This is a genomic window from Demequina aurantiaca (assembly GCF_050598105.1).
In the GTDB taxonomy this organism is placed as follows: Bacteria; Actinomycetota; Actinomycetes; order Actinomycetales; family Demequinaceae; genus Demequina; species Demequina aurantiaca_A.
Genome location: NZ_CP192436.1, coordinates 1,605,237 through 1,660,417, shown reverse-complemented (window position 1 = coordinate 1,660,417; position 55,181 = coordinate 1,605,237). Strand labels below are relative to the sequence as shown.

58 protein-coding genes and 1 tRNA gene (2 of these 59 cut by a window edge) are annotated in these 55,181 nt (G+C 67.2%); 42 read left to right on the top strand and 17 right to left on the bottom strand.

What is annotated here, in order from left to right:
* The 7 genes in view from sufB to ACQU6B_RS07430 are tightly spaced (at most 8 nt apart) and all read left to right on the top strand, a layout consistent with a single transcriptional unit that may run on beyond the window.
* Positions 1-523, top strand: partial view of a Fe-S cluster assembly protein SufB gene (gene sufB, locus ACQU6B_RS07460; RefSeq protein WP_430866918.1) — the end only. 923 nt of this gene lie to the left of the window's left edge; the window shows 523 of its 1,446 coding nt (coding positions 924-1,446); the start codon falls outside the window, past its left edge; the stop codon is at positions 521-523.
* Positions 520-1,722, top strand: a complete 1,203-nt coding sequence (sufD, locus tag ACQU6B_RS07455) for a Fe-S cluster assembly protein SufD (RefSeq protein WP_430866917.1) — start codon at positions 520-522, stop codon at positions 1,720-1,722. Before sufB ends, sufD begins: the two co-directional genes overlap by 4 nt.
* Positions 1,715-2,068 carry a non-heme iron oxygenase ferredoxin subunit gene (locus tag ACQU6B_RS07450; protein ID WP_430866916.1) on the top strand — a complete coding sequence of 118 codons (354 nt, stop codon included), beginning with the start codon at positions 1,715-1,717 and terminating at the stop codon, positions 2,066-2,068. Before sufD ends, ACQU6B_RS07450 begins: the two co-directional genes overlap by 8 nt.
* On the top strand, positions 2,069-2,824 hold the full coding sequence (sufC, locus tag ACQU6B_RS07445; RefSeq protein ID WP_430866915.1) for a Fe-S cluster assembly ATPase SufC: 756 nt from the start codon (positions 2,069-2,071) through the stop codon (positions 2,822-2,824).
* A gap of 8 nt (positions 2,825-2,832) precedes the next feature.
* Positions 2,833-4,110, top strand: coding sequence for an aminotransferase class V-fold PLP-dependent enzyme (locus ACQU6B_RS07440; protein WP_430866914.1), 1,278 nt, complete (start codon positions 2,833-2,835; stop codon positions 4,108-4,110).
* Positions 4,107-4,571: a Fe-S cluster assembly sulfur transfer protein SufU gene (gene sufU / locus ACQU6B_RS07435; RefSeq protein WP_430866913.1), complete on the top strand. Its 465-nt coding sequence runs from the start codon at positions 4,107-4,109 to the stop codon at positions 4,569-4,571. Before ACQU6B_RS07440 ends, sufU begins: the two co-directional genes overlap by 4 nt.
* Positions 4,568-4,897, top strand: coding sequence for a metal-sulfur cluster assembly factor (locus ACQU6B_RS07430; RefSeq protein WP_430866912.1), 330 nt, complete (start codon positions 4,568-4,570; stop codon positions 4,895-4,897). The genes sufU and ACQU6B_RS07430 overlap by 4 nt, the downstream gene beginning before the upstream one ends.
* 24 nt (positions 4,898-4,921) lie before the next feature.
* On the opposite strand, the gene ypfJ is transcribed toward ACQU6B_RS07430, so the two are convergent.
* Genes ypfJ through ACQU6B_RS07410 form a run of 4 tightly spaced genes read right to left on the bottom strand, consistent with a single transcriptional unit; the run spans position 4,922 to position 7,952 of the window.
* Positions 4,922-5,821: a KPN_02809 family neutral zinc metallopeptidase gene (gene ypfJ, locus ACQU6B_RS07425; protein ID WP_430866911.1), complete on the bottom strand. Its 900-nt coding sequence runs from the start codon at positions 5,819-5,821 to the stop codon at positions 4,922-4,924.
* A gap of 17 nt (positions 5,822-5,838) precedes the next feature.
* Complete coding sequence (locus tag ACQU6B_RS07420) at positions 5,839-6,555, bottom strand: CbiQ family ECF transporter T component (RefSeq protein ID WP_430866910.1); 717 nt, start codon at positions 6,553-6,555, stop codon at positions 5,839-5,841.
* Positions 6,552-7,259, bottom strand: a complete 708-nt coding sequence (locus ACQU6B_RS07415) for an energy-coupling factor ABC transporter ATP-binding protein (RefSeq protein WP_430866909.1) — start codon at positions 7,257-7,259, stop codon at positions 6,552-6,554. Before ACQU6B_RS07415 ends, ACQU6B_RS07420 begins: the two co-directional genes overlap by 4 nt.
* A 9-nt stretch (positions 7,260-7,268) precedes the next feature.
* Positions 7,269-7,952, bottom strand: a complete 684-nt coding sequence (locus ACQU6B_RS07410) for a biotin transporter BioY (protein WP_430866908.1) — start codon at positions 7,950-7,952, stop codon at positions 7,269-7,271.
* 144 nt (positions 7,953-8,096) lie between these two features.
* Here ACQU6B_RS07410 and abc-f point away from each other — a divergent pair, with 144 nt between their 5' ends.
* Positions 8,097-9,695 (top strand): ribosomal protection-like ABC-F family protein, encoded by a 1,599-nt coding sequence (abc-f, locus tag ACQU6B_RS07405; RefSeq protein WP_430866907.1) that lies wholly within the window; start codon positions 8,097-8,099, stop codon positions 9,693-9,695.
* Positions 9,696-9,707: 12 nt separating this feature from the next.
* On the opposite strand, the gene ACQU6B_RS07400 is transcribed toward abc-f, so the two are convergent.
* Positions 9,708-10,628 (bottom strand): SURF1 family protein, encoded by a 921-nt coding sequence (locus ACQU6B_RS07400; RefSeq protein WP_430866906.1) that lies wholly within the window; start codon positions 10,626-10,628, stop codon positions 9,708-9,710.
* A 122-nt stretch (positions 10,629-10,750) separates the two neighbouring features.
* Between ACQU6B_RS07400 and fabG the strand changes: the two genes are divergently transcribed.
* The 4 genes from fabG to ACQU6B_RS07380 all read left to right on the top strand — a co-directional run bounded on the left by fabG (position 10,751) and on the right by ACQU6B_RS07380 (position 13,430).
* Positions 10,751-11,455: a 3-oxoacyl-ACP reductase FabG gene (fabG, locus tag ACQU6B_RS07395; RefSeq protein WP_430866905.1), complete on the top strand. Its 705-nt coding sequence runs from the start codon at positions 10,751-10,753 to the stop codon at positions 11,453-11,455.
* 74 nt (positions 11,456-11,529) lie between these two features.
* Positions 11,530-12,297 (top strand): enoyl-ACP reductase FabI, encoded by a 768-nt coding sequence (gene fabI / locus ACQU6B_RS07390; protein WP_430866904.1) that lies wholly within the window; start codon positions 11,530-11,532, stop codon positions 12,295-12,297.
* A gap of 5 nt (positions 12,298-12,302) precedes the next feature.
* Complete coding sequence (locus ACQU6B_RS07385; RefSeq protein WP_430866903.1) at positions 12,303-12,815, top strand: SixA phosphatase family protein; 513 nt, start codon at positions 12,303-12,305, stop codon at positions 12,813-12,815.
* A 36-nt stretch (positions 12,816-12,851) separates the two neighbouring features.
* Positions 12,852-13,430, top strand: a complete 579-nt coding sequence (locus ACQU6B_RS07380; protein ID WP_430866902.1) for a pyridoxamine 5'-phosphate oxidase family protein — start codon at positions 12,852-12,854, stop codon at positions 13,428-13,430.
* 32 nt (positions 13,431-13,462) lie between these two features.
* Here the strand turns inward: ACQU6B_RS07380 and serB are convergent, their stop codons facing one another.
* Together serB and glgC are read right to left on the bottom strand one after the other, a co-directional pair.
* The gene (serB, locus tag ACQU6B_RS07375; protein WP_430866901.1) at positions 13,463-14,095 is read right to left on the bottom strand and encodes a phosphoserine phosphatase SerB; all 633 of its coding nucleotides are present in this window, start codon (positions 14,093-14,095) and stop codon (positions 13,463-13,465) included.
* Complete coding sequence (gene glgC / locus ACQU6B_RS07370; RefSeq protein WP_430866900.1) at positions 14,092-15,333, bottom strand: glucose-1-phosphate adenylyltransferase; 1,242 nt, start codon at positions 15,331-15,333, stop codon at positions 14,092-14,094. The genes serB and glgC overlap by 4 nt, the downstream gene beginning before the upstream one ends.
* A 72-nt stretch (positions 15,334-15,405) precedes the next feature.
* On the opposite strand from glgC, the gene glgA reads away from it, so the two are divergent.
* From glgA to ACQU6B_RS07340, 6 genes are all read left to right on the top strand, one after another.
* Positions 15,406-16,608, top strand: a complete 1,203-nt coding sequence (glgA, locus tag ACQU6B_RS07365; RefSeq protein ID WP_430866899.1) for a glycogen synthase — start codon at positions 15,406-15,408, stop codon at positions 16,606-16,608.
* Positions 16,609-16,617: 9 nt separating this feature from the next.
* Positions 16,618-17,403 (top strand): ABC transporter ATP-binding protein, encoded by a 786-nt coding sequence (locus tag ACQU6B_RS07360; RefSeq protein WP_430866898.1) that lies wholly within the window; start codon positions 16,618-16,620, stop codon positions 17,401-17,403.
* 184 nt (positions 17,404-17,587) lie between these two features.
* Positions 17,588-18,004 carry a hypothetical protein gene (locus tag ACQU6B_RS07355; RefSeq protein WP_430866897.1) on the top strand — a complete coding sequence of 139 codons (417 nt, stop codon included), beginning with the start codon at positions 17,588-17,590 and terminating at the stop codon, positions 18,002-18,004.
* A gap of 155 nt (positions 18,005-18,159) precedes the next feature.
* Positions 18,160-18,594, top strand: a complete 435-nt coding sequence (locus tag ACQU6B_RS07350; RefSeq protein ID WP_430866896.1) for an NfeD family protein — start codon at positions 18,160-18,162, stop codon at positions 18,592-18,594.
* Positions 18,595-18,597: 3 nt separating this feature from the next.
* On the top strand, positions 18,598-19,668 hold the full coding sequence (locus ACQU6B_RS07345) for an SPFH domain-containing protein (RefSeq protein WP_430866895.1): 1,071 nt from the start codon (positions 18,598-18,600) through the stop codon (positions 19,666-19,668).
* 122 nt (positions 19,669-19,790) lie between these two features.
* Positions 19,791-20,600, top strand: coding sequence for a TrmH family RNA methyltransferase (locus ACQU6B_RS07340; RefSeq protein ID WP_430866894.1), 810 nt, complete (start codon positions 19,791-19,793; stop codon positions 20,598-20,600).
* Between the two features lie 16 nt (positions 20,601-20,616).
* Here ACQU6B_RS07340 and ACQU6B_RS07335 read toward each other — a convergent pair whose 3' ends face one another.
* Positions 20,617-20,961 carry a HepT-like ribonuclease domain-containing protein gene (locus tag ACQU6B_RS07335; RefSeq protein WP_430866893.1) on the bottom strand — a complete coding sequence of 115 codons (345 nt, stop codon included), beginning with the start codon at positions 20,959-20,961 and terminating at the stop codon, positions 20,617-20,619.
* Positions 20,958-21,392, bottom strand: coding sequence for a nucleotidyltransferase family protein (locus ACQU6B_RS07330; RefSeq protein WP_430866892.1), 435 nt, complete (start codon positions 21,390-21,392; stop codon positions 20,958-20,960). The genes ACQU6B_RS07335 and ACQU6B_RS07330 overlap by 4 nt, the downstream gene beginning before the upstream one ends.
* A gap of 90 nt (positions 21,393-21,482) precedes the next feature.
* Between ACQU6B_RS07330 and ACQU6B_RS07325 the strand changes: the two genes are divergently transcribed.
* From ACQU6B_RS07325 to ACQU6B_RS07315, 3 genes are all read left to right on the top strand, one after another.
* The gene (locus ACQU6B_RS07325; protein WP_430866891.1) at positions 21,483-21,869 is read left to right on the top strand and encodes a DUF3054 domain-containing protein; all 387 of its coding nucleotides are present in this window, start codon (positions 21,483-21,485) and stop codon (positions 21,867-21,869) included.
* Between the two features lie 32 nt (positions 21,870-21,901).
* Complete coding sequence (locus ACQU6B_RS07320; protein WP_430866890.1) at positions 21,902-22,234, top strand: ribonuclease E inhibitor RraB; 333 nt, start codon at positions 21,902-21,904, stop codon at positions 22,232-22,234.
* A 140-nt stretch (positions 22,235-22,374) separates the two neighbouring features.
* The gene (locus tag ACQU6B_RS07315) at positions 22,375-23,145 is read left to right on the top strand and encodes a hypothetical protein (protein ID WP_430866889.1); all 771 of its coding nucleotides are present in this window, start codon (positions 22,375-22,377) and stop codon (positions 23,143-23,145) included.
* Between the two features lie 877 nt (positions 23,146-24,022).
* Here the strand turns inward: ACQU6B_RS07315 and ACQU6B_RS07310 are convergent.
* The 3 genes from ACQU6B_RS07310 to ACQU6B_RS07300 form a co-directional block, all read right to left on the bottom strand.
* The gene (locus ACQU6B_RS07310; protein ID WP_430866888.1) at positions 24,023-26,761 is read right to left on the bottom strand and encodes an alpha-amylase family glycosyl hydrolase; all 2,739 of its coding nucleotides are present in this window, start codon (positions 26,759-26,761) and stop codon (positions 24,023-24,025) included.
* Positions 26,762-26,977: 216 nt separating this feature from the next.
* The gene (locus ACQU6B_RS07305; RefSeq protein ID WP_430866887.1) at positions 26,978-27,181 is read right to left on the bottom strand and encodes a dihydrofolate reductase family protein; all 204 of its coding nucleotides are present in this window, start codon (positions 27,179-27,181) and stop codon (positions 26,978-26,980) included.
* Between the two features lie 94 nt (positions 27,182-27,275).
* Positions 27,276-27,716, bottom strand: a complete 441-nt coding sequence (locus tag ACQU6B_RS07300; RefSeq protein WP_430866886.1) for a VOC family protein — start codon at positions 27,714-27,716, stop codon at positions 27,276-27,278.
* 71 nt (positions 27,717-27,787) lie between these two features.
* Here ACQU6B_RS07300 and ACQU6B_RS07295 point away from each other — a divergent pair, with 71 nt between their 5' ends.
* Positions 27,788-28,036 (top strand): type II toxin-antitoxin system Phd/YefM family antitoxin, encoded by a 249-nt coding sequence (locus ACQU6B_RS07295; protein ID WP_430866885.1) that lies wholly within the window; start codon positions 27,788-27,790, stop codon positions 28,034-28,036.
* Positions 28,033-28,293, top strand: coding sequence for a type II toxin-antitoxin system RelE family toxin (locus ACQU6B_RS07290; RefSeq protein WP_430866884.1), 261 nt, complete (start codon positions 28,033-28,035; stop codon positions 28,291-28,293). The genes ACQU6B_RS07295 and ACQU6B_RS07290 overlap by 4 nt, the downstream gene beginning before the upstream one ends.
* Before the next feature lie 53 nt (positions 28,294-28,346).
* Here ACQU6B_RS07290 and ACQU6B_RS07285 read toward each other — a convergent pair whose 3' ends face one another.
* Complete coding sequence (locus tag ACQU6B_RS07285; protein ID WP_430866883.1) at positions 28,347-29,003, bottom strand: hypothetical protein; 657 nt, start codon at positions 29,001-29,003, stop codon at positions 28,347-28,349.
* 698 nt (positions 29,004-29,701) lie between these two features.
* On the opposite strand from ACQU6B_RS07285, the gene ACQU6B_RS07280 reads away from it, so the two are divergent.
* The 6 genes from ACQU6B_RS07280 to ACQU6B_RS07255 all read left to right on the top strand — a co-directional run bounded on the left by ACQU6B_RS07280 (position 29,702) and on the right by ACQU6B_RS07255 (position 37,534).
* A complete protein-coding gene (locus tag ACQU6B_RS07280) occupies positions 29,702-30,391 on the top strand; it encodes a hypothetical protein (RefSeq protein WP_430866882.1) in 690 nt (229 codons plus the stop codon).
* Entirely contained in the window at positions 30,388-32,094 is a 1,707-nt protein-coding gene (locus ACQU6B_RS07275) for a DNA polymerase Y family protein (RefSeq protein WP_430866881.1), read from the top strand. The genes ACQU6B_RS07280 and ACQU6B_RS07275 overlap by 4 nt, the downstream gene beginning before the upstream one ends.
* Positions 32,087-35,569, top strand: coding sequence for an error-prone DNA polymerase (locus ACQU6B_RS07270; RefSeq protein ID WP_430866880.1), 3,483 nt, complete (start codon positions 32,087-32,089; stop codon positions 35,567-35,569). Before ACQU6B_RS07275 ends, ACQU6B_RS07270 begins: the two co-directional genes overlap by 8 nt.
* Positions 35,570-35,649: 80 nt before the next feature.
* Positions 35,650-35,733 (top strand) — tRNA-Leu (locus tag ACQU6B_RS07265).
* A 265-nt stretch (positions 35,734-35,998) separates the two neighbouring features.
* Positions 35,999-36,145 carry a GPGG-motif small membrane protein gene (locus ACQU6B_RS07260; protein ID WP_430866879.1) on the top strand — a complete coding sequence of 49 codons (147 nt, stop codon included), beginning with the start codon at positions 35,999-36,001 and terminating at the stop codon, positions 36,143-36,145.
* 87 nt (positions 36,146-36,232) lie between these two features.
* The gene (locus tag ACQU6B_RS07255; protein ID WP_430866878.1) at positions 36,233-37,534 is read left to right on the top strand and encodes a M20/M25/M40 family metallo-hydrolase; all 1,302 of its coding nucleotides are present in this window, start codon (positions 36,233-36,235) and stop codon (positions 37,532-37,534) included.
* A gap of 53 nt (positions 37,535-37,587) precedes the next feature.
* Here the strand turns inward: ACQU6B_RS07255 and ACQU6B_RS07250 are convergent, their stop codons facing one another.
* A complete protein-coding gene (locus ACQU6B_RS07250) occupies positions 37,588-37,845 on the bottom strand; it encodes a DUF5703 family protein (protein ID WP_430866877.1) in 258 nt (85 codons plus the stop codon).
* A gap of 42 nt (positions 37,846-37,887) precedes the next feature.
* On the opposite strand from ACQU6B_RS07250, the gene ACQU6B_RS07245 reads away from it, so the two are divergent.
* Positions 37,888-38,232: a primosomal protein gene (locus tag ACQU6B_RS07245; RefSeq protein ID WP_430866876.1), complete on the top strand. Its 345-nt coding sequence runs from the start codon at positions 37,888-37,890 to the stop codon at positions 38,230-38,232.
* A gap of 64 nt (positions 38,233-38,296) precedes the next feature.
* On the opposite strand, the gene ACQU6B_RS07240 is transcribed toward ACQU6B_RS07245, so the two are convergent.
* Positions 38,297-39,259 (bottom strand): aldo/keto reductase, encoded by a 963-nt coding sequence (locus ACQU6B_RS07240; RefSeq protein WP_430866875.1) that lies wholly within the window; start codon positions 39,257-39,259, stop codon positions 38,297-38,299.
* A gap of 65 nt (positions 39,260-39,324) precedes the next feature.
* Here ACQU6B_RS07240 and ACQU6B_RS07235 point away from each other — a divergent pair, with 65 nt between their 5' ends.
* Complete coding sequence (locus ACQU6B_RS07235; protein WP_430866874.1) at positions 39,325-40,185, top strand: undecaprenyl-diphosphate phosphatase; 861 nt, start codon at positions 39,325-39,327, stop codon at positions 40,183-40,185.
* A gap of 47 nt (positions 40,186-40,232) precedes the next feature.
* Here the strand turns inward: ACQU6B_RS07235 and ACQU6B_RS07230 are convergent, their stop codons facing one another.
* Complete coding sequence (locus tag ACQU6B_RS07230; RefSeq protein WP_430866873.1) at positions 40,233-41,096, bottom strand: PAC2 family protein; 864 nt, start codon at positions 41,094-41,096, stop codon at positions 40,233-40,235.
* A 24-nt stretch (positions 41,097-41,120) separates the two neighbouring features.
* Between ACQU6B_RS07230 and ACQU6B_RS07225 the strand changes: the two genes are divergently transcribed.
* Entirely contained in the window at positions 41,121-41,858 is a 738-nt protein-coding gene (locus tag ACQU6B_RS07225; RefSeq protein ID WP_430866872.1) for an HAD family hydrolase, read from the top strand.
* Positions 41,859-41,882: 24 nt separating this feature from the next.
* Here ACQU6B_RS07225 and ACQU6B_RS07220 read toward each other — a convergent pair whose 3' ends face one another.
* On the bottom strand, positions 41,883-42,776 hold the full coding sequence (locus ACQU6B_RS07220) for a RecB family exonuclease (RefSeq protein WP_430866871.1): 894 nt from the start codon (positions 42,774-42,776) through the stop codon (positions 41,883-41,885).
* Between the two features lie 141 nt (positions 42,777-42,917).
* Here ACQU6B_RS07220 and ACQU6B_RS07215 point away from each other — a divergent pair, with 141 nt between their 5' ends.
* The 10 genes in view from ACQU6B_RS07215 to ACQU6B_RS07170 are tightly spaced (at most 26 nt apart) and all read left to right on the top strand, a layout consistent with a single transcriptional unit that may run on beyond the window.
* Entirely contained in the window at positions 42,918-44,027 is a 1,110-nt protein-coding gene (locus ACQU6B_RS07215) for a site-2 protease family protein (protein WP_430866870.1), read from the top strand.
* Positions 44,028-44,046: 19 nt separating this feature from the next.
* Positions 44,047-45,096, top strand: a complete 1,050-nt coding sequence (locus ACQU6B_RS07210; RefSeq protein ID WP_430866869.1) for a tRNA (adenine-N1)-methyltransferase — start codon at positions 44,047-44,049, stop codon at positions 45,094-45,096.
* Positions 45,096-46,505, top strand: coding sequence for a proteasome ATPase (gene arc, locus ACQU6B_RS07205; RefSeq protein ID WP_430866868.1), 1,410 nt, complete (start codon positions 45,096-45,098; stop codon positions 46,503-46,505). Before ACQU6B_RS07210 ends, arc begins: the two co-directional genes overlap by 1 nt.
* 3 nt (positions 46,506-46,508) lie before the next feature.
* Positions 46,509-48,032 (top strand): depupylase/deamidase Dop, encoded by a 1,524-nt coding sequence (gene dop / locus ACQU6B_RS07200; protein WP_430866867.1) that lies wholly within the window; start codon positions 46,509-46,511, stop codon positions 48,030-48,032.
* A 10-nt stretch (positions 48,033-48,042) separates the two neighbouring features.
* On the top strand, positions 48,043-48,231 hold the full coding sequence (locus tag ACQU6B_RS07195; RefSeq protein WP_430866866.1) for a ubiquitin-like protein Pup: 189 nt from the start codon (positions 48,043-48,045) through the stop codon (positions 48,229-48,231).
* A 25-nt stretch (positions 48,232-48,256) separates the two neighbouring features.
* Positions 48,257-49,681: a Pup--protein ligase gene (gene pafA, locus ACQU6B_RS07190; RefSeq protein ID WP_430866865.1), complete on the top strand. Its 1,425-nt coding sequence runs from the start codon at positions 48,257-48,259 to the stop codon at positions 49,679-49,681.
* Positions 49,682-49,707: 26 nt separating this feature from the next.
* Positions 49,708-50,619, top strand: a complete 912-nt coding sequence (locus ACQU6B_RS07185; RefSeq protein ID WP_430866864.1) for an FKBP-type peptidyl-prolyl cis-trans isomerase — start codon at positions 49,708-49,710, stop codon at positions 50,617-50,619.
* Complete coding sequence (hisF, locus tag ACQU6B_RS07180) at positions 50,619-51,389, top strand: imidazole glycerol phosphate synthase subunit HisF (protein WP_430866863.1); 771 nt, start codon at positions 50,619-50,621, stop codon at positions 51,387-51,389. Before ACQU6B_RS07185 ends, hisF begins: the two co-directional genes overlap by 1 nt.
* A complete protein-coding gene (locus ACQU6B_RS07175) occupies positions 51,386-53,263 on the top strand; it encodes an ABC transporter ATP-binding protein (RefSeq protein WP_430866862.1) in 1,878 nt (625 codons plus the stop codon). The genes hisF and ACQU6B_RS07175 overlap by 4 nt, the downstream gene beginning before the upstream one ends.
* Positions 53,260-55,181: the 5' portion of an ABC transporter ATP-binding protein gene (locus ACQU6B_RS07170; protein WP_430866861.1), read on the top strand. Its footprint extends 19 nt past the window's final position; the window shows 1,922 of its 1,941 coding nt (coding positions 1-1,922); the start codon lies at positions 53,260-53,262; the stop codon falls past the right edge of the window. The genes ACQU6B_RS07175 and ACQU6B_RS07170 overlap by 4 nt, the downstream gene beginning before the upstream one ends.

Here is a 55,181-nt window from a genome sequence, read left to right as displayed (position 1 = left end):
CTCCAAGGTCACCATGAAGTACCCGGCCATCTACCTGATGGGTGAGCACGCTCACGGAGAGACGCTCTCAGTGGCGTTCTCCGGAGAGGGCCAGCACCAGGACGCCGGCTCCAAGATGGTGCACGCTGCTCCGAACACCACCTCCAACGTCGTCAGCAAGTCTGTGGCACGTGGCGGCGGACGCTCGTCCTACCGCGGACTGGTCCAGGTGCTCGAGGGTGCCAAGGGTTCCAAGTCGAACGTGCTCTGTGACGCGCTGCTCGTCGACCAGATTTCCCGGTCGGACACCTACCCCTACGTCGACGTCCGCGAGGACGATGTCTCGATGGGTCACGAGGCCACGGTCTCGCGCATCAGCGAGGACCAGCTTTTCTACCTCATGTCCCGAGGCATGAACGAGTTCGAGGCCATGGCCATGATCGTGCGCGGGTTCGTTGAGCCCATCGCGCGCGAGCTCCCCATGGAGTACGCACTCGAGCTCAACCGCCTCATTGAACTTCAGATGGAAGGATCCGTCGGTTGACCACCACTGACACGACCACAGACCACTCCCGCGCGACGGCCGACGAGGCCCACTCGCACGGCCTCGCCTCCACTCCGCCGAATTCGTCGCGAGCCGACCGACCCAAGTCGTTCGATCTCGACGTGTTCCCCGTGCCCACCGGGCGCGAGGAGCAGTGGCGGTTCTCGGCCATGCGCGACCTCGCGCCGCTGTTCGTCGATGGCGCAGCCGAGGGTCACCTCGACTGGACCACAAGCGAGTTGCCCGAAGGCGTCACGCTGACGGAACTCACCATCGAGCAGGCGCGCGAGCGTTCCGTCTCGGCACCGGGGGACCGTGCGTCCGCCATCGCCGCGGCTCACTCGGGTGGCGCCATGGCTCTGACGATCGCGCCGGGCGCGATCATCGAGTCGCCCGTCACCATCACCATGCACGGCACCGGCACGGACGTCCGCGGACACCTGCTGGTCGAGTCCGGCTCAAACTCGGAGGCGTCAGTCGTCATCGAGCGCACCGGTAGCGCCACCTACTCGGAGTTCATCTCCGTCAACGTGGGCCAGAACGCCGGGTTGAACCTCGTGCTCCTGCAGACGTGGGATTCCGACGCCATTCACTCGGGAGAGGTGCACGCCAAGCTCTCCCGCGACGCGCGTCTGCGCGGCTCCGTCGTCACGCTCGGCGGCAAGGTTGTCCGCCTCAACACGACGGCGTCACTCGCGGGCGAAGGCTCCTCCGTCGACCTGTTCGGGCTGTACTTCGCCGACTCGGGTCAGCACCAGGAGCACCAGCTGTTTGTGGACCACATGGTTCCCAACTGCCGCTCGCGCGTGACCTACAAGGGTGCGCTTGCCGGCGCATCGGCCCGCACCGTGTGGATCGGCGATGTGCTGATCCGCAAGGAGGCCGAGGGAACCGACACCTACGAGCTCAATCGCAACCTGATTCTGTCGGACGGCGCCCGCGCCGACTCCGTGCCGAACCTGGAGATCGAGACCGGACTCATCGACGGCGCGGGTCACGCGTCCGCGACCGGTCGCTTCGACGACGAGCAGATGTTCTACCTGCGTTCGCGAGGCATCTCCGAGGTTGAGGCCCGCAAGCTTGTGGTGCGCGGTTTCTTTGCTGATCTCATCCGCGAGATCGGTGTACCCGAGGTCGAGAAGGGCCTCATGAACGCGATCGAGCTCGAGCTCGACATGGTGGAGAGCGACGATGAGTAACCAAATCGTATTGAGCCTCGAGGACCTTGCCCCAGGCAAGGCCACCGCTGTCACCGTCACCAACGAGGCGGGCCAGACTGTGCCCGTCGCGTTGGTGCGCGAGACCGGCGGCGACGTCTACGCGATCGGCGACACCTGCACGCACGGCGAGGTTTCGCTGGGCGAGGGCGACGTGATCGGCGACGAGGTTGAGTGCTGGGCTCACGGCGGACGCTTCAGCATCCGCACCGGCGCAGCAACCGAACTTCCGGCCATGGAGCCGGTTCCCGTGTATTCCGTGTCAATCGTCGACGGCAACATCGTCGTCGATGTCGACGCCCCCGTACCTGCCTTGAAGGAGAACTAAATGTCAACGCTTGAAATCCACGACCTGCACGTCAGCGTCGAGACCCCCGAAGGCACCAAGGAGATTCTCCGCGGCGTCGACCTCACCATCGACTCGGGCCACGTGCACGCCATCATGGGCCCCAACGGCTCAGGCAAGTCCACGCTGGCCTACTCGATCGCCGGTCACCCCAAGTACCAGATCACCTCCGGCACCGTAACGCTTGACGGCGAGGACGTGCTCGCGATGTCCGTCGACGAGCGCGCCAAGGCGGGCCTCTTCCTGGCCATGCAGTACCCCGTAGAGGTACCCGGCGTGTCCGTGTCGAACTTCCTGCGCACCGCGAAGACCGCGATCGACGGAGAGGCACCCAAGCTTCGCACCTGGGTCAAGGACGTCAAGGTCGCCATGGGCGAACTGCGTATGGACCCCGAGTTCGCCGAGCGTAACGTCAACGAGGGCTTCTCCGGTGGCGAGAAGAAGCGTCACGAGATCCTCCAGATGGAGCTCCTCGCACCCAAGATGGCAATCCTCGACGAGACCGACTCCGGCCTCGACGTCGACGCGCTCCGGGTCGTCTCCGAGGGCGTCAACCGTGCCAAGGCCAATACCAACCTTGGTGTGCTGCTCATCACGCACTACACGCGCATCCTCAAGTACATCAAGCCCGACTTTGTCCACGTATTCGTGGACGGCCGTATTGCCGAGCAGGGCGGCCCCGAGCTCGCCGACCGCCTCGAGGCCGAGGGCTACGACCGCTTCCTGACGAAGGCGTAACTTCTCCGATGCCGTTGCTCCCGGACCTGCGCCCCGACTTCCCGCTGCTCGCACGCACAGTGCGCAACGGGAAGCCGTTGGTGTACCTGGATTCGGGAGCGACGTCGCAGAAGCCGCACGCGGTGCTGAGCGCCGAGGCGGACTTCTACCAGTTCCACAACGGCGCGGTTCAGCGCGGCGCCCACCTACTCGCCGAGGAGGCGACGGACTTGTACGAGTCCGCGCGCGGCTCGGTCGCTCAGTTGGTCAACGCTGACCCCAGCGAGATTGTGTGGACGGAGAACGCCACCCACGCCATCAACCTGGTGGCGAGCGGTATCGCGAACGCCTCGGCCGGCATCGGCGGCGAGGAGTCAGCGCGCTTCCGAATTGGCCCGGGTGACGAGATCGTCGTCACCCAGACCGAGCACCATGCCAACCTCATTCCCTGGCAGATTCTGGCCCAAAAGACCGGCGCGACTCTGCGCTGGATCGAGGTGGATGACGAGGGTCGGATGATCCTCGACGACCTGGAGTCGATCGTGACCGAGCGCTGCAAGGTGCTCGCTTTCACGCACGCCAGCAACGTCACCGGTATCATCTCGCGCGTCGACGTCCTTGTGGCGCGGGCCAAGCAGGTGGGAGCGCTCACGGTGCTCGACGCCTGCCAGTCGGTGCCGCACATGCCGGTGGATGCCAAGGCGCTCGACGTCGACTTCCTGGTGATGAGCGCGCACAAGATGCTCGGCCCTACGGGAATCGGCGCGCTGTACGGGCGCAAGGAGCTCCTCGACGTCCTCCCGCCCTCGCAGTTCGGCGGTTCCACCGTCAAGGTGGTCACCATGGAGGAGACCACCTGGCTCGATTCGCCGCTCAGGTTTGAGGCCGGCTCGCAGCCGGTGGCGCAGGCCATCGGCATGGGCACCGCGGCTCAATACCTGCGCGACCTTGGCATGGACGCGGTCGAGAGCCACGAGCGCGAGCTCGCGGTTCAACTCCGACAGGGCGTCGCGCAGATCCCCGGTGTCCGCCTGCTTGGACCCGTGGGGGACGCAGACGCAAGCGACGTGTTGGCGATCGCGTCGGTAGTTGTGGACGGCGTCCACACGCACGACGTCGGACAGGTACTCGACGATCGGGGAATCGCCGTGCGCGTCGGCCACCACTGTAACCAGCCGCTTCACCGCCACTTTGGAATTGCCGGCTCTACCCGAGCATCGGCACATGTCTACACGCGGCCCGACGACATCGAAGCGTTCATCGCTGCGTTGGGTGACGTACGAGCCTTCTTTGGAGTAAGAGCATGAGTGCAATCGAACAGATGTATCAGCAGGTGATCATGGACCACGCGCGCGAGGCGCATGGGCGTGGCCTAGTTGACCTGGGTCTGCCTTCGGTGGGGGAGTCCCACCAGGTCAACACGACCTGCGGCGACGAGGTGCGCCTGCGCGTCGCGCTCGACGGCAACACCGTGAAGTCCATCAGCTGGGAGGGTCAGGGCTGCTCGATCTCGCAGGCCTCCATCTCCATGCTGACGGAGTTGATCGAGGGCGAGGACCTCGAGATGGCCGACGAGACCATCGAGGCCTTCAAAGCGTTAATGCAGGCCAAGGGTGAGGGGATCGACGAGCAGCGCGAAGACATGCTCGGCGACGCCACTGCCTTTGTGGGCGTGGGCAAGTACCCCGCCCGAATCAAGTGTGCGCTCCTGGGCTGGATGGCCCTCAAGGATGCGATTATTCAGGCTCAGAAGGGAGCCCCAGCATGACGGAAACTACGCAAGCACCGTCCAACGCGGCCGATGTTGAAGAGGCCATGCGCGACGTGATCGACCCCGAATTGGGGATCAACGTGGTGGACCTCGGGCTCATCTACGGTGTGTCAATCGACGAGAACCGCCACGCGGTCATCGACATGACGCTGACTTCTGCGGCCTGCCCGCTGACGGACGTGCTCGAGGACCAGACCGGTCAGGCGCTCGAGGGAATCGTCGACGGCTTCCGCATCAACTGGGTATGGATGCCGCCGTGGGGCCCGGACAAGATTACCGACGACGGCCGCGAGCAGCTGCGCGCGCTCGGCTTCAACGTTTAGCAAGTCTCGTTTGGCGTCGTCGGCCTAGCCGATGACGCCAAACGAGTCGCATTGCGCCGGGTCGCCGGTGGTGTACCCGAGTTCGAATTGTTCCTGGCGCTGAGCGCTGGTTCCGTGCGTGAAGGTCTCGGGGTTCACCGAGCCCTGCGTGGACTGCTGGATAGAGTCGTCGCCAACCGCGGCCACCGCAGACAGCGCGTCGGCCACGTCGGTTTGCGTCAGCGGCTGCAGGAACGGCGTGCCCGACTCGTCGGGCGCCGTCGCCGCGTGTCCGGCCCACACTCCGGCCAGGCAGTCCGCCATGAGCTCCACGCTGACGCTGTCGGAATCCGCGCCGGTTCCCGAGCGATCGGCGATGTCGAACACTCCCAACTCATTCTGAATGTGGTGCGCGTATTCGTGCGCCAGGACGTAGAGCTCGGCGAGAGGGCCGTCCGACGCGCCCAGGTCGTCGGCGAGCACCTGGTAGAAGGCCACGTCGAGGTAGACGGTCTGATCCGATGGGCAGTAGAACGGCCCGATCGCGGCGGTGGCCTGCCCGCAGGCCGTGGACGTCGTCGCGTCGAAGGCGACGATGCCGGGGTAGGCGAGCGTGACCCCGTAGTCCGCGAGGGTGGGCTCCCAGTAGGCGTCGAGGGAGTTAACTCCTCCGGCGACGCGGCAGTCGGAGCTCTCATTCGCATCGGCCCCGGTCTGGCATTCGTCCTCGTACTGCTGCTGCGCGGCAGGGTCATCCACCGCACTACCCACCGCGCCTGTCGTCAGGGCCGCCGGGTCTCCGCCCAGCAGCAACCACGCAATGACGAAGACCAGGCCCACAGCGCCGCCGCCGATGGCGACCCCGCCGGTCCTGCCGCCGACGCGTCCGCTACCGCGTCGTTGCACGCGCGAGGAGTTGATTCGTGAGCCCGAGTTGAAGGTCATCTGAATACTCTAGGGCGCTAGGTGGTGGGGGTGCCGTTTTCGGTGGCCTCGGCATCGGCCGCCGCCGAAGCCAGCTTGCTGGCCTTCTTCGCGTCACGGCGGGACTCACGCGTGTTGCGCTCCGGGCGGGCCTCCTCGGCGATGCCGCGCGCGTGCAGGGCCTGCCCCAGCTGCATCGCGAAACCAACTGTGCGGGTGGCCGCCGGGATGAGCACGGCGCGGGGGTCCCGATCGAGGCCGCGGGCGCGGGCGGCGGTACGGGACTCGATGAAGATTCTGGCGGCCTCGGGGATCGCGCGCAGCGTCAGCGCGAACATTAGCCCGATGGTCTCGGGCGGCAGGATGCGGCCAAACGGGCGTACCAGCCGTGACACCAGGTCGAGCATCTCTTCCATGGGCGTTGAGCAGCTGATCGCCAACGCCAGGGCGGCGATGGAGGTGAGGTCTGCCGCCACGTCGATCGCGCGGTCAACCTCGCCGCGCCACAGTTGAAAGCTCACGGTGAGAAGGGCGATCACCATGATGGCGCCCATGGCGCGCAGGGTGGGCTTGGCCGGGGGGGCGGTGCTGACCAGCAGCAGGAGGCACGCGCACATGATGCCCACACTGGTGACAGGGTCGGACACCATCATGGTGACGACGACCGTCAGGAGAAGCAGCAGGGACTTGAGCCCGGCAGACGCGTTGTGAAGCGGCGTCGTGCCGGGGCGGTAGATCCCCAGCAGCGAGATCACTCGTCTGCCGTCCGCGTGGGCCGTCCAAACATGAGATCACGGTAGAACTTCACGGCGTCGGCGGGGTCGCCGTCGAACGCCACCGCGCCTTCGTCGATGACGAGCGTGCGCTGTGCGCGAGACGCGGCGTCTAGGTCGTGCGTGACCTCGATGACCTGCAGCGGGAGGGTGCGCAGCAGTGCGCCCACGTGGGCTCGCCAGCGCAGGTCTAACAGCGTGGTGGGCTCATCGGCGACGATGACCTCGGGAGTGACGGCCAGGACGCCGGCGAGCGCGAGGAGCTGGCGCTGACCGCCCGATAGCGCGTTCACGGAGACGTCCGCCTTGCCGCTGAGCCCGATCTCGTCGAGCGCGGTGAGGGCGGCCTGGGTGCGCTCGCTCTTGTCGTTGATGATTCTGCGGAGGGAGAGGATCACGTCCTCGACTGCCGTCGGCATAATCAGCTGCGACGTGGGGTCGGTGAAGAGGTAGCCCACCTTGCGGCGAACCTTGGCCCCGTCCTTCTCGGTGTCCAGCCCGTCCACGGTCACAGAACCGCTGACCGGCAACACGAGCCCGTTGATGAGTCGGGCCAGGGTGGACTTGCCCGAGCCGTTCGCGCCGATGATGCTGATGCGTGATTCGCTCAGCGTCAGCGTGGTGGGTTCGAGAATGGACACACCGGAATCGGGCGCGGTGACCGCCGCGTCCTTGAATTCGATCATGCCACTAGGTTAGACGGTCGCGACGGACTCGTCGTCCGCCACCTTAATCGGGGCCGTGGCCTGCTTGGAGGCGGCACGGGTTCCGAGCACCCAGGGGTACGCGCGGTGGATGGCGGCGGCCACCGCGGCGGCGACGAATACCTTCACCAGGTCGCCGGGCAGGAACGGCACCGTTCCCACGGTCAACCCGGTGACGCAGCCGGAGGCAAAGTCGCCCACTCCCTCACACCCGGCTGGCAACGTGAAGACGTTGAGTCCCAGCTTGTTGGCCAGCACGGGCACACCAAAGGCGTAGACGACCGGCAGCGACACCAGGCCGGCGCCCAGCAGGCTCACAAAGCTCAGCGCGCCTCGGCGGCGCAGTCGGCGCACGATGAGTCCCACGGGGATCGCGGCCACGAGCATGCCCAGCAGGTAGCCCCAGCTGGGGCGGGCGAAGATGGAGAATCCGGCGACTCCGTTGGCGAAGATGGGGGCTCCGGCGAGTCCGACCACTATATAGAGGCCGATGGCGGACGCTCCGCGCCAGGGGCCAAGGACCAGGGCGGCAAGCACCGTGGAGAAGGTCTGCAGCGAGATTGGCACGCCTGAAATCAGCGAAATCTCTGGCACCGCGGTGGACACTGCGATGAGGCCCGCGAACACTGCAACCAGCGCGACGTTCGTTCCCGTAAAATACTTGTGTAGCGACATGGCGCCTCCCGGTTAAGTTGTCTGGTGAGTGGTCTGGCGGAAACATTACCTGTCCTACAAAGATGCGGGCCCCGTAGCCCCGGTTCCTGGCAAAATGCTGTGGATTGCCTACAAAGATCGGTGCGGGCCGGCAAGGAGATTTCCGTGATTGTGGCTAACGCCCTCGAGATGCGCATCGGCGCGCGGGTGCTTTTGCACCCCGCAAGCTTCCAGATCGCCCCAGGCGACCGGGTGGGCCTGGTGGGCCGCAACGGTGCGGGCAAGACCACTCTCACTAAGATCCTGGCTGGCGAGGGTCAGCCCACGGGCGGCACCGTCACCTATAAGGGAACCTTCGGCTACCTCCCGCAGGACCCCCGCACGGGCGACCTAGAGCAGCTCGCCATGGACCGCATCCTGGAGGCACGCGACCTCGCCGCCGTCATCAAGAAGCTGCGCGACGCCGAGGAGGGCATGGCCAGCGAGGACCCGGTTGTCCAGGAGAAAGCCATGAACAAGTACCCGCGCATCGAGGAGGAGTTCCGTGCCGCGGGTGGCTACGCGGCGGAGTCAGAGGCCGCGCGCATCGCCGCGAACCTGGGCCTGGACTCGCGCGTGCTCGGCCAGCCCATCGGGACGCTGTCCGGTGGTCAGCGCCGCCGCGTCGAGCTGTCGCGCATCCTGTTCTCCGACGCGACCACGCTGCTCCTCGACGAGCCCACCAACCACCTCGACGCCGACTCCATCGTCTGGCTGCGCGGCTTCCTCGCGAACTTCAGCGGCGGCCTCGTGGTGATCTCTCACGATGTCGAGCTGCTGCGCAAGACCGTCAACAAGGTCTTCCACCTCGACGCCAACCGCGGCGAGATGGATCAGTACAGCCTCAACTGGGACCTCTACCTCAAGCAGCGCGAGACGGACGAGCGCAGCCGCCGCCGCGAACGCGACAACGCGGAGAAGAAGGCCACCGTGCTGATGGCGCAGGCGGACAAGATGCGCGCCAAGGCTTCCAAGGCCACGGCCGCGCAGAACATGGCCAAGCGTGCCGAGAAGCTGATGGCCGGACTCGACGACGTGCGCGTGCAGGACAAGGTCGCGGCGTTGCGCTTCCCCGCGCCGTCGCCGTGCGGCAAGACCCCGCTGCGGGCCTTCGAGCTGTCCAAGTCATACGGTTCGCTCGAGATCTTCACCGACGTGGAGCTGGCGATCGACCGCGGCTCACGCGTGGTGATCCTGGGACTGAACGGCGCGGGCAAGACCACCCTGCTGCGCCTCCTGTCGGGAGTCGAGGCGCCGGACACCGGCGTTATCGAGGCGGGCCACGGTCTGAAGCTGGGTTACTTCGCGCAGGAGCACGACATGCTCGACATGGAGGCCACCGTGCTCGAGAACATGATGCACGCCTCTCCCGACCTGGGCGACGCGGAGGTGCGCAAGGTGCTCGGCTCGTTCCTGTTCTCCGGCGATGACGCGTACAAGCCCACCAAGGTGCTCTCCGGTGGAGAGAAGACCCGCCTCTCGCTCGCCACGCTAGTGGTCAGCAAGGCCAACGTGCTGCTGCTCGATGAGCCCACTAACAACCTCGACCCCGCCTCGCGCGCCGAGATCCTGGGCGCGCTCAGCAACTACGAGGGCGCGGTAGTGATGGTGACTCACGACGAGGGCGCCGTCGACGCGCTCGAGCCGGAGCGAGTGCTGCTGCTGCCCGACGCGATCGAGGACCTCTGGAACTCGACGTACAGGGACCTGATCTCCCTCGCCTAAGCGCGGGTGCGCCTAGAGCGCGTCCTCGATCTCCTCGTCGCTCAGGCGGGCCCTGCGTCCCTTGCGCGGCGCCGATGCGCGGGAGGGGCGAGCGGTAGCCCGGCCGATGCTGGGCTCACCACCGGCGGCTCCCGACTCGGCTGGCGTTTCGGAAGCCTGTTCGCTCAGCCCCGCGTCGGCTCCGGCCTCGGCGTCCTGGTCGTCGGCGCGGTCGCGCCGGATTAGGACGACGGCGCCCACCGGCGCCATCGCCGCGAGCACCCACCACTGCCACGCGTACGACAGGTGCGGCCCCGTGCTTAGTGAGGGCAGGGGAGTCTGCTCGCCGACCACGACGCTGGCGCAGGCGTCCTCCGCGCAAACCTCGCGCAGCATTCCGTAGCCGGGCACCGACTCGTTGACGGGGACCGGCACCTGCTCGGGGATGACCCGGGTGGCGCCGTCACCACGCTTGCCGTCGTCGTCCTCCCAAGATCGCGTGATCACCGTGATGGTGGTCTCTGCGGTGGGGTACGGGACGGGGGCGGTGGTCGTGCCGGTGGCGGGAAGCGGAATCCACCCGAGGTTCACCAGCATCGACCGCCCGTCGGTGGTGTCGAACCACGCGAGGTACTGCCACGTGGGGATGCTGTCCACCGGGCGATTGCGCAGCACGGTGGTGGACTCGGGGTCGAAGTGGCCCACCAGCACCACCTCGCGCCACTGCGTGTGCGGAGGAAGGTCGGTGGCGCCCGCGGGAATGAGCTCGGCGATCGGCTTGGGCGCCTCCTGCTGTCCCAGCTCGTACTGCTCCAGCGCATCGGCCCGTACCTCGAAGCGGTGGTACTGCCAGCGCCCCAGCATGGCGGCGACGGCGCACACGGCAAGCGCGGTCAGGATGATCCCGGTGATGCGCACCCACGGCGCATACTCGCGGGCAGGAGAGGACGTCACCTCACGATGGTAATCGCGTGATGACGGGCCGCCGTGCAGTCGCGCGCGATTCCGCGCTGCTACTGCGCGGACGCAACGCTCCGGGTTTTCGCGCGCGCGCCGCTTCCGCTACCGTTGCGGCTATGACTCGACACGTTGTGGTGACCGGCGCTGCCCGGGGTATTGGCAGGTCTATCGCGGAGGCGTTCGTCGCGGCGGGGGACACCGTCAGCACGATCTACCGCGGGGGAGAGCTTCCGGAGGGGGTGACCGGCGCGATCGCTGACGTCACCGACACCGACGCAGTCAACGCCGCGTTCGACGAACTCGAGGCCAAGCACGGCCGCGTGCGGGTGCTGGTGGCTAACGCCGGCGTCACGCGCGACGGCCTCATCATGCGCATGAGCGACGAGGACTTCGAGAGCGTCATCGACGTGAACCTCACCGGCACGTTCCGTTGCGTTCGTCGCGCCTCGCAGTCCATGATCCGGGAGCGGTTCGGCCGCATCATCCTCGTGGGATCGGTGGTGGCGCTGCTGGGCAACCCCGGGCAGGTCAACTACTCCGCGTCCAAGTCGGCGCTGGTTGGTATGGCTCGATCCATCACGCGCGAGCTCGGCGCTCGCGGCATCACGGCCAACGTGGTCGCCCCGGGCTTTATCGCCACGGACATGACCGCGGAACTCGGAGACGACGTCGTCAAGCAGTACGAGGCGAACATCCCGGCGAAGCGATTCGGCTCGACAGCCGAGGTCGCCGCCGCAACTCTCTTCTTGGCATCGGACGATTCCGGATACATCTCCGGCGCGGTGCTCCCGATTGACGGCGGACTCGGCATGGGCCACTAGGACCAAATCGACGTAAGTCCTAACGACAGCGCGCTAGGCTCAGCCTTAAGCGCCACCACACGGAGGAAACACTGATGGGCATGCTTGACGGTAAGAACATTCTGGTCACCGGGGTGCTGACGGAGGGCTCGATCGCCTTCTCGGTCGCACGCCTCTGCCAGGAGCAGGGGGCAACTGTCGTGCTGACCGGAATGGGTCGCACGCTGAAGATCACCCAGGCCATGGGACGCAGGCTTCCTCAGGAGGCGCAGGTCGTGGAGCTCGACGTCACCAACGCCGAGCACCTCGCCGCTCTCCCCGCCGCCGTGCGTGAGCACGTTCCTCACCTGGACGCGGTGGTGCACTCGATCGGTTTCGCGCCTCAGTCAGTCATGGGTGGTAACTTCATGGCCGCGGAGTGGGAAGACGTCTCCGTCGCCATGCACATCTCCGCTTACTCGCTGAAGTCGCTGGCGGCGGCGACGGCGCCGCTGATGTCCGACGGCGGATCAATTGTCGGCCTCACCTTCGACGGCCGCTTCGCGTGGCCCGTCTACGACTGGATGGGCGTCGCCAAGGCGGCCTTCGAGGCCACCTCGCGCTACGTGGCCCGCGACCTGGGCCCCAAGGGCATCCGTTGCAACCTGGTGTCCGCTGGTCCCATCAAGACCACGGCCGCCAAGCACATCCCCGGCTTCGACCAGATGGAAAACCAGTGGGCCGACCGCGCTCCGCTCGGTTGGGACTCTTCGGACCCCGAGCCCACCGCCCGCACCGTCACCGCGCTGTTGAGCGACTGGTTCCCCATGACGACCGGCGAAATGATCCACGTCGACGGTGGCGTTCACGCCATGGGACAGTAGCAGTCATGCCTACTCTCGTACTGATTCGTCACGCCAAGGCCGAGCCGCCTTCCGACACCTCGGGCGACCACGACCGGTCGCTCACGCTGAAGGGCCGCACGTCCGCCGCTGAGCTTGCCGACGTGCTCAAGGAAGCGGGCCTGGTGCCCGACGTGGTGCTGGTGTCATCCGCCCTGCGAACGCAGCTCACCTGGAAGCTTATGCAGCCCACACTCGGCACCACCGACGTGCGTGTCGAGGAGGAGCTGTACGAGACCAACGTCGCGGGCATCCGCGACCTGCTCGTGGCCCTCGAGGGCGAGCCGGGCGTCGTCGCCATCATCGGCCACGAGCCCACGGTGTCCGCCACCGCGGCGCACTTTGCCGGACCGACGTCGGACACCGGCGCGCTGAAGCGTGTCGCGCACGGGCTCCCGACGGGCAACGCCGCCGTGCTGGAGTTCCAGGGTCCCTGGTCCGAGTTGGACCAGCACGCCGCGAACCTCACCGCCATCTACTCGACGCAGGCGCTGTACTAGGCCGACGGTCCTAGCCGGGACGGGAACTCGAGAGCCGTGTCCACCGTCCACCCCTCGCTCGACGGGTACATCGCCGAGTTCATTGCGCGTCAGCCGATGTTCTTTGTGGCGACGGCCGCGGCGGACGGTCACGTCAACGTGTCGCCCAAAGGCGGGGCGGGAACGCTGCGCGTGATCGACGGCCAGAGAATCGCCTACCTGGACCTGACCGGCTCCGGGGTCGAGACCATCGCGCACGTACGCGAGCTGAACCGCATCACGCTGATGTGGTGCGCGTTCGAGGGCACCGCCAACATCGTCCGGGTGTACGGGACGGCGCGGGTGATCCCCGCGGGGCACCCCGAGTGGGCGGAGGCCTACAGGCACTTTCCCCGCCACGCCGGCGCGCGGGCGGTGATCGTCGTGACCGCAGAGCGCATCAGCGACGCGTGCGGGTTGGCCGTGCCGCTCATGGAGTACCAGGCGGACCGCGACGGGCTGGAACGCTGGGCGGACGGCAAGGGCGAGGACGGCGTGCGCGAGTACTGGGCGCGCAGAAACGCGCAGAGCATTGACGGATTCGACGGGCTGGGCGAGGCGGATGACGCCGCTGCCCACGCGCCGATCCGGGACTAGCTCACCGCCACCGGCGGTTGCCCACCTGCGCTCTAGCGCTCGATGACCTCGAGCGCTGCGTCGAGCCGCGGGGAGTTCAGTGCGACGTCGGCCTGCTGCTGAACGATGGGCTTGGCGTTGAACGCGATGCCCAACCCGGCCACTGCCATCATGCCGAGGTCGTTGGCGCCGTCGCCGATGGCGACGGTAGCGCTCAGGTCGATTCCCGCATCGGCCGCAAATTCCTTGAGCGCGACGGCCTTGGCCTCACGGTCGATCACCGGGCCGTAGGTGCGTCCCGTGAGCAGTCCGTCGGCGCCCACCTCGAGACCGTTGGCGCGCGTGAGCGTGATGCCGATGCGTGCCCCCAGGGGCTCGACGATCTCGCGGAAGCCGCCCGACACGAGCGCGACGATCCAGCCCTCGCTCTGCAGGGTCGCCACCAGATTCTCCGCGCCGGGAGTGAACTCGACCTCGGCCAGGACGTCGTCGCACACACTGGCGGGAAGGCCCTTCAGCGTCGCCACGCGGGCAGCTAGCGACTCGCCAAAGTCCAACTCGCCGCGCATCGCGGACTCGGTGACGCGGGCCACCTCGTCGCGCGTTCCGGCGCGCTCCGCTATGAGCTCAATGACCTCTGCGGTGATCAGTGTGGAGTCGACATCCAGGACGCACAGTCGACTCATGCAGTGATGACGGTGTTCTTGGCCACGACCGTAATGCCCGACTCGGTCACGGTGAAGCCGCGCGCGATGTCAGACTCGCGGTCGATTCCGACGCGGGCGCCCTCCTCCACGATGACGTTCTTGTCGAGGATGGCGCGGTGGACCTGCGCGTGCCTGCTGACGATCACGTGGTCGAGCAGGATCGAGTCAGACACGCTCGACCAGGAGTGCAGTCGCACGCCGGGGGACAAGACGGAGCCGGTGACGGTCGCGCCGGAGACAATCACGCCGGGGGAGATCACGGAGTCCGCGGCGTGGCCGAGTCGTCCCTCCTCGGAGTGGATGAACTTGGCGGGGGGCTCGGTGATGAGTCCCTGGTGCACGGGCCACTCGGCGTTGTAGACGTTGAAGATGGGCAGGACCGCGATGAGGTCCATGTGCGCGTCGTAGTACGAGTCGATGGTGCCGACGTCGCGCCAGTAGTCGCGGTCGCGGTCCGTCGATCCCGCGACGTCGTTGTTCTGGAAGTCGTAGAACGCGCAGGTGCCCTTATTGACGAAGTAGGGCACGATGTCGCCGCCCATGTCGTGCTTGGAGTCGTCGTTGTCGGTGTCGGCGGACAGGGCCTCGAGCAGCGCGTCGGCGTTGGCGACGTAGTTGCCCATGGAGGCGAGCACCTCGTTGGGGCTGTCCGGCAGTCCCTCGGGGTTGGTCGGCTTCTCAAGGAAGGCCTTGATCATGCCCGGGTTTTCCTTGTCCACGTCGATCACGCCGAACTCGCTGGCGAGCTCGATGGGCTGACGGATACCGGCCACGGAGAATTCCGCGCCCGAGGCGATGTGCTCCTCGACCATCTGGGAGAAGTCCATGCGGTACACGTGGTCGGCGCCGACCACGACGACGATGTCGGGCTTCTCGTCCTCGATGATGTTGACGCACTGGTAGATAGCGTCCGCGCTACCCAGGTACCAGTGCTTGCCGCGGCGCTGCTGCGCGGGCACGGGAGCCACGTAGTTGCCGAGCAGCGGCGACATGCGCCACGTGCGGGCAATGTGACGGTCGAGCGAGTGCGACTTGTACTGAGTCAGCACAATCACGTGCAGGTAACCGGAGTTCACGAGGTTGCTCAGCGCAAAGTCCACGAGGCGGTACGTGCCGCCGAACGGGACTGAGGGCTTAGCGCGTGAGGCCGTCATTGGCATCAGGCGCTTGCCTTCGCCTCCGGCTAGGACAATGGCGAGGACCTTTGGATCTGACATCTTGCCAGCATACGTGGGTAACGCCGCGTGGGATAGGGGCGCGCGCAAGAGGTTAGGACTAGCGTGGGAGTCATGCGCACAGATATCCTCACTCGCGAGTACCCGCCCCACATCTATGGAGGCGCCGGCGTCCACGTCACCGAACTAGCCGCGGTCCTCCGCGAACACATCGACGTGGAGGTGCGCGCGTTCGACGGAAAACGCGACGAGCCCCACGTGACCGGCTACGAGGCGTTGGGCGGCGGGGTCGGAGACGCCTCCCTGGACGTCCTTGCCCACAACCTGCCGATGGCCAAGGACTGCGCGGGCGCCGACATCGTGCACTCGCACACCTGGTACGCGAACATGGCCGGCCACCTGGCGGCCCGCCTGCACGACATCCCTCACGTGCTGAGCGCTCACTCCCTGGAGCCACTGCGCCCGTGGAAGGCCGAGCAGTTAGGCGGCGGCTACGCCGTGTCGTCCTGGATCGAGAAGACCGCCTACGAGGCGGCCGACTGCGTGATCGCCGTGAGCGCTGGCATGCGCGACGACATCCTGAGGTCTTACCCCGCGATCGATCCCGACAAGGTGCGCGTCGTCCACAACGGCATCGACGTCGATGCGTGGGTCGCGCCCAGCACGGATCAGGAGAAGGCGGCCGCCGATGCGACGGTGGCCCGGTGGGGAATCGACCGGGACCGCCCGGCGCTGGTTTTTGTGGGGCGCATCACGCGTCAGAAGGGCCTGCCGTACTTCCTGCGCGCCGTGGAGCAGCTTCCCCCCGAGATCCAGGTAGTGCTGTGCGCTGGGGCGCCGGACACCAAGGAGATCGCCGCCGAGGTCGCCGGGGCCGTCGCCAAGCTGCAGGAGACGCGCGACGGAGTGATCTGGATCGAGAAGCACCTGCCCCGCGCGGAGCTGGTCGCGGTGCTCGATGCCTGCACCGTTTTTGCTTGCCCGTCCATCTACGAGCCGCTTGGCATCGTCAACCTGGAGGCGATGGCCGTGGGCCTGCCCGTCGTCGCATCGGCCACCGGGGGAATCCCCGAGGTAGTGGTGCACGGCGAGACGGGGCTATTGGTCCCCCTCGACCAGATGACCGACGGCACCGGCACGCCGCTGCGGCCGGACGAGTTCATCAGCGACATGGCGGCCGCCCTGACCGATGCGGCGTCCGACGTTGAGCGCGCTCGACGCTGGGGTAAGGCGGGGCGCGCGCGAGCGACGAACGACTTCTCGTGGGAGACCATCGGGGAGCGCACGCTGGGCGTCTACCAAGAGATCCTCGGATAGGCTCGGTACATGACTGAGGTACTGCGTTTCGATGGTGTTTGGCTGCGTCGCGATGAGAACGAGATTCTGCGTGACGTGTCGTGGACGGTAAACGACGACGAACGCTGGGTGGTGCTCGGACCCAACGGTGCGGGCAAGACCACGCTGATGACGCTGGCCGCAGCCCAGACCTTCCCGTCGGGCGGCGACGTGTTCGTCCTCGGCGAGCGACTCGGCGACACGGACACCACCGAACTGCGCGTGCGCGTGGGGCTGTCCAGCGCGGCGTTGGCCGACAGGCTTCCGCCGTACGAACTGGTTCGCGACGTGGTGATCACCGCCGCGCACGGCGTGACTGGTCGCTGGCGCGAGAAGTACGAGGGCATGGACGACGACCGCGCCGACGCGTTGCTCGAGGCGTTCGGCATGAGTGGCTTTGCCGACCGGCAGTACTGGACTCTGAGCGAGGGCGAGCGCAAGCGCACCCAGATTGCGCGCGCGCTGATGGCCGACCCGGAGTTGCTGCTGCTCGACGAGCCGTCTGCTGGGCTGGACCTAGGCGGCCGCGAGGAACTACTGGGCGCGCTGACCGAGCTCGCAAGCGACCACCGCTCGCCGGCCATGATCATGGTCACCCACCACGTGGAGGAGATCCCCGTGGGCTTCACCCACGTAATGCTGATGCGCGACGGCAAGGTCGCCGCAGCGGGACCCATCGCGCAGACGCTGACGAACGAGAATCTGTCGGCGCTGTACGACATGCCGGTGGAGCTACGCGAGGAAGCCGGGCGTTACTCGGCGCGACGCGCTTCCTAAAGTAAAGCTCGTTGACTTGAGCAATAGCGCGAACCGCAAGGTCGTGTTCCGGTTCCCGGCTGCCCAGCGCGTGACCTTGACTGTCGGGGGCTGCTTCTTGACCGCCGTGCTAATGATTCCCACGCTGGTACTTCCGTGGCCGGGTTGGCTTGTGAGTGCGTTGGTCCTCGCTCCGATAGTGCCCATGCTCATTCGGTTTCAGCAAGCTGAATGGCGCGCCAACTCAGCGGGTCTGGTCTCCGAGACCTATGTCTGGAAGACCTTCATACCGGTAGCCAGCATCCGTCGTGTGACGGTGCAGTCCGCACCGGACAGGGTGCTCGTCGAGGGCGATGACGGATCTGGCCTGGACATGCCCACGGGGACCTCGCAGACCACGAGAACTTCAAGAAAGCGGGCGCTCGAGCTGGGCGCTGAGCTTGCGGAGCTCTGGGAAGTGGAGTGCGTTGAGAGCAACCCCGTGGGTATCGACAATTTCGGAACGTGGCGATCCAAACCGACCGGTTCCATGAGGCGCTCCGCGGTGACTCGCCAGGACGTCGTCTCGACTGCGGTGATCCTAGGCATCTACGGCATTGTGCTTGCCGTCGTTCATTCGTAGCTAGCGGTGAGGAAGAGTGTGAAGCGCGAGCAGGTGACAATGGCTCCGCCACTGCATCGGGCGTCGGAATGACACGTCGCCTCGACCGTAGTCATCCCAAGGGACGATGGCCCAGGTAGGCGCCGATTGGTAGCCTTCAACTAAGGAGGTTTGCCATGCAATGGTTATGGTGGTTTGTCGGCGCAATGACGTTCGGCATCATAGAAATAGTGACGCTCGACTTGACGTTCGCGATGCTCGCTATCGGTGCGCTAGCGGCGGGTGGAGTGGCCGTAGTCGGCGCACCGTGGTGGCTGTCGGCGCTGGTGTTTGCGGTCGTGTCAGTGGCGGCCTTCCTTACTTTGCGGCCGTACCTCGTGACGGTGCTCGGTAAGAAGAGCCCGATGATCGAGATGAACTCCAACGCGTTGGTAGGACGCGGGGCCCGCACGCTCGACCTGATCACTGAGACCGGTGGTCGCGTCAAACTCAACGGCGAGGTGTGGAGCGCGCGCACTCAGGATGATGCGCCAGAGATTTCAGAAGGTTCCGAGGTCACCGTGGTGGCCATTAGCGGTGCGACGGCAATCGTCGCCCCAGAGAAGGAGTGAAGCATGGATGAAAACGTGCAACTAGTCGCCGGTGTTGCCGCGCTAGTTTTGATCATCTTCGTGATCGTCGCGATTGCTAAGGCAATTGTGGTGGTCCGGCAGACCCAGTCGTTCATCGTTGAACGACTCGGTCGTTACTCGCGCACCATGGACGCCGGACTGCACTTCCTCGTGCCGTTCGTCGACAAGGTTCGCCACAAGGTGGACCGCCGCGAGCTGGTGTATTCGTTCCCGCCCCAGTCCGTGATTACGTCCGACAACCTGGTTGTCGACATCGACTCGGTGATCTACTTCCAGGTCACGGACCCTAAGGCCGCGGTCTACGAGATCGCCAACTACATCCAGGGTGTGGAGCAGCTCACCACGACGACGCTGCGTAACATCGTCGGAACCATGGACCTCGAGCAGACGCTCACCAGCCGTGACCAGATCAACGGTCAGCTGCGCGGAGTGCTTGACGAGGCCACCGGCAAGTGGGGTATTCGCGTCAACCGAGTCGAGCTCAAGGCCATCGAGCCGCCCCCCTCGATCAAGGACTCGATGGAGAAGCAGATGCGTGCCGAGCGTGACCGTCGCGCCGCGATCCTGACCGCGGAGGGCGTCAAGCAGTCCGCGATTCTGACCGCCGAGGGCGAGAAGCAGTCGGCAATTCTGACCGCAGAGGGTGACGCTCAGTCCAAGATTCTGCGCGCCGAGGGTGAGGCACGAGCGATCCTTCAGGTCTTCGAGGCTATCCACCAGGGTGACGCGGACTCCAAGCTGCTCGCGTACCAGTACCTGCAGATGCTTCCCGAGATCGCCAAGACCGAGTCCAACAAGATCTGGTTTGTGCCCACCGAGTTCACGGGTGCGCTCAAGGCCATCTCCGCAGGATTCGGCGTCGAGGAAGACATCGACCCGCTCAAGCCTTCGCCTGACCGCAAGCCCAGCAACCTGACCTCCGCGCTAGCGGACCCGCGTGAGGCGCTCGCCGCAGCACGCCGGGAGGTCGAGGACGCTACGGCCGACGCCACGGACGCCGGCACCAAGTCGGGTCGCCGTTTTGACCCGAACGCTTCCAAGGGCCAGAACTAGCGGCCGATGCAGTAGCCAAGTTGCACAAGCCCCGGCGGGCATGTCTCGCCGGGGCTTCTGCGCGTCCGGGGGCTTCTCATGTTCGACACCGAGCGGCGCCGCTCACCTGGGACAATGGGCGCATGCCTGTCATCCCCATTGAAGTAGCCGACGACCCGCGCCTGAGCGACTACCGCGGGCTGACCGACGTCGCGCTGCGCCGCTCGCTCGAGGCGGAGCGCGGGCTGTACATGGCCGAGGGGGCCAAGGTGATCGCCCGCGCCGTGCGCGCCGGGCACTCGCCCCGCTCGCTGCTGATGACGCCCAAGTGGGTGGACGGCATCGTCGAGGCGTTGGGAGAGGCCGCGGCGGACGTGACTCTTTATGTGGCCCCCGACGACGTCCTCGAGGAGGTCACCGGCTACCAGGTGCACCGGGGCGCCCTGGCGGCGATGCATCGGCCGGCACTGCCCAGCGTTGCCGAGCTCGTGCGCGACGCCCGCCGCGTGGTGGTGCTCGAGGGGATCGTGGACCACACCAACGTGGGGGCGATCTTCCGCTCCGTCGCGGGCATCGGCGCGGACGCGGTCATCGTGTCTCCCACCTGCGCGGACCCGCTGTACCGCCGCAGCGTCAAGGTGTCGATGGGCACGGTCTTTCAGGTGCCCTGGACGCGGGCCGAGAGTTGGCCCGGAGTGCTCGACGAGCTGCGCGAAGACGGCTTCGTAGTGGCCGGCATGGCGCTCGAGGAGGGCGCGGTGGCGCTCGACGAGTTCGCGGCGCTGAACCACGACAAGGTGGCGCTGGTGATGGGCACCGAGGGTGACGGCATGACACGCGCGGCGCTGGCCCACGTCGACGTGCCCGTGGTGATCCCCATGGCCGGGGGAGTGGACTCGCTGAACGTGGCCGCTGCATCGGCTGTCGCGCTGTGGGAACTGCGCGTTCGCTAACTACCTGGTGTTGTTGCTACTCGTTTAATGCCGTCTTGACGTCATGAATGAGCGATGGAAGCTGCTGCTGGACGGTCGCCCAAATGACTTCGGGTTTGATGCGCCAGTACTCGTGGACGATCAGGTTCCGCTGCGCCTTGGGCAGGCCGGGTGGCACTGACGGCAGGCGACGATACGCCTCGTCGCTTACGGCGGCCAGGGCCTCACCGATGACCGTCAAACAACGCAGTACGGCGTCGTACGTGCGCTCGTCGTCGAGCGATGCTCGGCCCTCAGAGGTATAGCGAAGCGCGCGCTCGGATGCTTCGGCGATGTGACGGAGCCGATCAAGATCTCGTGCGGACAGGGGCGTGTCGGTCATAGGACGAGGGAAGCATTGACCAGTGCCTCACGTTCCGACTGAGGCAGACCCTCGAGCGTCAGTACATCCACGGGGCAGCCCAGCAGAGTTGTGAACTCCGACCGCATTGCGGCTAGGTCAAAAAGCGTCACGTTCGGAGCCGTCTCCACCCAGATGTCCACGTCGGATGCTGGAGTGTCAGTGCCGTTCGCGACTGAGCCGAACAGCCCGATGCGTGTTGCGCCGTGCTTGACACCTATGCCTCGAATGGCCTCTCGCGATCGCACGACGTCGACGAGCCGCGACGACTCCATTTTGTCGCGCGGGTTGAGATAGGCCGTGAGTGCAGCTTCGACGACTGAGGTGAGCGACGGCCGTGCGGGTTGCGCGCCCATAAACGACTCAAGTTCGTCTTCGAGTTGAGGAGGCACAGTGATGGTGGCGCGACGCATATTTCAACGTTAACACCAGATGGTGCGAGTGGTGCGGTGGGACGTTGAACTCGCCATCTACCGCCATACTGATGTGCGGAAAGGGTGAAGATGAACCTGAAGCAAGCGGCGCGCGGTGCGGCTGCGCTGGACGCGGGGGCAATCCTGGTCTTCGCGGTGGTCGGGCGCGCGACCCACGAAGAGGGAATTCTGGGTGGCAACGGGCTCGGGTTGCTCGGCACCTTGTGGCCGTTCCTCGTGGGGGCCGCTGCGGGTTGGGCGCTGGCCAAGGCATGGCGCAAGCCGTGCGCATGGTGGCCCACCGGCGTGATTATTTGGGCGTCCGCGTTCGGCGGCGGGATTCTGCTGCGGTTGGTGAGCAGTCAGGGGGTGGCGGTCTCGTTCATGATCGTCGCGGCGTTGTTCCTTGCCGCAACCCTTATCGGCTGGCGCGTTGTTGCTGGTGTAATCGCGACGAGGCGCGGGCTCAAGGGCTGACGCCGCTCGCGGTGACCTGCCAGACTTGGGGCATGCCACACCAAACCACCCTTGATCGAGAGATCGCCCTCTGGACTCCGCAGCGTGAACAACGCGTCAAGTTGGAGGATGTCCTGACCGCTTCACGGCCGGTAGATCACTTCGCCTATTTCAGGCGCCGAAAGCACGCCCAGACGGCTGTTTCGGCACTTGAAGCTGCGGGGTTCAAAGTCGAGACGAGCCGCAGGGGACTGAAGGTTGCTCTCCAGGCAACTCGCGACCAGGCGCTCGGTGACGACGAGGTGGCTGCGTTTCTGGCCGAGGTGATCGCCATCGTCGAAGACGCAAGAGGCGAATACGACGGTTTCGGCGCGCACACGGCCTAGTTGCCGTACTCGAGCACTCCCCGAGGGAAAAGACGGAGGTGAGGCGGGCCTCAGTCGGCTTTGCCTCCTCGATGTAAAGAGAACCGACGTAGCGTAGGTTGAGTTCACTTGTTTCTGCGTGTGGACCGTAGGGGGCGGAAATGTCCGGGCAACGATTATCGTCCGCGCATCCATCGACTGTGGTGAAGGTCGTCGCCACCCTTGCGATTCTGGTGCTCGTGACGCTTGGCGCGTGGCTGTGGTCGGACAACAGACCTGAGGCGTCCCCGTTGGTGCCCGGGGAGTCATCTCACTCACCTGACGGAACGGCGGCACCCACCGTCGTAGATGTCCTGTGTGACGCGGACTTCACGTTGCGAGTGTCGAGCGACACGGTGGCGGCGACAGCGTCGGGCGTCGCAGTTCGCGTGACGAGCGAAGCGCCAGAGGGTACTTACTTGAATTACGGTCTGGGCGGAGACCCCATGCCAGAGTCCCCGGAGACCTGGATGTTGGCTGTGCCCACAGGTGAGCTTCGACTGTCGTGCTCGATGCTCGAGCACGAGGGTGCAGTGGTCAATGTGACTGTCGTGGACCCCGACCATCATTGGTCGGACCAGACCCTTGCCGGCCTGGGGTGTCCAATCCGTGGCATACCGAGTTGGGCGGTCTCCGGTGGAACTGGCGCGACACCCGAAGACGCGGTCGCACAACTAATCGCCAACTTCACGGAACACGGCGCCTCGCCCACGTTGACCCGATATGAATACGCCCAGATCGGCTATCTCGACACCTCAAACCAAACATGGATCATCGGCACAGCCGACGCGACGCACATGACCGCAGTCGTTACCGAGTCTGGTGCGGAATACCAAGCCTCTCCTGAAGCGTTGTGCGTGGCGAGTCCATGGACGGAGGCGGCCAATACGTGAGGGCCCTCGTTAGGGGCTGACGGCGCAAGCTTGCCTCTAAATGGAGCAACTCGTTAATACATCAACGATCCAACCGAGCGACCCTAATTCAGCCTAGGGGCGCACAAAGTGTGCTCACCTACGCGGTCGAGAGCAAACTGTTGAGTAGGGTTCAGGGGATATGTAACTGAGCTGATCGCGCGGGAGGAAAGGTCGCTATGAACGAAGGCAAAGACGCCCCGTGGCCGCCCCCGATGTGGGTCGGGTGGCTTCTCGTATCGGGCGCTCCCATCATCGTATTTGTGTCTTGGATTTTTTACCGCGAGGACGGGCTCTTCAGTGTCGTCCTCAACGGCTGGTACGCCGTGGTTTGTCTTGGATTCGGGATCGTCTGCCTCCGCGCTGCTCGGCGCCAAGGTGCGCTGGCTGATCAGTCCCCAAGCAGGTCCGCGGTCGAGTAGTCCGGTCGGGGCTCGGGTAGTGATGTGGCTAGACGCTGCAAGTTGCCGTCAATGAGCGATAGTCGATATATTTTGGGCGGCTAAAATCGAGGTTATATGTATTTGAGGAGAAAATAGAAGATGGCTGAAGTATCGAATATAGGCAGGGGCGCTTGGCGAGTCTATAAGCCAGGATATCTGGCGCTATATAGCATCGGCTCCGTGGTAATGGTGCTTTTGATCGTTAGTGCTTGGTCTGCAGGCAATGTAGTTTTCCGGGGTCTCATAGGCATCCTTTTCTTCACCATGGCTGGAAGGCAGTTATACCTAAAAGGACAACAGGCGCGAAGCGAGTAGTGCGGTTTTCTCTTCGACCCTGACGCGCATCAGTTTCGTGTATCGCGCCAGCGCGCCAACCTGGCCGTGCAATGGGGTCCTGCTGTGCACATTGCTTCGGGCTAGCTCGCGCCGCTGACAGTCACCAGATGGGTCTCGTTGTCGTAGGTGAACGTCACGGTCGAGTCTGCGGTCAGCGACAGCGGAATGTTCGCGCCGTCCGGCACTCCGTCCACGCCGTAGTTCTCCTCCCACGCGCGGTCGATCGCGATCTTGTACTCGTAGTCGCCAGCGGGCAGGTCCACGGTAATGGACCACGTCGCGGTGTCTGCGTCGAGCGTCATTTGCGCCTGGTCGCACGCCGGCGCCCAGTCCTCGCCGCAGCCCATGGCCGAGTTGAGACTGCCCGGTAGCGCCACCTCGTCCGGCTGCGCGAGCGCTCCAGCCCGAGTGGACAACGCCAACGACTGCGTGGTGACGCCGCTCTGCGTCGCGGTCGCTCGATACAGCACGTCCGCTCCGGGGGCGAGCCCGGACGCGTCGTCAATCACTGTGTAGACCGGCGCTGACGTGTCCGTGCCGATCGGCTCCCAGTCGCCGCCGTCGATCTGGCGCTCGAACGTGACCGAGGTGTCGGGGCGGTCGGGTGTGACCGTCGCGCTAACCACCGGGGCTGCGCCCAGCGTCGAGCCGATCTCGGGGGAGGTGATGTCAACGTCGGGAGCTGCGACCTGCGCGGTGACCGCGTCGGACATTGAGGTATTCTCCGCGTTGTCCGCGACAACGGCCACGTAATCGACCTTGGTGCCCGGCGCGAGCGACGAGACGTCCTGGTAGACCACGTAGGGCGAGTTGTCGTCGGTGCCGATGTACTCCCAGCCGTCCCCCGAGTCGGCCCAGAAGGACACCTCCGCATAGGCGTCGGAGTCGAGGTCGGCCCCCACGTGTATGCGGCCGGGGGCATCGGGTGCGGGAGCGGCGTCGGAGATGGTGACGCCCGGCGCGGCGTCCGATGCGGGGATCGCCTCGGCAGCCCGGTAGACCACCGCGGACAACGGGGGAACGGTCACGCCCAGCTGGCCATCCGCATCGGCCGCGAGGGAGCCCTGCGCGCCGTAGATGCCGACAAACTCGGTAGACGGCGACCACGTCGATACCTTTGCCGTGCGTTCTTGGTCGGAGTTGTTGACGGCGACCACGTACTCGACGCCCTGGTCGCGGTCCATGCGCGAGAACGCGTAGATGCCGGCACCGGGGTCGGCGTAGCGGTTCTGCTGGGCGCCGTTGCGCAGCGCCGGGTGCGCCTTGGTCAGCGCCGCGAGATCCGCGATGGTCGCGTAAAGCGGGTGAGCGGTGTCGTAGGTGTCCTCGGCCTGCGTCGCGTCTGTGCCGATCAGGTCCTGGGACGCGTACTCGTCGATCTGGGTGGCGAACATCGGCTGACGCGACTGGATGTCGCCGCCCTCGCCGGTGAAGCCCTGCTCGTCGCCGTAGTAGATGACCGGGTTGCCGCGCGTCAGGTACATGAGCTGGTGGGCGAGGGTGTCGCGGGCGAGCGCCTCGTCGTCCGCGATGCCCGGGTTGTCCGCCTCGATGAAGCTGCCGATGCGGCCCATGTCGTGATTGCCCAGGAAGGTGGGCAGCTGATACGCGTTGGAGTCGGCGTCGGTGTACCAGTCGTCGTCCGCGTAGAAGTCGGCCAGGGCCTGCGCGCCGCCACCCGCCGAGGCGAACGTGCGCGCCGCGTCCTGGAACGGGAAGTCGAGCACGGCCTGCATGTTGTCCGCGGTGGTGAAGGTCGACGTGTACGGGCGCGAGGTGTCGAACACCTCGCCGAACATGAAGAAGTCTTCCTTGCCCTGGTCGTGCGCGAACTGCAGCACCTCGGGCCCGAACCGCTGCCAGAAGCCGTCGTCCACGTGGCGCATGGTGTCGATGCGGAAGCCGTCGATGCCGAAGTCCTCGATCCACGTGCTGTAGATGTCGATCATGCCGTCCACCACCACGGGGTTCTCCGTGAATAGGTCGTCGAGTCCGAAGAAGTCGCCATACTGGCTGTCCTCCCCGGTAAAGGTGGTGTTTCCGCGGTTGTGATAGAGCGTGACGTCGTTCAACCACGCGGGGGTCTTGGCGTCTTCCTCGCCCGGCTCGAGCACGGGAACGTACGGGAACGAGGTCTGGGCGTCGAGAGCGGGGAAGTCCTCCGCCGCATCGGCGCCGCCAAAGGCATAGGCGCGGTCGTCGAACGGGTTGCCATCGGCGTCGGTGTAGGGCTGCTCGTCCTTGGACACGTACGCCTCGCGGGGGTTGGTCTCGTAGCCGATCACGTCCGCGGTGTGGTTGGTGATGATGTCGAAGAACACCTTCATGCCGCGCTCGTGGGCGGCGTCGACGAGGGCGGCGAGGTCGTCGTTGGTGCCCAGGTGTGGGTCGATGTTCGTGAAGTCGGTGATCCAGTAGCCGTGATACCCGGCGGAGTTGTCCTCGACCTGCACGGCCTTGTTGGTGAAACTGGGGGTGAGCCAGATTGCGGTGGTGCCCAGGCCTTCGATGTAGTCGAGCTTGTCCGTCAGACCCTTGAGGTCGCCGCCCTGGTAGAAGCCCGCGCGGGTGGGGTCGAAGCCCGAGACCATGGGGTCCTCGCCCAGCCCGCCGTCGTCGTTCGCGGTGTCGCCGTTGGCGAAGCGATCGGCCATCACGAAGTAGAAGTTCTGGTCGGTGACGGCCTCGCGCAGCGGGGCGACCGCTTGCGGATCGTTGGAGTTGTCGCTTCCCGTGACGATGCCGATCACGACAAGCGCGGCCACGGCGATTATCGCGGTGATCACTAGGGGCTTTTTGTAGCGGGCGGCGGTGCTCACGTCGATCCTCCTTCATTGCAGGTCTCGCCCGTAGTGTATGCGCTTGCATTGGCGTTTGCAACAGGAATCGACTGCCCCCTTTGTTCAAATCTCTCGCGGACGATGCTTGGGGCGAGTTGCTTTGGGGGCGCACTGGCAAACGCTTACATCGCCGGGCGGATCCATACGAGGGAAGGCTGTGCGGAGGGATTGGGGTAGTGAGGGGCGCGAAGAGCCTCAGGTGCGTCGGAATGTGACGTGGAGGATGCCGCTCTCCGCGACCTCGGAGTGGACGGCGCAGCGGGACCCCAGCTCTCGGAGGTCGTCCCAGAGGCGAATGCCGCGGCCCAACAGAATGGGCGCGATGCCGACGTGAAGTTGGGCGACGAGTCTGGCCTTGAGGAAGTCGCGTACGACCGTTGCGCCACCGCCGATTCTCACGTCCTTGCCGCCAGCCGCGTCGCGTGCCGTGGCGAGCGCATCGGTTGGGGGGTGGCTTACCCGTCGAGCGAGATGTTCAGGTCGACACGGACGGTCATGGCGACTCCTGCAGTTTCTCGGCAAGCATCACGATAATGCCGCTGGGGCCGCGGATGTAGGTGAGTTTGTAGACGTCCTCGTAGGTCGCCACTCCGCGAAGGGGGTAGCAGTTGTGCTTGGCGGCGATCTCTAGTGCGTCGTCAAGGCTGTCGACGGAGAAGGCGACGCGGTGCATGCCGATCTCGTTGGGGCGAGTGGGTTCCGTCTCGATTGCCTCCGGGTGGATGTATTCGAAGAACTCGAGTACGCCGTGTCCGTCCGGGGTCTGCAGCATCGCGATGCGGGAGTGATTGCCGTCGAGCCCGACTGCGGTGTCGGCCCACTCCCCGCTGACCGTGTCGCGGCCCACCACGGTGAGCCCGAGGTCGGTAAAGAACGCGATCGTGGCGTCGAGGTCGCGGACCGCGATGCCCACGTTTTCCAGTTTGATGCCCATATTTTGCATGTTACCGAACAGGGTGACTGCTTGCTATGTACAAATGAATCTCGTAAATGTACATTTGATTCATGTCGAACCTGAGCATCGCAGAAGCACGCAAGAACTTCTCCGAAGTCATCTCCCGCGCCAAGGATGAGGCTGTATTCATCGAGCGCCGGGGAAAGCGCGCCGCGGTAGTCGTCAGCCCCGAACAGTACGAGCAGATGATGGAAGCGCTCGAAGACGCGGAAGATGCCGCAGCATTCGACGATGCGATGGCTGAAGAGGGCACAAACATTCCTTGGTCGCAGGTCAAGGCGGACCTGGGCTGGGTGTGAAGTACCGTATCGAGTTGCGGCCTGCCGCCGCTCGCGCGCTGAAGCGCATCGATCATCAGGACCAGGCACGCATCAGGGGCGCGATCGCGCTGCTTGGCGAGGACCCGAGACCGCCCGGAGCCAAGGCGCTCCAGGGCCGACCTGGGCTGAGGGTGCGTGTGGGCAGCTATCGCATCATCTACTCAATTCACGATGACGTCCTGCTTGTCGTCGTTGTTTCGCTCGGGCACAGAAGTGACGTCTACGAGCGAAGGTAGAACCGCGGATCCTGCCTTGTGACTGCGATCCGCGCGCACTCGCCAGGCGTCCTCTAACTCCTCCGCCACTGGGTAGCGCCGTCGTCGCGCATCCAGGTGGTGCGGGTGGCTGGTTCTGACGACACGTCGGTCAACCAGTAAGTCTCGTCGGGGTTCCATCCGGCGATAACGCTGGCGCTTGTGCCATCGACGTCGATGGAGATTCCTGCTAAGGACAGATAGGCGGCGACGGACAAGTGCACAGCATCGAAGTCGGGGGAGACTCGCGCCCAGTTGGGGATGACCCATCGGCCATCGCGGCCGGTCGTCCGGTACCAGTCGTGGCGTCGCGACGCGGTGACGTCCAGTGGATACTCCCTGCAGAGTTTGGCCCACGAATCTGCGGTGGTGATCTCGTAAACCCGAGGCGCGTTTTCGTGATCCACCAGCTCGCTGTAGGCCTCATCCCAGCCAAGCCCGTCCTCGACCAGCCAAAGCCCTGCCGGTCCGAGTCCGTGAAGGTCCCGCGACGACGTGGTGAGAGCCCATGCGGGTTTGGACCACCAGTCGCCACTCCAGTTGGCGGCAGGATCCACGGGACGCTCCCTTATCGCTATGCGCTCGTTCTCGACCTCGTGTTTTTGCCAAAGGCGGAGGGCTTCGTCGGCGGGTGGTCTCGAGGGGGCTTCACGGTCGTCCTTGAACTGAACGTTCCATTGCTCGGAATTCATTGGATGGCTCCACCATGAGATCGACGGCGAAGCGACAATGTGTGTCGCAACCCGCTCCAACGCGAGCCTCATCCCAGGGGACCGGAGCAGTTCGTCGGTTCCGTCGGGCTCCTGCCAGTAGCGCGCACTTTCGACCGTTGCGGTCAGCGACGGGAGGGCTGTGGCGTCATTGACTATGTCTAACGGAATGTCGTCCAGGGCGGCGGAGATATCAGCAACGCTCGGGTCGGGAAGGGGTTCTTGGGCTCCCGGGCCGAACATCGTCCCCGCCTGGCCCCGCGCCAATTCCAGACGATGAGTCGAATAGAAAAGCAGCTCCCAAAGTGCGGTGCGTTCGGGGGTGTCCCCGCCACTGTGGGACAAGGCGAACTCCAAGCACAAGCGGCGACCCCGTGGACCAGAGAGCAGGGTTTCCACGTCAAGTGTCATCGCCCCAGTCTAAAGCGGAGGTGGCCCGCAGGTCGGGGCTCGGGTCGTGGTTGCGGTACTGCGTGGGCGGCGCGCGGCGATTGCGGTTCGCCTAGCCAGGGAATGATCGTTCTGCGCAGTTGAAACATGCGCTCCCCTTCTCTGCGAGGCACTCTCTCTGCTCGGTTGACAGTGCGCCGATGTCGGCGTTCAATGCGATAATCGAACAAGTGTTCGAATGGTGTCGTCGTTGAGATGGCGCCGTCGCAGGTGAGGCGAGGTGAGGCGTGATGAGTGGAGACAGCACCGAGACGCGCCTTGCTCGAGCGCGAGCCGCGCTGGGGGCCGTCCACCAGAAGGTGGGCGTGGAACGGGTTCCCGACGAGGCGCCCGCTTTGCCGCTGGCCGAGGCGCTCGGGGCGCTCCTTCCCCAGGGGTTGCGGCGCGGCCAGGTGGTGAGCGTCGAGGGTGCGACTTCGCTGATGCTCGCGCTGGGCGCGGCCGCATCGGCTGCCGGGTCGTGGACCGCGATCGTGGGCCTGCCCAGGGTGGGCGTGGTGGCGGCCGCGCGGCGGGGGATAGAGCTGTCGCGCCTCGCGCTCATGCCACACCCGGGGGTTCAGGCCGCGCAGGTGGTCGGTGCCTGCGTGGACGGCATGGACGTGGTCATGCTCGGGCCCCGACTGGCGCTGTCGCACGCGGACCGGCGCAGGCTCGCCTCGCGGGCACGGGAGCGCGGCAGCGTAGTGATTGTGGCGGAGCAGTGGGACGGGGCGAACGTTTCCCTGACAGTGGAGGGCAGTCACTGGCGCGGCCTCGGCTCGGGGGACGGGCGCCTGCGCGAACGCGAGATGACCGTGATAGTGGCGGGGCGCTCGCAGGGCTCGGGGCGTCGAGTGAACGTGACCCTCGACGTCGACCCGGGCGTCGCGTGGGCCCGTCCCGGTGCGCGGACCGTCATTGACGAGGAGGTCGCATGAGTACCCGTGCGGGCATCCCGCGCGGGGTGGGTCAGGGAACTGTCTCCACGGTGAGGCGCGCGGTCCTGTGGGTGCCGGACTGGCCGGTGGCCGCGGCGATGACCGCCGCGGGACTGGGGTCGGAGGTGCCGGCCGCCGTCCTGCACGGGCGCGGCATGGTCGCGGTCTCCGCCGCCGCACGCGCGGCCGGGGTCAAGCGCGGCATGCGTAAGCGACTCGCCCAGCGGGCCTGCCCCGAACTGGAGATCCTGCCGTACGACGAGGGCCGGGACTCGCGCGAGTTCGAGGCGGTCGCCGCCGCAGCCGAGCGAGTGGTGGCCGGTGTTGAGGTCTCGCGACCCGGCCTGCTGATGATTCCGGCCGATGGCGCCGCGCGCTTTCACGGCTCGGAGGAGGTGCTGGCGGAGGCCCTCGTAAGCTCCGTCGCCGACTACGCCGGGTACGAGTGTTCCGTGGGGGCCGCGGACGGGCTGCTTGCCGCCATCGTCGCCGCACGCAACTCGGTATTGGTGCCGGTGGGTGGATCCGCCGACTACCTTTCATCTTTGCCGATCGACACGCTGGCGCTCGCGGCCATGGAGCGACAGCACAGGGAGGCGGTCGAGGACCTCGCCAGCGTGCTGACCCGGCTAGGGCTGCATTCGCTGCACGACTTCACCGCGCTACCCAGTGCGGACGTGCTGGCGCGGTTCGGCCCGGCGGGCATGTGGGCGTACCGGATAGGCCGCGGCGAGGACGTGCGTCCGCCGGTGCTGCGCCGCAGCGAGGACGACATCGCGGTGGAGTACGTCTTCGAGGAGCCCGCGCAGCGAGTGGAGCAGCTCGCCCTGGTCGCCGCGCACGTGGCTGGTCAGCTGGATGAGGCGCTGCTGGAGGCCGGGGTGAGGTGCGGCCGGGTATGCATCGCGGCCCGGACCGAGCGCGGTGACTCGCTGGAGCGGGTGTGGCGCACGGACGTGGGCAGCCGGTCGGGGGCCTTCTCCAAGCACATGGCCGACCGCGTGCGCTGGCAACTCGAGGGGTGGCTGTCCGGCACCTCGCAGGGACCCGAGCCCGCGCCGCTGGTCTCGCTGACGGTGACGGCGCAGGACGTGATCACCCTTGGTAGTGAGCAGGCTTACTTGTGGGGTGGGGTGTCGGGCGCCGATGCCCGTGCCCACCGCACGCTCGAGAGGATTCAGGGGCTCATCGGCGCGGAGGGAGTGCTGTCCGTGCGCGAGCAGGGCGGGCGTGACCCGCGGGACCGGGTCCTCTCTCTGCCGTGGGGGCAGGAGTCCGCGCCCAGTCGACGAATCGAACACCCGTGGCCGGGGCGCATCCCCGACCCCGCGCCCGCCACGGTGCTGGTGACGTCGCAGCCGCTCGCACTGCTGGACGCCGGCGGTCAGCCCGTGACGGTAGATCGCAGGCTGGGCATGAGCGCGCCGCCCACGTGGGTGCGCCTGCCGGTCGACCCCAAGGACGAGCGAATGGCCACCGCCCGCAGGCATCCGTCATCGGGGCACGTCGGAGACAACGGCGAGCCGTCGTGGGGGCTGCCCCAACCCATCGAGGCCTGGGCCGGGCCGTGGCCGGTAGTGGAGAGATGGTGGGCGCCTGACTCCACGCGCGGCGCGTACGTGCAGATCGCGGTGCGTGAGGGGCCGGCCGTGCTGGCGTCCTTCTCCGGCGGCGTCTGGGCATTGGAGGCGGTCTATGACTGACCTGGCCGATTATGCGGAACTGCACGCTCATAGCGCCTTCAGCTTCCTGGACGGGGCGAGCCAGCCTGAGGAGATGGTCGCGGAGGCGGGGCGGCTGGGACTCAGCGCGATGGCGCTCACGGATCACGACGGGCTCTACGGCGCAGTGCGGTTCGCGAACGCCGCCCGAGCCATCGGCATGCCGACGGTGTTTGGCGCGGAACTGCACCTGCCCGTGGCCGACGGCCGCGGGGGAGTCCCCGTGTTGGACGCACCCACCGGCAAGCCAGACCCGCGCTCGAGTCACCTGGTGGTGCTCGCGCGCGGGCCGGCCGGCTACGCGCGCCTCAGCCACGCCATCGGCATGGCTCACCTTGCCACCGCCGAGAAGGGGCTGGCCAGGTACACGCTCGAGTCGCTCGCGGAGACTGGGGCGGGGGAGTTCCTGGTGCTGACCGGCTGCCGCAAGGGCAACGTGCGGCGCGCGCTGGCGGGAGTGGGAGTACCGGGCGCCTCGGGCGCGCTGGGCGGGGGCGTCTCCGCGCAGGGCTTCGCCGCGGCGCGCATCGAGGTGGACAACCTCGCGGCGCTCTTTGGCCACGACAACGTCGCCGTGGAGATCACCGACAACGGCGACCCGCTGGACTCCGAGCGCAACGACGCCCTGAGCGACCTGGCTTTCGACGCCGGCCTGCCGCTGGTGGCGACCACGAACGCGCACTACGCGAACCCGCGGGGGGCGCAGCTGGCGAGCGCGCTGTCCGCGGTCCGGGCGCGCTCGTCGCTCGACGACATGGACGGCTGGTTGCCGTCGTCCTCGGGGCTGCACCTGCGCAGCGGCGCGGAGATGATGTACCGACACCGGCGCGCCCCGCAGGCGGTGACCACGGCCGCGCGCCTGGCGGCCGAGTGCGCGTTCGACCTCAAGCTGGTGGCCCCCAAGCTGCCGCCGTACCCGGTGCCGGACGGACACACGGAGGCGTCGTGGCTGCGCGAACTGGTCACCCGCGGCGCGCACGCCCGCTACGGGCCAAAGGGCGACGAGCGGGTGCCCGGCGCGTGGAAGCAGCTCGAGCACGAGCTCAACGTGATCGAGGCGCTCGACTTCCCCGGCTACTTCCTGATAGTCCACGACATCGTCAACTTCTGCCGCGAGTCGGACATCCTGTGTCAGGGGCGCGGGTCCGCGGCCAACAGCGCGGTTTGCTACGCGCTGGGAGTGACCGCAGTGGACGCCGTGACGCACGGGCTGCTGTTCGAGAGGTTCTTGGCGCCCGAGCGCGACGGGCCGCCGGACATCGACGTGGACATCGAGTCGGACCGGCGCGAGGAGGTCATCCAGTACGTGTTCCGGCGCTTTGGGCGCATCAACGCGGCGATGGTCGCCAACGTGATCCAGTACCGTCCGCGCTCCGCGGTGCGCGACGCAGCCAAGGCGCTGGGCTACGACGTGGGCCAGCAGGACGCGTGGTCCAAGAGCATCGACCGCTGGGGCGACCTGCGCGTCTCGCCCGAGAAGCAGGAGCAGCAGGCGACGGTGACCCGGGACTCGGTGTGGCCGGAGCCGGTCGCCGATGCGCGCGTGCGCTCGCGCCCCGAGGCGGCGGCCCCGAGCCCGGCCTGGCCGGACCTCAATATGGACGACCAGTCCCCGAACAAGAACCCCCCGCAGGACCTCGACCACATCCCCGACCCGGTGCTGGACCTCGCGCAGCAGTTCATGCGACTGCCGCGCCACCTGGGGATTCACCCGGGCGGCATGGTGCTGTGCGACCGCCCGGTGATCGACGTGTGCCCGGTGGAGTGGGCGCGCATGCCCGGGCGCACCGTGCTGCAGTGGGACAAGGACGACTGCGCGGACGCCGGCCTGGTCAAGTTCGACCTGCTGGGGCTGGGCATGCTGTCCGCCCTCAGGTACGCGTTCGAGTTCATTCGCGAGCACGGCGGACCCGAGTTGGGCCTCCACTCCCTCCCGCAGGAGGACCCGGGGGTGTACGACCTGCTGTGCGCCGCGGACACCGTGGGGGTGTTCCAGGTGGAGTCGCGCGCGCAGATGGCGACGCTGCCGCGCCTGCGGCCGCGTCGCTTCTACGACATCGTGATCGAGGTCGCGCTGATTCGCCCCGGACCCATCCAGGGCGGATCGGTGCATCCGTACATCAACCGGGCCCGGGGCCGCGAGGAGGTCACCTACCTGCACCCGCTGCTCAAGCCCTCGCTGGAGAAGACGTTGGGCATCCCGCTGTTCCAGGAGCAGCTGATGCAGATGGCCATGGACGCCGCTGGGTTCGACGGCTCGCTCGCGGACCAGCTGCGCCGCGCGATGGGCTCCAAGCGCAGCCCCGAGCGCATGGAGGCGCTGCGGGCCAAGTTCATGGTGGGCGCGAACGGACGCGGGATCTCCGCCGACGTGGCGGTGCAGATCTTCGACAAGCTCAAGGCGTTCAGCGACTTTGGGTTCCCGGAGTCGCACTCGTACTCGTTCGCATACCTGGTCTACGCCTCCAGTTGGCTCAAGGTGCATCAGCCGGCCGCGTTCTACGCTGGGCTGCTCGCGGCGCAGCCGATGGGTTTCTACTCGCCGCAGTCGTTGGCCGCCGATGCGCGCCGCCACGGGCAGACCGTGCTGCGCCCGTGCGTGAGCCGTTCGCACGTCCTGGCGAGGGTCGAGCGGCTGGCGAGTGGAGCATCGGCGCCCAGCGAGCGTCGCGAGGACCTGGCGGCGCTGTCGCACGTGGACCCGACTTTGGCGGTGCGCATGGGGCTGGCCTCCGTGCGCGGAATAGGAGCCGATGCGGCGCAGGCGATCGTCGACGCGCGAGTGGATGGGCCCTTTGAGTCGCTGACGGACATGGCGCGGCGCGTGCGCGTGCGACCCAAGGGCGTTAAGGGTGACGCGGGCATTGTCCCCGCCAAGGGGCTGTCGACAGCGCAGTGGGAGGCACTGGCGACGGGCGGGGCGCTAGAGACGCTCGGCGTGAGCCGCCGGGAGGGGCTGTGGGCCGCGGGTGCGCTGTCTCGCGAGGGTCCGGACACGCTGCCGGACGTGACAACAGGAGTGGCGGCACCAATGCTGCCCGGGATGAGTGAGGTGGAGGAAGCTGTGGCTGACGTATGGGCATCGGGAGTATCGACGGAGAGTTACCCCACCGTCTTTGTGCGGGACGGGCTGGAGAGGAACGGGGTGCTGACGGTGGATCAGGTGCTGCACCACGATGCGGAGCGGCGCATCTCCGTGGCGGGAGTAGTGACGCACCGTCAGCGGCCGGGAACCGCGAAGGGGGTGACCTTCATCTCCCTCGAGGACGAGACGGGCTTCCTCAACGTGATCTGCTCGGTGGGGGTGTGGAAGAGGTTCCAAGCCGTCGCTCGGCGCTCGCCGGCCCTCGTGATCCGCGGCCGCATCGAGAGGGCCGACGGCGCCACCAACCTGGTCGCCGAGCACCTGGCGCCGCTGAGTCTCAAGGTTCCCGCTAAGAGCCGTGACTTTAGGTGAAAGTGGTTCATTGCACGACCATTTGCCGTGCTACGATTACGGTCGCATTGAGGCGCTGGAGACAGCATCTCGATCACCCTGTCCGGGTGGCGGAATTGGCAGACGCGCTAGCTTGAGGTGCTAGTGCCCGCAAGGGCGTGGGGGTTCAAGTCCCCCCTCGGACACACAGTGAAGGGCCGGAGCGAAAGCTCCGGTCCTTTTGTCGTTTCCGGGGCAAGATACCCCCGCCAGGCTGCGCGAGAGTCACCGCCTCATCCGGGCAGAGGTGCACTCTAGGCGCACGCCATGAGGCGGCCACCAACGCCTCCCAACCAGCGGAAACCCCTGGTCAAGTGCCGGTAAATTTTTGGAAGTCGGGAATTATCTTAAAAACGCGACGGTTGACCTAGGCGTCCGAGCATTACTACCACGAACTAAAAGGGGGCTCCCATGTGGGACTTTATTCTCTGGATCGCAGCAGTCATTCTCGTAGTACTTGGAATTATCCGGATAGTCAGGAAGGACATCCTCTGGGGTGTCGTCCTGATCGTGATCGGACTGCTGGTTGGACCTGGTGGCGTTAGCCTCCTGACGTAGCGTCCGCGTTAATAGTGCTTAGAGGAAGGACCCGAGCCCGCGTGGCTCGGGTCCTTCCTCGTTTCCGCACGGCGCTAGCCTGGAGGCATGACTGCTTCGCGCGACGTCGTTCGCATTTGCCAAGACCTGATCCGCATCGACACGTCGAATTACGGTGATGCGCCCGGACCGGGGGAGCGCGCCGCCGCCGACTACGTCGCGGCATACCTCACGGACCTCGGCTTGGAGCCGACCATCCGCGAGTCCGAGCCCGGGCGCGCGTCGTTGACGTGCCTGTGGGAGGGATCCGACCGCACGCGCCCGCCGCTGGTGGTCCACGGCCACCTGGACGTGGTGCCGGCGTTCGCTGACGACTGGTCCGTTGACCCGTTTGGCGCGGAAATCAAGGACGGCATGGTGTGGGGCCGAGGCGCGGTCGACATGAAGAACATGGACGCCATGATCCTGGCCTCCGTGGCGAGCATGATCGATGCCGGAGTAAAGCCTCCCCGCGACATCGTCATCGCGTTCTTCGCGGACGAGGAGCACGGCGGCGCTCGTGGAGCCAAGTGGATGGTGGAGAACCACCCCGAGGACTTCCGCGGCGCGACCGAGGCCATCAGCGAGGTGGGCGGCTTCTCCACGTACGTGAACGGACGCCGCGCCTACCTGGTTCAGACCGCTGAGAAGGGCATCCAGTGGCTGCGCCTGGTCGCGGACGGTCAGCAGGGCCACGGCAGCCTCATCCACGAGGACAACGCCGTCACTCACCTCGCGGGGGCCTTGGCGCGCATTGGGCAGTACGAGTGGCCGCTGGAGATGTCGCCCACCGTCGAGCAGTTGCTGCGCGGGATCGCGGACCTGACCGACGTCGAGTTCGAGCCCACGGAGGAGTGCGTCGCGAAGCTGATCGACGGGCTCGGCGCGAACGCGCGCATGATCGCCGCGACCGTGCGCAACACCTCGAACCCCACCATGATGGACGCGGGCTACAAGACCAACGTGATCCCAGACACCGCCACTGGCTTCGTCGACACCCGCTACCTGCCGGGACAACAGGAGACGGTGCTGCGCAAGATTGAGGAACTCGCCGGCAGCCACGTGAAGGTAGAGAATTACATCACGGAGCGCTCGCTCGAGGTCCCGTTCGACGTGCCGCTGGTGGACAAGATGATCGCCGCGCTCGGTGCCGAGGACCCAGACGCTCCGGTCCTGCCGTACGCGCTCATGGGCGGCACGGACAACAAGCACCTCGCCTCCATCGGCATCGCCGGCTACGGCTTCGCGCCTCTCCAGCTGCCCGAGGACCTCGACTTCCCGTCGCTGTTCCACGGCATCGACGAGCGCATCCCGGTGGAGAGCCTGCACTTTGGCGAGCGCGTGCTCACCGCGTTCCTCAAGGACTGCTGACCAGAAGGACTGCTGACCAGCCCCACGGGGTACTCGGCGGCGGGCGAGGGGGGCTAGGCCGCGTCGGTGCGCTGCAGGCGCATGACCCGGCGGCGCAGCCAAACCCGCCTGGCGCCGCCGGTGTAGATGACCGACCGCGCTAGCTCCCACTGGCCGTACTCGGCATGCTCGGTGAGCAGCCCATGCGCGTCGGAGCGAGACATGTCGCTGGCGATGTCCACCACGCGCCATTCGAAATGGCGACGCGGGGTGGGCTGCTTGCGTCGCGGGGACACGACGTGAGCGTCTGCACGGGGTAAGAATTCATTCATGATCGCTCCCATTTAATCGTTGGCGCGGGTACCGTCGTAACTATGAGCACACAACCACGCGAGGCCCTCCAACTCCTAGTCTCCGCATTGGAGACGCACCTGGAGGCCGTCGCGTCTAGACGGAGCGCGACCGATGCGGCCGTCGACGACGCGTACGACGCCGTCGCGGAGACCTTCGAGACGTACGAGGAGGCGCTCGACGTGGAGTTCGGCGAAGCCGTGCCACTGGTCCTCGAGGACGATGAGGAGTACGACGAGGACGAACACGCCGATGAGGACGAGGACAGCGAGGGCGACGAGGTTCTCGACGACGAGGAAATCGATCCCCATGCCGAGGAAGACGAGGACGACATGGATGACGACCTCGACGACTTCGACCTCAGGTAACGCTCGCAGGAGAGATTCACAGACATCCGTCACCTCCTATTCCTCGCACCGGTGAGGTGCGACGTCAGCGTCGTTCGGGGTATCCCAATTCGGGTGCCGTGACCTCGTCGAGCACGTCGAGGATCGCGGCGGGCACGGGAGTCTGGGTAGCCCGCAAGGACAGTTCGAGTTGCTCGGCGGTACGCGCCCCCACCACGGCACTGGCGATGTGTGGCTGCGCGAGCACCCACCCCAGCGCCAGTTCCTGCGCGGTGGAGCCGAGTCCCTCCGCGGCGGTGGACAGCGCCTCGACAATCGCGGACGCACGCTCGTTCATGTAGGGGTCGAGGAAGCCGGCCAGGTGCTCGGACGCCGCACGGGAGTCCGCGGGGATGGACGAACGATACTTACCGGTCAGCACGCCTCGGCCCAGCGGCGACCACGCCAGAATCCCCATGCCAAGTTCCGCGGCCGCGGGCACCACCTCGCGCTCGATGCCGCGCTGCACCAGCGAGTACTCCATCTGAGTCGCGGCCAGGCTGGGGCGAGTGCTTGCAAGGGTGCCGATGCGCGCGGTCGCCCAGCCGGGGAAGTTGGATACCCCGACGTAGCGGGCGCGCCCCGAGTTGACCGCGATCTCGAGCGCGTGCAGCGTCTCGTCGAGCGAGGTGCGCGGGTCGTAGGCGTGGACGAGCCAGAGGTCCACGTGATCCGTATTCATGCGCGCGAGCGACTCGTCGAGCGTGGTCAGCATGGTGTCGCGCGACGCGTCGACCATTCCGCCGGTGGCGGTGCGGCGAATCCCCGCCTTGGTGCAGATCTGCACATCCGAGCGAGAGACGGTGCCGCCCAGAAGGGTGCCGATGAGCGCCTCGGAGCCGCCCTCCGCGTAGGAGGCCGCGGTGTCGAGAAGCGTGCCGCCGGCGTCGAGGAAGGCGTCGAGCTGCCCGCCGGCCTCGTCCGCGTTGGTGTCGCGGCTCCAGTTCATCGTCCCGAGCGCGAGTTCCGATACTTCAAGGCCGCTGGCTCCGACTCGATTGCGCTGCATGACAGCGAACTTACCGCGAGCGTGGCGGCGGCTGGGGGCGGCGCGCGGGCAGTAACCTTGCGCTTATGAATTGGTGGGAATCGATTGTCCTCGGCATCGTCCAGGGTCTGACGGAGTTCTTGCCGATCTCCTCGAGCGCGCACATTCGGGCGATCGGACCGCTGCTTCCCAGCGGAGGCGATCCCGGCGCCGCGTTCACCGCCATCATCCAGATCGGCACCGAGGCCGCGGTGCTGCTGTACTTCCGCAAGGACATCGTCCGGATCATCGGCGCGTGGTGGTTGGCGCTTCGCGGCGGGCAGGGCGCCGACAGGCGCTCCCGATTCGGGGCGCACAGCCCCGATGCCCGCCTGGGCTGGTTCGTGATTCTGGGCTCGTTCCCGATTGTGGTCCTGGGGCTGCTGTTCCAAGACGCGATCGAGACCAGCCTGCGCAACCTGTACCTCACGTCGATCACCCTCGCGCTGTTCGCGGTGGTCCTGGGGTGGGCGGACCGCGTGGGTGCGAAGAAGCGAGACCTCAATGAGCTGCGCGGCAAGGACGCCTGGCTGCTGGGACTCGCTCAGGCGGCCGCGCTGATCCCCGGCGTCTCCCGCTCGGGCGGCACCATCTCCATGGGCCTGTTCCTAGGACTGACGCGCGAGGCCGCGGCGCGGTACTCGTTCCTGCTCGCGATCCCCGCGGTACTCGGTTCCGGGTTCTTCCAGGCGGCGACCAACTATCAGGAGATCACCGCGCCCGGGGGCGTGGGATGGATCAACACCATCCTGGCCGCGCTCGTGGCGTTCGCCGTGGGCTACGTGGTGATCGTCTGGTTCCTCAAGATCATCACGAACTACTCGTTCATGCCGTTCGTGTACTACCGCATCGGCTTCGCCGCGGTGATCGTGGCGCTGGTCGCGACGGGGACGATAGCGGCCTCTTAGGAGGAACACACAAGCCCCGCGCCCTGAATTGAGGGCGGGGGGTCGCGCTACTTCCCGGCGCCGCCGTCGCGGCGACGCAGGAACTGCTCGAACTCGGCGGCGATCGCCTCGCCGGAGGCCTCCGGCAGGTTGGTCTCGTCCATGAGCTCTTCGAGCTGCTTGACGTGGTCGCCGATCTCCTCGTCGTCTTCGGCGAGTTCGTCCGCCCCGCGCTGCCAGGCCTCGGCCTCATAGGGCAGGTCGGCAAGGTCGATCGGGGTGCTGAGGAACTGCTCGATCTGTCCCAGCAACGCCATGGTGCCCTTGGGGCTGGGAGGGTGACCGACGTAGTGGGGGATGCCCACCCAGACCGACAACACCCGGATGCCGCGCAGGCTGGCCTCGTGGCCCAGGACGCCCAGGATCCCCGTGGGGCCGTCGTAGTCGGAGCGCTCGAGGTCGAACTTCTTGCGGGTATCGGCGTCCTCGCTGGTGACGAACGTGGGCAGCGGGCGGGTGTGAGGGGCGTCCACCAGCAGCGCCCCGGCGGTGATAAGGGTGGTGACGCCGAGCTGCTGCGCGCTGTCCAGAATCTCCGCTGCGAACTGCCGCCAGCGCATCGACGGCTCGATGCCGCGCACCAGGGCGATGGTGCGGCGAGTGTCCAGCGGGTCGTTCACGGTGGAGACGATGGTGCCTGGCCAGGACACAAAACGGTCCCCGGTTGGCAGGCGCGAGATGGTCGGGCGATTGACCTGGAAGTCGTGGTATTCCTCGGAGTCGAGCGTCTTGTGCTCGGTGGCGCTCCAGGTCTTGACCAGGTGGTCGAGCGCCGCGGAGGCGGCGGATCCGGCATCGTTCCAGCCCTCGAACGCCGCGATCATGATGGACTCGCGGGGATCGAGTGCAGGGGGGTCAATCTCGCTGCTCATGCGCCCAGCCTAGACTGAACTCCTATGACGACTGACTTCACTGACGCCTCGCCCACAGACTCCACCTACCCCGATGCCCGCCGCGCCGACCTTCCCGCGGCCGTGCTGTGGGACCTCGACGGCACCCTGATCGACTCGGAACCGTATTGGATCGCGGCGGAGACGGAACTCGCCCTCAAATTCGGCGTGACGTGGACGCACGAGGACGGGCTGACGCTTGTCGGCAAGCCACTGCCCGCCTCGGCAGCGCTGTTGCGCGGACGCGGTGTGGACATGGACGTCACCGACATCGTCGACTTCCTGATCGCCCGGGTGGCCGAGCAGGTGCGCCGCCACGTCCCGTGGCAGAGCGACGCCCGGCTGCTGCTGGAACAGACGCTGGCCGCCGGCATCCCTTGCGCGCTCGTGACGATGTCCTACGCCGTTCTCGCCGAGGCCGCGACGCAGAGCGTGCCCGACGCGTTCTCGGTGGTGGTCTCCGGCGACGAGGTGACCAACGGCAAGCCGCACCCCGAGTCGTACCTGCTGGCTGCCCAGCGGCTAGGTGTCGACATCGAGGACTGCGTCGCGATCGAGGACTCGCCGTCGGGCATCGGCGCGGCGTACGCGTCGGGAGCGCGCACGATCGCGGTCAAGCGGCTGACGCCGGTGGAGCCTCTTCCCGGGCTCACTCGGGTCACCAGCCTTGACCGGCTGGGAATCGACGGGCTCCGCGACGTCGCGGCCGGCACCGTCATCGACGAGCTCGGCTCGGGCGTCTAGCGAAACAGGGCGCGCGAATCAGCCCTACGCGACGCTGATGCCTAGCGAACGCTCCATCGCGACGGTGTCCAGCGGCGGGGTCACGCCGCCAAACTCGGGGCACTGGTCCTGGAAGTTGCACCAGCCGCACAGCTTGGACTTGCGGGGGCGGAAGTTGCCGGACTCCGCTGCGGCGCGGATGTCGTTCCACAGCTCGCGAATCTCGAACTCCACCTTCTCCAGGTCGCCGGCGTCCGGGCGCAGCTCGATGGTTCCGCCGTCGCGCAGGAACAGCAGCTGCAGCAGCGCCGGGCGGGTGCCGCGCAGGCGCTCCACCAGCAGCGCGTAGAAGCGCATCTGGAACTGCACCTTGGCCGAGTACTGCGGCAGCGGCTTCTTGCCGGTCTTGTAGTCGATCAGGCGGATGGAGCCGTCGGGGGCCACGTCGACGCGGTCGATGATCCCGCGCAGCAGCGGACCGTCCTCGAGCTGAAACTCGACGAACTCCTCCCGGGCCTGCGGCTCGAGGCGCTGAGGATTCTCCATCTGGAAGTACGTGCCGAGCCGGCCCACGCCGTCGGCGAGCCACGCCTGGACCGCGGCATCGTCCGCGTGGAGGTCCGCAAGGTCGGGCTGCTTGGCGACCATGGCGTGCCATTGCGGCTCGACCATCGCTGCGGCGCTGTCCAGCGTGCGCTGGGCGGCGGGGAGGTCGTAGAGGTCCTCGAGGACCGAGTGCACCAGGGTGCCCAGCGTGGCCGCGGGGGAGGGCGGCTCCGGAATCTTGTCGATGAGTCGCAGCCGGAACATCAGCGGGCACTGGCGAAAGTCGCCGGCGCGCGAGGGGGACAGTGCCGGCTTGCGCGGGCCGGACCCGCGCGAGACGGGCGCGGATGCTGGCGTGGTGGTTTCGTCGGTCGGCAGTGGGGCGTCAGTCATCCCACCACAGTAGGGCGCGCGGCCGAATCGCGTTGAACCCCTTTGGGCGCTGGCGGAGACTAGTGCGACCGGCGTTTCGCCTGCCGCGTAGTGCACGGGTTAACGCGAGGCGTGGGCCCCGCGAGCATCTACGGTGGACTCATGGCAGATCACACCCCCCGCACCAAAGGATTCTCGTTCGGGCACGTGCTCGGCGCGCGCGTCGTCATCCAACCCTCGACGCTCCTGATGCTGGTGATCCTCGCGTTCCTGCTGAGCAACTCCGGCGGCTCGGTGACGCGCAGCGGCTTCACGATCGGCCTGATCCTGGCGGCCGCCCTGATCTTCTCGGTCTTCCTGCACGAGGTGGCGCACGCCGTCGCCGCGCGCGCCTTCGGCCGCAACGTGCACGAGATTGTCCTCACCCTGTGGGGCGGACACACCTCTTTCGACTCCCGCAACCTGACCCCCGTCGTCAACGGCGTGGTGTCGCTGGCCGGGCCCGCGGCGAACGTCGTGATCGCGGGAGTCGTCGCCGTCGCCCTCCAGTTCACGCAGCCCACCGGCGTGGTGGGCGCTGGGCTGTGGTGGATCGTGTGGGCCAACCTTCTGCTGGCCGCCTTCAACGCCCTACCCGGCATCCCGATGGACGGCGGGCGCGCGCTCGAGGCGCTCGTGTGGGGCGTCACCAAGGACCGGCACAGGGGCACCATCGCCGCGGCCTGGGCCGGTCGGGTGATCGCCGTCGGAGTCCTGGTGGCGTCGATCGGCCTTCCGTTCCTGCGCGGCAACACGCCAGATATGTTCGACGTGCTGTGGGGATTCATCATCTTCGGAGTACTGTGGCCCGCCGCATCGGCCGCCCTCAAGGGCTCCAAGGCCATGGCGCGGATCGACAGCATCGGCGCGCGCACCATCATGGTGAGCGCCGCCCCCATCGCCTTCGACGCCACCGTCCAGGACGCCAGCGAGCTCGCGGCCAGGACCGGCGCACAGGAGATCGTGGTGCTCGCGGGCGACAACACTCCTGCCGGGCACTTCCCGGTCAGCCTGATCGACGCCGTGCCCGTGTCGGAGCGGCAGCACACGCAGCTGCAGTCCGTCACGATGCCGCTGCCGCGAGGTGCGCAGATGAGCCCCGACCTGCGCGGCCAGGAGTTCGTCCAGTTCCTGCGCCAGTGGTGGGGACAGACCGAGGTGTGGGCCGTGGTGGAACACGGCCGCGTGATCGGCGTGGTGCGAGCAAACGACGCGCTCAAAGCGGTGCAGTAACGCCGCCTAGACTGGGCGGATGACTTCCTCAATCCCCACCCCCACGGGCGCAGACCAGCGCCGCGGCCCGCTGCGCGCCGGCGACCGCGTCCAGTTGACCGATGCGAAGGGTCGCCACCACACGATCACCCTCGTCCAGGGCAAGACCTTTCACACCCACCGCGGCCAGTTCACGCACGACGACCTGATCGGCCAGCCCGAGGGCACCGTGATTCGCAACACCGCCGGCGTCGACTACCTGGTGCTACGCCCGCTGCTCAGCGACCTGGTGCTGTCCATGCCGCGCGGGGCGGCCGTGATCTACCCCAAGGACGCCGGCCAGATCATCCAGATGGCGGACATCTTTCCGGGCGCTCGCGTCGTCGAGGCGGGCGTCGGTTCAGGCGCTCTGACCATGTCGCTGCTGCGCGCCGTTGGCGACGCCGGTGAACTGGTGTCGATCGAGCGCCGCGAGGACTTCGCGGACATCGCACGCGCCAACGTCGAGTCGCACTTTGGCGGCGACCACCCGGCGTGGCGCCTGGAGATTGGCGACTTCGCGGACCAGGTGGCGCTCGTCGCCGAGCCCGGCACCGTGGACCGCATCGTGCTCGACATGCTCGCCCCCTGGGAGAACATCGACGCGGCGGCCGATGCGCTGACGCCCGGCGGCGTCTTCCTCGCCTACGTCGCCACTGCCACGCAGATGTCGCGTCTCGCGGAGGACCTGCGCGAGCACGGCGGCTTCACGGAGCCCGTGGCGTGGGAGAACCTAGTGCGCACGTGGCACCTCGAGGGACTGTCGGTACGCCCGGATCACCGCATGATCGGCCACACCGGCTTCCTGCTCACTGCCCGTCGCATGGCCCCCGGCGTCGACGCGCCGCTGCGCCACCGCCGCCCCGCCAAGGGCGCCTACCCGGTCGAGTCGCAGTGGACCCCGGAGGACCTGGGCGAGCGCCCGGTCAGCGAGAAGAAGATTCGTAAGGTGCGTCGCGACGTCCTCGGGGTTCCGCCCGACACGAGCGGTGCAGGACCACGCAAGAATCCCGCCGCCGAGGCGACGGAGCCCACTGAGGAGGTTGGCTGATGGTGGCAGAGGGACAGGACCAGGCAGCGGCGCTCGAGCGCCAGAACCGCGAATTGCAGCGACTGCTGACCGTCGCACGCGACCAGCTAGGCGAGATGAAGGTCAAGCTCGCCGAGGCATCGGCCCCGCCGCAGAGCTTCGCGACGTTCGTGAAGTGGGCGGGGGAGTTCGCGGACATCGTCTCCAGCGGCCGCCGCATGCGCGTGACCGTGCTGCCTTCGCTGGGGCGCGAGCTCGAGCCGGGTGACGAGGTATTGCTGAACGCCATGATGGTGGTGGTCGGTACCGCGGAGCCCGAACGTGCTGGGCAGGCCGCGCTGGTGCGCGAAGTGATCGACGCCGACCGCGTGCTCGTGGTCTCGCGCGGCGAGGACGAGCGCGTGGTCATCATGATCGGCGGCGACGCCCACTCGCGCGTGTCCGAGGGTGACACTGTCATCATCGACCCGCGCACCGGCTTCGCGTCGGAGAAGGTGGACCGCAGCGGCGTCGAGGCGCTCATGCTCGAGGAGGTGCCCGACGTCGACTACCGCGCGATCGGTGGCCTCGCCCCGCAGATCGAGCGCATCCGCGACGCGATCGAGCTGCCCATCCGCCACCCCGAGCTGTACATCGAGCACGACCTGCGCCCGCCGCGGGGACTGCTGCTCTACGGCCCCCCCGGGTGCGGCAAGACGCTCATCGCCAAGGCGGTCGCGCACTCGCTGGGTGAGGCGGTGGGAGCGGATCGCTCGTACTTCCTGTCCGTCAAGGGCCCGGAGCTGCTGAACAAGTACGTGGGGGAAACGGAGCGCTACATTCGCACCATCTTCGAGCGCGCGCGCTCCAAGGCCTCCACCGGCGCCCCCGTCGTGGTCTTCTTCGACGAGATGGACGCGCTGTTCCGCTCGCGTGGCTCTGGCGTGAGCTCCGACATGGAGACCACCATCGTCCCCCAGCTCCTCACGGAGTTGGACGGCGTCGAGGGCTTAAGCAACGTCATCGTGATTGGCGCGTCCAACCGCGAGGACATGATCGACCCCGCCATCCTGCGACCGGGTCGCCTGGACGTGAAGATCGAGGTCTCCCGGCCCGGTCCCGCGTCCGCGTCCGACATCTTCAGCAAGTACCTGACCGCCTCGGTGCCGATGGCCCCGAGCGAGCTCGCCCAGCACGGGGACGATGCGGTGGGCACGGCCCGCGCGCTCACCGCCGTGGCGGTGGATACGCTGTTCGGCTACCCGGACACCCCGGAGTACGTCTCCGGCGCGCTGATCCGCAACATCGTCGACCGCGCCAAGACCGGCGCCATCAAGTCGCTGATCTCCGGGGGGGAGCGCGGCATCACCGCGACTCACCTGCGTGACGCGTGCGAGCAGGAACTGCTGGAGGCGCGCGCGGTCGCCGCCGGAACGCTCGGAGGCGAGTAGCCGATGCGCGTGATGGGGATCGAGACCGAGTACGGCATCACCGACCCGGACCGTCCCGGCGCCAACCCGATCCTGATGTCCTCGCGACTGGTGTCCGCCTGCCGCGAGTGGGCCGGGCAGTCGAACACGCGTTGGGACTACGGCGGGGAGGACCCCTTGCAGGATCAGCGCGGTATGCGGCGCTCGCGCAGGACCGCCACCGCCGACATGCTGACCGACGCGCCCGACTTCGACGAGGCCGCGCAGGCCGTGACGCTGCGCCGCCGGCGCGGCTCGTGGGAGGACCCCGCGCACCTCAACGCGGTGCTGTCCAACGGCGCCCGCTTCTACGTGGACCACGCGCACCCCGAGTACTCGGGGCCAGAGGTATCCAACGCCCGCGACGCGGTGCTGTGGGACCGGGCGGGCGACGCCATCGCGCTCGCGGCATCCGAGCAGTACGAGCGGACCGAGGGTGAGCGCGTCGCGCTATACAAGAACAACGTGGACGGCAAGGGAGCGAGCTACGGCACGCACGAGAACTTCCTGATCCGCCGCGACACCGACTTCGACGAAGTGATCAGTTACCTCACCGCGCACCTGGTGACACGCCAGATCTTCACGGGCGCGGGCCGCGTAGGACTCGGCCAGCGCGGTGAGAGCGCGGGCTTCCAGATCTCCCAGCGCGCCGACTACATGGAGGCGGAGGTGGGGCTCGAGACCACCCTGCGCCGTCCCATCATCAACACCCGCGACGAGCCCCACGCCGAGCGCAGCAAGTGGCGCCGGCTACACGTGATCATCGGCGACGCGAACTGCATGGACGTCCCGACCCTGCTCAAGATGGGCACCACCGCGCTAGTGCTGGCCGCGATCGAGGCGCAGGACGCGCGACTCGGGGCGTGCGAGCTGCGCGAGCCGGTTGGCGACGTCCAGACCGTGTCGCGCGACCTCACCCTGCGCGCGCCGCTATCCCTGGCATCGGGGGAGAAGGCTACGGCGCTGCAGATCCAGCGCGCCCTGCTGGAGGTGTGCCGCGACTACGTGGCAACCGCAGTCGACGCGTATGTGATCTCTCGCTGGGAGAGCGTCCTTGACCTGCTCGAGCGCGACCTTTTCGGGGCCGCTCGCGAGGTCGAGTGGGTCGCCAAGTTGCAGCTGCTTGGCCGCATGCGAACCAAGTACGCGACGCCCGACGCGGATGGTGTGTCGCGGGAGTTGCCGTGGGACGACGCGCGGCTGGCAGCCGCGGACGTGCAGTGGAGTCAGCTGGGAAGCGGGCTCGCGGCGCGACTCGAACGCGCCGGCGCGGTGGAGACCATCGTCAGCGCCGAAGACATGGCGGCGGCGATGAGGACCGCGCCGCGCGACACGCGGGCGCGGCTGCGGGGCGACATGGTGTCCGCCCGGCCCGATCTCCTGGACGCGGCCGGATGGTCCTCCGTGGTGCTCGACCGCGATACCGACCACGGCGACCTCGAGGTAGTCCACCTGGACGACCCGTTGGCGACCACGCACCCCCTCCTCGACCAGCTCATCGGGGGATAGACTCAGGGGCATGCCTCAGACTCACTCTTCCGGCCAGTCTCACGAAGACGACCTGCCCGACCTCCCCGACGCGCCGGCGGCGCCCACGCAGTCCGTGACGACGGACGCGCTCGACGACCTCCTGGACGAGATCGACGGCTCGCTGCAGGTCAACGCCGAGCAGTTCGTTCGCTCGTTCGTGCAAAAGGGCGGCGAGTAGCCGTCCCCGGCCACGCGCATCGGTCATGATTTCCACGGATATACCCACGCCCCTCGAGGTCGACCCCACCCGCAGGATCTTCGGCCTCGAGACCGAGTTCGGGCTGCACCTGGACACCGAGACGTCTCGCAGCGTCACGCCGGAGGAGGTCGCCGGGCACCTGTTCCACTCGGTCGTGAAGTGGGGGCGGTCGTCCAACGTCTTCCTGCCCAACGCGTCGCGGCTGTACATCGACGTCGGCGCTCACCCCGAGTACGCGACCTCCGAGTGCGACTCTTTGACTGACCTCATCGCCGCGGACAAGGCGGGCGAGCGCATCGTCCACAACCTGATCGCGGAGGGCGAGGAGCGGCTGCGCGCCGCGGGCATCGACGGCACCATCCACCTGTACAAGAACAACGTCGACTCGGCGGGCAACAGCTACGGGTGCCACGAGAACTACCTGGTGCGCAGGAGGCCCGACTTCAAGGCCTTCGCCTCGAACCTGCTTCCTTTCCTCATCTCGAGACAGATCGTGACCGGGGCGGGCTGCATCACACGCACCCCCGAGGGCGCGCACTACTCGTTCTCGCCGCGCGCGGACCACATGTGGGAGGGGATGAGCTCGGCCACCACCCGCTCGCGCCCCATGATCAACACCCGCGACGAGCCGCACGCGAACGCGGACCTGTACCGCCGGATGCACATCATCGTGGGCGACTCCACGATGTCGGAACCCACCGCGCTGCTCAAGGTGGGCGCGACGGACCTGGTGCTGCGGATCATGGAGGCGCGTGCCGACTTTCCGAAGGTCGCTTTGGTGCGCGAGATGCAGGCGATTCGCGACATCGCGCACGATCTGACCGGCACGGTGACGGTGGAGCTCACGGACGGAAGACACCTGACCGCCGTCGAGCTGCAGCAGGCGTACCTGGACGCCGTGCGCGGCCACGTCGGTGGAGTGATCGAGCCCACCGCTGAGGTCGAGTCGATCCTGGACCTGTGGCAGCGCGGCATCGACGCCGTCCGGACCCAGGACTTCTCCCTGGTGGAGACCGAGCTGGACTGGGCGATCAAGCACCGGGTGGTCATGCGCTATCAGCAAAAGCTGGAGTGCGAGCTGGACGACCCCCGACTAGCGCGGCTCGAGCTCGCATTCCACGACATCTCCCCGGAGCGCGGCCTGTTCTACCGACTGCAGCGTCAGGGCCTGGTGAGGCGAATCATCACCGACGAGCAGATCGAGCTGGCCATGACCCAGGCGCCGTCGACCACGCGCGCCCGGCTGCGCGGGCTCTTCGTCACGGCCGCCCTTGCCGCGGGCAGGGACTTCACCGTGGACTGGGTCCACCTGAAGATCACCGGTAATGATGGACGGACGGTTCTCCTTAAGGATCCCTTCAGGAACGAGGACGAGCGCGTAGACGTTCTCCTGGGGATGCTTGGCGCCTCCGCAGCGCCGGTAGAATAATCGTCTCATCCCCTGAAAGGACGCGTATGCGCCGCCTCGTCGCTCTGACCCTTGCCGTCGTGCTGACGGCAGCGGGATGCGCATCGTCGAGCACGGATCCGTCCGCGAGCGCGACCGCCACCGGCCAGATCGACGCCATCACCATCGGCTCGTCGGACTCCCTGGCGCCCACCCTCGACTTTGTGCCGGGCCTCGACTACCTCGAGCCCGAGTACCGCGTGGAGTGGGACGGCGATGGCGACCCGCTTCAGGAGGGCCAGCCGCTGCTGCTCGACATCTACGGCGAGTCGCTCGAGGACCACACTCAGCTGATCAACACGTACGACGGCCTGCCGCGGTCGTTCCTGCTCGCGCCCGAGGTGGTGGGTCAGGAGTTGTACGACGTCCTCAAGACCGTCAACGTCGGCGCCCGAATCCTGCAGATATCCCCGGCCCCGACCGACGAGGCGGGAAAGCCGCCGGTCGCCGTGGTGATTGACGTCCTGCCCATTCGCGCCGTGGGGGTCGAGAACGATGCTCACCCCGACATGCCTGCGGTCACCCTGAGCGCCACCGGCGAGCCCACCATCGAGATCCCCGACACCGATCCACCGCCGGCGCTGATGTCGTCGACCCTGATTCAGGGCACCGGGGAGCAGATCACCTCCGGCTCATTCGTCACCGTGAATTACGTGGGAGTGCACTGGGGCGAGGGTGCGGACGACGAGACCTCCTGGGTGTCGGGCGACGTGTTCGAGAGCTCGTGGCCCGCGGAGAACGCGCCCTTTGAGACGCAGATTGGCGTGGGACAGGTCATCACCGGCTGGGACCAGGCACTCATCGACGTTCCCGCCGGCTCGCAGGTGGAGATCGTCGTGCCCGCGGAGGTCGGCTACCCCGACAAGGGCACGCTGGTGTTCGTCGTAGACATCCTTGACGTGTGGAACCCGGAGAGCTAATGCCTGTATCAATTCGCATCATTCCCTGCCTCGACGTAGACGCCGGCCGAGTAGTCAAGGGCGTCAATTTTGAGAATCTGCGCGACGCGGGCGACCCCGTCGAGCTGGCCGCGAAGTACGGCGCCACGGGGGCCGACGAGCTCACCTTCCTGGACGTCACGGCGTCCTCCGGGTCCCGCGAGACCACCTACGACGTGGTGCGCCGCACCGCCGAGCAGGTCTTCGTGCCCCTCACGGTAGGCGGCGGCATCCGAGCCACGGAAGACGTGGACAAGCTATTGCGCGCGGGGGCGGACAAGGTGGGCATCAACACGGCGGCCATCGCGCGGCCCGAGCTCATCAGCGAAATCGCGAGTCGCTTTGGCAACCAGGTGCTGGTGCTGTCCGTCGACGCGCGCCGATGCCAGGGCGAGACTCGTACCGAGTCCGGCTTCGAGGTCACGACGCACGGCGGGCGAGTCGGTACCGGCATCGACGCGGTCGAGTGGGCCGCGCGAGTCGAGCGCCTCGGGGCGGGCGAGATCCTGCTGAACTCCATGGACGCGGACGGTACCGCGGCCGGTTTCGACCTCGAGATGATCCGCGCGGTGCGCGCCGTGGTGTCGCTACCGTTGGTCGCCTCCGGCGGAGCGGGACGCCCCGAGGACTTTGTCGACGCCGTCAAGGCGGGGGCCGATGCGGTTCTCGCCGCGAGCGTTTTCCACTTTGGTCAGTTCACCATCGCCGAGGTAAAGGACCACCTTCGCGCTGCGGGAATTGAGGTGCGGTGACCCGTTCCGACCGGGATACCGCCAAGGACTACGACCTTCACGGCTCCTTCACGCGTCGAGCGCTCGGCCTGCTAGGACACGCGCTTCGCACCGAACCCTTACGTTTTGGCGTCGCGATCGCGGCCGCTGCGGCGTTCAGCCTGCTCACGGTGGTCTTCGGCACCCTGCTCGGGCGAATCACCGACGACGTCGTCATCCCCGGAATCGAGGGGGAGCCCATCGAGGGCATCTGGGGCGACTACACCCAGGACCCCAAGACGGCCATCATTCTCGCGGGCGGAGCCTTCCTCGCCATCGGCATCGTGAACGCCGTGCTCGTGGGCGTGCGGCGCGCGGTCCAGGGCAGCGCGGTCGCCGGGGTGGGCGCCAGGCACCGAAGGGTGATCGCCGATGCGCTGGCGGCCCTGCCGCTCGGTTGGCACCGCGCGAACCCGTCGGGACGGCTGCTGTCCGCCATGTCCTCGGACTCTGAGACCGCCACCGACACCCTGCACCCCTTCGCCTTCACGGTGGGGTCGTTCGTGATGATGTTCGCCGCCGGCTACTCGATGTGGGTCATGGACCCGTGGCTCGCGATCACGGGTCTCGCGGTGGTGCCCGTGATCTTCGTGGTCAACGTCGTGTACGAGCGCGTCATCACGCCGCGCTGGGACAAGGGCCAGAGCCTGCGCTCCGACGTGTCGACCATCGCGCACGAGAGCTTCGAAGGCGGCACGGTGGTCAAGGCGCTAGGCGCCGAGGACCTCGAGACCAAGCGCTTCGCCGAGTCCGCACGAGCGTTGCGCGACGCGGACACCAAGGTTGGCCGGACGTCGGCCTGGTTCGAGCCGATGATGGATGTGGTGGTGCCGCTAGGTTCCGTCGCGCTGATGATCGTCGGCGCGTACCGGGCGGCCGCTGGTGCGGTGAGCGTCGGCGACGTGGTGGCCTCGATCTACCTGGTGACTCTGCTCGCGGTACCGATTCGCGGACTGGGATGGCTGCTGGGTCAGATGCCGCAGGCGCTGGTCGCGTTCCGTCGCGTGGGCGAGATCTCGCGTGCGGCGACCGAGGTCGACGACCCGGGCACCGTGCGCATGCCCGGCGAAGGCGCGGGACACGTGGCCTTCGAGCGTGCTGACATCGGCGCGGACGACGGCGACGGCAACCTTGCCGTGATCCTGCGCGACGTGTCGCTGACCCTAGAGCCAGGCACCATTACGGCACTCGTCGGCGCGACGGGAGCGGGCAAGAGCACCGTGGCCCTCGCCGCGGCGCGCCTGGCTCGCCCCGTGTCAGGCGAGATCCTGCTGGACGACACGGATCTGAGCACCATCGCCGCGCTCGGGGATCACGTGGCGCTGGTCCCGCAGTCCGCCTTCGTGTTCGCGGGCTCGGTGCGCGACAACGTCACCCTGGGCGATGACTTCTCCGACGACCAGGTGTGGAGCGCCCTGCGGCAGGCCAACGTGTTGGACGTGGTCGAGAAGCTTTCGCGCGAGGGCGTCGAGCCCCTCGACGCGGTGCTCAGCGAGCGCGGGATGAACCTGTCCGGGGGACAGCGCCAGCGACTCGCCCTGGCCCGCGCGTTGGTGCGCGAGCCACGGGTGTTGGTCCTCGACGACGCCACGTCCGCGGTGGACCCGCGCGTCGAACAGCAGATCCTGCGCGGCCTGGGCGCGGACGGTCGCGGCCCCACGGTGCTGATCATCGCGTATCGGTTGGCGTCGATTCTGCTCGCGGACCACGTGGTGCACGTCGAGCACGGCCGAGTGGTCGACGCGGGATCGCACGCGGAGCTCATCGAGCGTGACGGCGTGTACCGTTCGCTGGTGCTCGCCTACGAGGAGGACTCAGAGCGCCAGGCCGCTCAGGAACGGGGGTACGTCGGATGACCGCCACCCCGGATCCCATGGTGCCGGATCCCACTGCGCCCGAACTCACGACGCCAGAGCCGACGACGCCCGGGCCCATGCGTGCGAAGTCGAGCGCGCTCGAGGCGGAGTCGCCAAAGGTCAAGACGCCCAAGGCGAAGGTTCCCAAGGTCAAGACGCCCCGGGCGAAGCCGCCGAGCCTCGCCAAGACCTTTAAGCAGGGCTTGAGCGTCAGCCCAGAGTTCCGCGTGGGGCTCGGCGTCACGCTTGCGCTGGCGACCCTCGCGGCGGTCGGCCGGGCCGCGGTGCCCTTCCTTATTCAGCGCATCACCGACCTGGGCCTACTGGCGCCGGGCGGGGTGAACACGACGGTGGTGGTCTGGTACGCCGCGGCGGGAGCCGTGGTGCTGATCGTTGGCGCGATCCTCGCGTGGCGGGTGCGCACCAGGATGGTGACAGCGGCCGAGGCGGGTCTCGCGACGCTGCGCGTGCGCGCGTTCAAGAAGGTGCACGAGCTCTCCGTCCTCACCCAGAACGAGGAGCAGCGCGGCCGCTACGTCTCGCGGGTCACCGGCGACGTCGACACCATGCGGGACCTCATGCAGTGGACCGGGGCGGCGATGATCATCGCGGCGCTCGAGTCCCTGGTGGTCTTCGCGGTGATGGTCGCCTACTCGTGGCAACTATCGGTGGTGGTGCTGCTCGCCTTCGCCCCGATGGGGCTGTCACTGATCTGGATCCAGCCGCGCGTCCGCCAGGCGTTCCAGTGGGTGCGCGAGCAGATGGGCGACCTCCTGGGCCGCACGTCGGAGCAGATAGTCGGCGTCTCCACCATCCGGTCGTACGGCGTACAGAAGCGCATGCGCGACCAGCTCCACGGCGAGATCGACTCGATTCTCGCCTCGGAGCGACGCGCGTCACGGGTCGCGGCCTTCACCTTCTCCTCCACGGTGTTGGGTCAATCGCTCGCGACCGGACTCGCGCTCATCGTGGGTACGGGGCTGGGCATGAGCGGCGACCTGAGCGTCGGCACCGTGGTCGCCTACGCGTTCCTGGTCTACATGTTCTCCGGTCCGCTGATGTGGATCATCGAGATGCTCGCGGAGATGCAGCGTGCGATGGTCGGCTGGCGTCGCGTGCTCGAGCTGGTCGACGCCCCGGTGACGGTGGCGGATCCTGGACCCGACGGCACCGACATCCCGCACGGCCACGGCGAGCTCGACATTCAGGGCGTGCGCCTGACGTATCCCGGCGGACCCGAGGTGCTCAAGGGCATCAACCTCAACGTCCCCGCGGGCAAGCGCATCGCGCTCGTGGGCCAGACCGGCTCCGGCAAGACCTCGCTCGCGAGGCTCATGTCGCGATTCTTCGACCCCACCGAGGGCGTGATCCGCGTGGGCGGAGTCGACGTGCGCGACGTCCCCATGGAGTCCCTGCGCCGATCGGTGGCGGTGGTTCCGCAGGAGGGCTTCCTGTTCGACGGCACCATCCGCTCAAACCTCGCGTACGCGAGGCCCGATGCCACCGCCGACGACCTCGAGCGCCGCGCCCTGGCTGCCTTCGAGTCCCTCGGGCTGGAGGCGTGGCTCGCCACGCTCCCGCGCGGAATCGACACCCCGGTGGGGCCCCGCGGAGAGTTGCTGTCCGCCGGCGAGCGACAGTTCATCTCGATCGCGAGGGCGTACCTGCGCGACCCGGACCTGCTGATCCTGGACGAGGCGACCTCGGCCGTTGACCCGGCGACTGAGGTCCGCATCTCGCGGGCGCTCGAGGGACTCATGCGGGGACGCACGTCCGTCGTCATCGCCCACCGGCTGTCCACCGCGGAACGCGCAGACATCGTGGGCGTCATGGAGCACGGCGAGCTGGTCGAGGTGGGACCGCACCGCGATCTGGTGAACGCCGGCGGCATCTACTCCGAGCTCTACGCGGCGTGGGT

Coding starts and splice junctions, on each gene's coding strand:
- ACQU6B_RS07385 (WP_430866903.1), top strand. CDS start 12,303: ATGCCTACTCTCGTACTGATTCGTCACGCCAAGGCCGAGCCGCCTTCC.
- ACQU6B_RS07210 (WP_430866869.1), top strand. CDS start 44,047: ATGACTTCCTCAATCCCCACCCCCACGGGCGCAGACCAGCGCCGCGGC.
- ACQU6B_RS07275 (WP_430866881.1), top strand. CDS start 30,388: ATGAGTACCCGTGCGGGCATCCCGCGCGGGGTGGGTCAGGGAACTGTC.
- ACQU6B_RS07360 (WP_430866898.1), top strand. CDS start 16,618: ATGACTGAGGTACTGCGTTTCGATGGTGTTTGGCTGCGTCGCGATGAG.
- ACQU6B_RS07225 (WP_430866872.1), top strand. CDS start 41,121: ATGACGACTGACTTCACTGACGCCTCGCCCACAGACTCCACCTACCCC.
- ypfJ (WP_430866911.1), bottom strand. CDS start 5,821: ATGACCTTCAACTCGGGCTCACGAATCAACTCCTCGCGCGTGCAACGA.
- ACQU6B_RS07280 (WP_430866882.1), top strand. CDS start 29,702: ATGAGTGGAGACAGCACCGAGACGCGCCTTGCTCGAGCGCGAGCCGCG.
- ACQU6B_RS07220 (WP_430866871.1), bottom strand. CDS start 42,776: ATGACTGACGCCCCACTGCCGACCGACGAAACCACCACGCCAGCATCC.
- ACQU6B_RS07415 (WP_430866909.1), bottom strand. CDS start 7,259: ATGATCGAATTCAAGGACGCGGCGGTCACCGCGCCCGATTCCGGTGTG.
- ACQU6B_RS07355 (WP_430866897.1), top strand. CDS start 17,588: ATGCTCATTCGGTTTCAGCAAGCTGAATGGCGCGCCAACTCAGCGGGT.
- ACQU6B_RS07235 (WP_430866874.1), top strand. CDS start 39,325: ATGAATTGGTGGGAATCGATTGTCCTCGGCATCGTCCAGGGTCTGACG.
- ACQU6B_RS07345 (WP_430866895.1), top strand. CDS start 18,598: ATGGATGAAAACGTGCAACTAGTCGCCGGTGTTGCCGCGCTAGTTTTG.
- sufC (WP_430866915.1), top strand. CDS start 2,069: ATGTCAACGCTTGAAATCCACGACCTGCACGTCAGCGTCGAGACCCCC.
- ACQU6B_RS07285 (WP_430866883.1), bottom strand. CDS start 29,003: ATGAATTCCGAGCAATGGAACGTTCAGTTCAAGGACGACCGTGAAGCC.
- ACQU6B_RS07350 (WP_430866896.1), top strand. CDS start 18,160: ATGCAATGGTTATGGTGGTTTGTCGGCGCAATGACGTTCGGCATCATA.
- arc (WP_430866868.1), top strand. CDS start 45,096: ATGGTGGCAGAGGGACAGGACCAGGCAGCGGCGCTCGAGCGCCAGAAC.
- ACQU6B_RS07315 (WP_430866889.1), top strand. CDS start 22,375: ATGTCCGGGCAACGATTATCGTCCGCGCATCCATCGACTGTGGTGAAG.
- ACQU6B_RS07430 (WP_430866912.1), top strand. CDS start 4,568: ATGACGGAAACTACGCAAGCACCGTCCAACGCGGCCGATGTTGAAGAG.
- glgA (WP_430866899.1), top strand. CDS start 15,406: ATGCGCACAGATATCCTCACTCGCGAGTACCCGCCCCACATCTATGGA.
- ACQU6B_RS07230 (WP_430866873.1), bottom strand. CDS start 41,096: ATGAGCAGCGAGATTGACCCCCCTGCACTCGATCCCCGCGAGTCCATC.
- ACQU6B_RS07240 (WP_430866875.1), bottom strand. CDS start 39,259: ATGCAGCGCAATCGAGTCGGAGCCAGCGGCCTTGAAGTATCGGAACTC.
- ACQU6B_RS07250 (WP_430866877.1), bottom strand. CDS start 37,845: ATGAATGAATTCTTACCCCGTGCAGACGCTCACGTCGTGTCCCCGCGA.
- ACQU6B_RS07325 (WP_430866891.1), top strand. CDS start 21,483: ATGAACCTGAAGCAAGCGGCGCGCGGTGCGGCTGCGCTGGACGCGGGG.
- ACQU6B_RS07270 (WP_430866880.1), top strand. CDS start 32,087: ATGACTGACCTGGCCGATTATGCGGAACTGCACGCTCATAGCGCCTTC.
- fabI (WP_430866904.1), top strand. CDS start 11,530: ATGGGCATGCTTGACGGTAAGAACATTCTGGTCACCGGGGTGCTGACG.
- ACQU6B_RS07440 (WP_430866914.1), top strand. CDS start 2,833: ATGCCGTTGCTCCCGGACCTGCGCCCCGACTTCCCGCTGCTCGCACGC.
- ACQU6B_RS07330 (WP_430866892.1), bottom strand. CDS start 21,392: ATGCGTCGCGCCACCATCACTGTGCCTCCTCAACTCGAAGACGAACTT.
- sufU (WP_430866913.1), top strand. CDS start 4,107: ATGAGTGCAATCGAACAGATGTATCAGCAGGTGATCATGGACCACGCG.
- serB (WP_430866901.1), bottom strand. CDS start 14,095: ATGAGTCGACTGTGCGTCCTGGATGTCGACTCCACACTGATCACCGCA.
- ACQU6B_RS07195 (WP_430866866.1), top strand. CDS start 48,043: ATGCCTCAGACTCACTCTTCCGGCCAGTCTCACGAAGACGACCTGCCC.
- ACQU6B_RS07215 (WP_430866870.1), top strand. CDS start 42,918: ATGGCAGATCACACCCCCCGCACCAAAGGATTCTCGTTCGGGCACGTG.
- glgC (WP_430866900.1), bottom strand. CDS start 15,333: ATGTCAGATCCAAAGGTCCTCGCCATTGTCCTAGCCGGAGGCGAAGGC.
- ACQU6B_RS07320 (WP_430866890.1), top strand. CDS start 21,902: ATGCCACACCAAACCACCCTTGATCGAGAGATCGCCCTCTGGACTCCG.
- ACQU6B_RS07255 (WP_430866878.1), top strand. CDS start 36,233: ATGACTGCTTCGCGCGACGTCGTTCGCATTTGCCAAGACCTGATCCGC.
- dop (WP_430866867.1), top strand. CDS start 46,509: ATGCGCGTGATGGGGATCGAGACCGAGTACGGCATCACCGACCCGGAC.
- ACQU6B_RS07245 (WP_430866876.1), top strand. CDS start 37,888: ATGAGCACACAACCACGCGAGGCCCTCCAACTCCTAGTCTCCGCATTG.
- hisF (WP_430866863.1), top strand. CDS start 50,619: ATGCCTGTATCAATTCGCATCATTCCCTGCCTCGACGTAGACGCCGGC.
- ACQU6B_RS07300 (WP_430866886.1), bottom strand. CDS start 27,716: ATGGGCATCAAACTGGAAAACGTGGGCATCGCGGTCCGCGACCTCGAC.
- ACQU6B_RS07295 (WP_430866885.1), top strand. CDS start 27,788: ATGTCGAACCTGAGCATCGCAGAAGCACGCAAGAACTTCTCCGAAGTC.
- ACQU6B_RS07410 (WP_430866908.1), bottom strand. CDS start 7,952: ATGTCGCTACACAAGTATTTTACGGGAACGAACGTCGCGCTGGTTGCA.
- pafA (WP_430866865.1), top strand. CDS start 48,257: ATGATTTCCACGGATATACCCACGCCCCTCGAGGTCGACCCCACCCGC.
- fabG (WP_430866905.1), top strand. CDS start 10,751: ATGACTCGACACGTTGTGGTGACCGGCGCTGCCCGGGGTATTGGCAGG.
- ACQU6B_RS07340 (WP_430866894.1), top strand. CDS start 19,791: ATGCCTGTCATCCCCATTGAAGTAGCCGACGACCCGCGCCTGAGCGAC.
- ACQU6B_RS07335 (WP_430866893.1), bottom strand. CDS start 20,961: ATGACCGACACGCCCCTGTCCGCACGAGATCTTGATCGGCTCCGTCAC.
- ACQU6B_RS07185 (WP_430866864.1), top strand. CDS start 49,708: ATGCGCCGCCTCGTCGCTCTGACCCTTGCCGTCGTGCTGACGGCAGCG.
- ACQU6B_RS07450 (WP_430866916.1), top strand. CDS start 1,715: ATGAGTAACCAAATCGTATTGAGCCTCGAGGACCTTGCCCCAGGCAAG.
- ACQU6B_RS07260 (WP_430866879.1), top strand. CDS start 35,999: ATGTGGGACTTTATTCTCTGGATCGCAGCAGTCATTCTCGTAGTACTT.